Origin of the sequence: Aminobacterium sp. EBM-42 (genome assembly GCF_001896635.1) — a bacterium.
Classification (GTDB): Bacteria; Synergistota; Synergistia; order Synergistales; family Aminobacteriaceae; genus Aminobacterium; species Aminobacterium colombiense.
Genome location: NZ_MPPC01000011.1, coordinates 57,672 through 115,342 on the forward strand (window position 1 = coordinate 57,672; position 57,671 = coordinate 115,342).

General features: G+C 46.2%; 53 protein-coding genes (2 of these 53 cut by a window edge). 25 read left to right on the forward strand and 28 right to left on the reverse strand.

Annotated features, from left to right (window positions below; translation table 11 throughout):
• The 7 genes from BUC50_RS03685 to BUC50_RS03715 all read right to left on the reverse strand — a co-directional run.
• A protein-coding gene (locus BUC50_RS03685; protein WP_013049212.1) for a pyridoxal-phosphate-dependent aminotransferase family protein crosses the window boundary here: on the reverse strand, positions 1–613 show its 5' portion. 545 nt of this gene lie to the left of the window's left edge; 613 of the gene's 1,158 nt are visible here — the first part of the coding sequence; the start codon lies at positions 611–613; its stop codon lies beyond the left edge, outside the window.
• A gap of 28 nt (positions 614–641) precedes the next feature.
• Entirely contained in the window at positions 642–1,394 is a 753-nt protein-coding gene (locus BUC50_RS03690) for an IclR family transcriptional regulator (protein ID WP_013049213.1), read from the reverse strand.
• Positions 1,395–1,532: 138 nt separating this feature from the next.
• Entirely contained in the window at positions 1,533–2,603 is a 1,071-nt protein-coding gene (gene buk, locus BUC50_RS03695; protein WP_013049214.1) for a butyrate kinase, read from the reverse strand.
• Positions 2,604–2,670: 67 nt separating this feature from the next.
• The gene (locus BUC50_RS03700; RefSeq protein ID WP_273015755.1) at positions 2,671–3,606 is read right to left on the reverse strand and encodes a bifunctional enoyl-CoA hydratase/phosphate acetyltransferase; all 936 of its coding nucleotides are present in this window, start codon (positions 3,604–3,606) and stop codon (positions 2,671–2,673) included.
• A 41-nt stretch (positions 3,607–3,647) separates the two neighbouring features.
• Positions 3,648–4,556, reverse strand: a complete 909-nt coding sequence (locus BUC50_RS03705; protein ID WP_273015754.1) for a bifunctional enoyl-CoA hydratase/phosphate acetyltransferase — start codon at positions 4,554–4,556, stop codon at positions 3,648–3,650.
• The gene (buk, locus tag BUC50_RS03710; protein WP_013049217.1) at positions 4,553–5,647 is read right to left on the reverse strand and encodes a butyrate kinase; all 1,095 of its coding nucleotides are present in this window, start codon (positions 5,645–5,647) and stop codon (positions 4,553–4,555) included. The genes BUC50_RS03705 and buk (BUC50_RS03710) overlap by 4 nt, the downstream gene beginning before the upstream one ends.
• A gap of 53 nt (positions 5,648–5,700) precedes the next feature.
• Positions 5,701–8,310 (reverse strand): ABC transporter substrate binding protein, encoded by a 2,610-nt coding sequence (locus BUC50_RS03715; RefSeq protein WP_169302823.1) that lies wholly within the window; start codon positions 8,308–8,310, stop codon positions 5,701–5,703.
• Positions 8,311–8,542: 232 nt separating this feature from the next.
• Here BUC50_RS03715 and BUC50_RS03720 point away from each other — a divergent pair, with 232 nt between their 5' ends.
• Complete coding sequence (locus BUC50_RS03720; protein ID WP_013049219.1) at positions 8,543–9,370, forward strand: aminotransferase class IV; 828 nt, start codon at positions 8,543–8,545, stop codon at positions 9,368–9,370.
• A 60-nt stretch (positions 9,371–9,430) separates the two neighbouring features.
• Here BUC50_RS03720 and BUC50_RS03725 read toward each other — a convergent pair whose 3' ends face one another.
• The gene (locus tag BUC50_RS03725; protein ID WP_013049220.1) at positions 9,431–10,291 is read right to left on the reverse strand and encodes a DMT family transporter; all 861 of its coding nucleotides are present in this window, start codon (positions 10,289–10,291) and stop codon (positions 9,431–9,433) included.
• A 71-nt stretch (positions 10,292–10,362) separates the two neighbouring features.
• Here BUC50_RS03725 and BUC50_RS03730 point away from each other — a divergent pair, with 71 nt between their 5' ends.
• The gene (locus BUC50_RS03730) at positions 10,363–11,763 is read left to right on the forward strand and encodes a deoxyribodipyrimidine photo-lyase (protein ID WP_148211365.1); all 1,401 of its coding nucleotides are present in this window, start codon (positions 10,363–10,365) and stop codon (positions 11,761–11,763) included.
• On the opposite strand, the gene BUC50_RS03735 is transcribed toward BUC50_RS03730, so the two are convergent.
• The 6 genes from BUC50_RS03735 to rsmG form a co-directional block, all read right to left on the reverse strand.
• The gene (locus tag BUC50_RS03735; RefSeq protein ID WP_013049222.1) at positions 11,764–12,363 is read right to left on the reverse strand and encodes a biotin transporter BioY; all 600 of its coding nucleotides are present in this window, start codon (positions 12,361–12,363) and stop codon (positions 11,764–11,766) included.
• A 117-nt stretch (positions 12,364–12,480) separates the two neighbouring features.
• A complete protein-coding gene (locus tag BUC50_RS03740) occupies positions 12,481–13,101 on the reverse strand; it encodes an IMPACT family protein (protein ID WP_286677153.1) in 621 nt (206 codons plus the stop codon).
• On the reverse strand, positions 13,091–13,582 hold the full coding sequence (locus BUC50_RS03745) for an HIT family protein (protein WP_273015188.1): 492 nt from the start codon (positions 13,580–13,582) through the stop codon (positions 13,091–13,093). Before BUC50_RS03745 ends, BUC50_RS03740 begins: the two co-directional genes overlap by 11 nt.
• A gap of 325 nt (positions 13,583–13,907) precedes the next feature.
• Positions 13,908–14,822 (reverse strand): ParB/RepB/Spo0J family partition protein, encoded by a 915-nt coding sequence (locus BUC50_RS03750; RefSeq protein WP_286677154.1) that lies wholly within the window; start codon positions 14,820–14,822, stop codon positions 13,908–13,910.
• The gene (locus BUC50_RS03755) at positions 14,795–15,571 is read right to left on the reverse strand and encodes a ParA family protein (RefSeq protein WP_013049227.1); all 777 of its coding nucleotides are present in this window, start codon (positions 15,569–15,571) and stop codon (positions 14,795–14,797) included. The genes BUC50_RS03750 and BUC50_RS03755 overlap by 28 nt, the downstream gene beginning before the upstream one ends.
• A gap of 4 nt (positions 15,572–15,575) precedes the next feature.
• Entirely contained in the window at positions 15,576–16,265 is a 690-nt protein-coding gene (gene rsmG, locus BUC50_RS03760; RefSeq protein ID WP_013049228.1) for a 16S rRNA (guanine(527)-N(7))-methyltransferase RsmG, read from the reverse strand.
• Between the two features lie 119 nt (positions 16,266–16,384).
• Between rsmG and BUC50_RS03765 the strand changes: the two genes are divergently transcribed.
• From BUC50_RS03765 to BUC50_RS03795, 7 genes are all read left to right on the forward strand, one after another.
• Entirely contained in the window at positions 16,385–17,179 is a 795-nt protein-coding gene (locus BUC50_RS03765; RefSeq protein ID WP_286677155.1) for a thermonuclease family protein, read from the forward strand.
• Positions 17,180–17,471: 292 nt separating this feature from the next.
• Positions 17,472–21,119 (forward strand): hypothetical protein, encoded by a 3,648-nt coding sequence (locus BUC50_RS03770; protein ID WP_286677156.1) that lies wholly within the window; start codon positions 17,472–17,474, stop codon positions 21,117–21,119.
• Positions 21,120–21,144: 25 nt separating this feature from the next.
• Positions 21,145–22,758: a PucR family transcriptional regulator gene (locus BUC50_RS03775; RefSeq protein WP_286677157.1), complete on the forward strand. Its 1,614-nt coding sequence runs from the start codon at positions 21,145–21,147 to the stop codon at positions 22,756–22,758.
• 300 nt (positions 22,759–23,058) lie between these two features.
• A complete protein-coding gene (locus tag BUC50_RS03780; protein WP_013049232.1) occupies positions 23,059–23,790 on the forward strand; it encodes a DUF5058 family protein in 732 nt (243 codons plus the stop codon).
• Between the two features lie 21 nt (positions 23,791–23,811).
• Positions 23,812–24,501 carry a hypothetical protein gene (locus BUC50_RS03785; protein WP_013049233.1) on the forward strand — a complete coding sequence of 230 codons (690 nt, stop codon included), beginning with the start codon at positions 23,812–23,814 and terminating at the stop codon, positions 24,499–24,501.
• Positions 24,502–24,575: 74 nt separating this feature from the next.
• Positions 24,576–25,784: a M20 metallopeptidase family protein gene (locus BUC50_RS03790; RefSeq protein ID WP_013049234.1), complete on the forward strand. Its 1,209-nt coding sequence runs from the start codon at positions 24,576–24,578 to the stop codon at positions 25,782–25,784.
• Between the two features lie 92 nt (positions 25,785–25,876).
• Complete coding sequence (locus tag BUC50_RS03795; RefSeq protein WP_013049235.1) at positions 25,877–27,064, forward strand: M20 metallopeptidase family protein; 1,188 nt, start codon at positions 25,877–25,879, stop codon at positions 27,062–27,064.
• 68 nt (positions 27,065–27,132) lie between these two features.
• Here BUC50_RS03795 and BUC50_RS03800 read toward each other — a convergent pair whose 3' ends face one another.
• The 12 genes from BUC50_RS03800 to BUC50_RS03855 all read right to left on the reverse strand — a co-directional run bounded on the left by BUC50_RS03800 (position 27,133) and on the right by BUC50_RS03855 (position 38,084).
• Entirely contained in the window at positions 27,133–27,975 is an 843-nt protein-coding gene (locus BUC50_RS03800; RefSeq protein ID WP_286677179.1) for a metal ABC transporter permease, read from the reverse strand.
• Complete coding sequence (locus tag BUC50_RS03805; protein ID WP_286677158.1) at positions 27,917–28,705, reverse strand: metal ABC transporter ATP-binding protein; 789 nt, start codon at positions 28,703–28,705, stop codon at positions 27,917–27,919. Before BUC50_RS03805 ends, BUC50_RS03800 begins: the two co-directional genes overlap by 59 nt.
• A complete protein-coding gene (locus BUC50_RS03810; protein WP_013049238.1) occupies positions 28,702–29,541 on the reverse strand; it encodes a metal ABC transporter solute-binding protein, Zn/Mn family in 840 nt (279 codons plus the stop codon). Before BUC50_RS03810 ends, BUC50_RS03805 begins: the two co-directional genes overlap by 4 nt.
• A 115-nt stretch (positions 29,542–29,656) precedes the next feature.
• Positions 29,657–29,854 carry a hypothetical protein gene (locus tag BUC50_RS03815; RefSeq protein ID WP_013049239.1) on the reverse strand — a complete coding sequence of 66 codons (198 nt, stop codon included), beginning with the start codon at positions 29,852–29,854 and terminating at the stop codon, positions 29,657–29,659.
• A 15-nt stretch (positions 29,855–29,869) separates the two neighbouring features.
• Positions 29,870–30,343, reverse strand: a complete 474-nt coding sequence (locus BUC50_RS03820) for a hypothetical protein (protein WP_013049240.1) — start codon at positions 30,341–30,343, stop codon at positions 29,870–29,872.
• 11 nt (positions 30,344–30,354) lie between these two features.
• Positions 30,355–33,204 (reverse strand): hypothetical protein, encoded by a 2,850-nt coding sequence (locus BUC50_RS03825; RefSeq protein ID WP_213700126.1) that lies wholly within the window; start codon positions 33,202–33,204, stop codon positions 30,355–30,357.
• Positions 33,205–33,218: 14 nt separating this feature from the next.
• Complete coding sequence (locus BUC50_RS03830) at positions 33,219–34,058, reverse strand: hypothetical protein (RefSeq protein WP_213700127.1); 840 nt, start codon at positions 34,056–34,058, stop codon at positions 33,219–33,221.
• On the reverse strand, positions 34,055–34,540 hold the full coding sequence (locus BUC50_RS03835; RefSeq protein ID WP_013049243.1) for a hypothetical protein: 486 nt from the start codon (positions 34,538–34,540) through the stop codon (positions 34,055–34,057). Before BUC50_RS03835 ends, BUC50_RS03830 begins: the two co-directional genes overlap by 4 nt.
• A 67-nt stretch (positions 34,541–34,607) precedes the next feature.
• Positions 34,608–35,159, reverse strand: coding sequence for a hypothetical protein (locus BUC50_RS03840; RefSeq protein WP_286677159.1), 552 nt, complete (start codon positions 35,157–35,159; stop codon positions 34,608–34,610).
• 305 nt (positions 35,160–35,464) lie between these two features.
• Entirely contained in the window at positions 35,465–36,127 is a 663-nt protein-coding gene (locus BUC50_RS03845) for a response regulator (protein ID WP_273312533.1), read from the reverse strand.
• Entirely contained in the window at positions 36,099–37,838 is a 1,740-nt protein-coding gene (locus tag BUC50_RS03850) for a PAS domain-containing sensor histidine kinase (protein ID WP_286677160.1), read from the reverse strand. The genes BUC50_RS03845 and BUC50_RS03850 overlap by 29 nt, the downstream gene beginning before the upstream one ends.
• A 27-nt stretch (positions 37,839–37,865) precedes the next feature.
• Positions 37,866–38,084, reverse strand: a complete 219-nt coding sequence (locus tag BUC50_RS03855; RefSeq protein ID WP_286677161.1) for a hypothetical protein — start codon at positions 38,082–38,084, stop codon at positions 37,866–37,868.
• Positions 38,085–38,427: 343 nt separating this feature from the next.
• On the opposite strand from BUC50_RS03855, the gene BUC50_RS03860 reads away from it, so the two are divergent.
• From BUC50_RS03860 to BUC50_RS03895, 8 genes are all read left to right on the forward strand, one after another.
• The gene (locus BUC50_RS03860; RefSeq protein ID WP_273014999.1) at positions 38,428–39,270 is read left to right on the forward strand and encodes a MurR/RpiR family transcriptional regulator; all 843 of its coding nucleotides are present in this window, start codon (positions 38,428–38,430) and stop codon (positions 39,268–39,270) included.
• A 125-nt stretch (positions 39,271–39,395) separates the two neighbouring features.
• Positions 39,396–41,198, forward strand: a complete 1,803-nt coding sequence (locus tag BUC50_RS03865) for an aldehyde ferredoxin oxidoreductase family protein (RefSeq protein ID WP_286677162.1) — start codon at positions 39,396–39,398, stop codon at positions 41,196–41,198.
• A gap of 141 nt (positions 41,199–41,339) precedes the next feature.
• Positions 41,340–41,984, forward strand: coding sequence for a GntR family transcriptional regulator (locus BUC50_RS03870; RefSeq protein ID WP_273015001.1), 645 nt, complete (start codon positions 41,340–41,342; stop codon positions 41,982–41,984).
• A gap of 23 nt (positions 41,985–42,007) precedes the next feature.
• Entirely contained in the window at positions 42,008–42,691 is a 684-nt protein-coding gene (locus BUC50_RS03875) for a DUF2848 family protein (RefSeq protein ID WP_273015002.1), read from the forward strand.
• 11 nt (positions 42,692–42,702) lie between these two features.
• Complete coding sequence (locus tag BUC50_RS03880; RefSeq protein WP_286677163.1) at positions 42,703–43,506, forward strand: carbon-nitrogen family hydrolase; 804 nt, start codon at positions 42,703–42,705, stop codon at positions 43,504–43,506.
• Between the two features lie 13 nt (positions 43,507–43,519).
• Positions 43,520–44,512 (forward strand): TRAP transporter substrate-binding protein, encoded by a 993-nt coding sequence (locus BUC50_RS03885; protein WP_286677164.1) that lies wholly within the window; start codon positions 43,520–43,522, stop codon positions 44,510–44,512.
• A 57-nt stretch (positions 44,513–44,569) separates the two neighbouring features.
• Positions 44,570–45,067, forward strand: coding sequence for a TRAP transporter small permease (locus tag BUC50_RS03890; RefSeq protein WP_286677165.1), 498 nt, complete (start codon positions 44,570–44,572; stop codon positions 45,065–45,067).
• A 7-nt stretch (positions 45,068–45,074) separates the two neighbouring features.
• The gene (locus BUC50_RS03895; protein ID WP_286677166.1) at positions 45,075–46,346 is read left to right on the forward strand and encodes a TRAP transporter large permease; all 1,272 of its coding nucleotides are present in this window, start codon (positions 45,075–45,077) and stop codon (positions 46,344–46,346) included.
• Positions 46,347–46,482: 136 nt separating this feature from the next.
• Here the strand turns inward: BUC50_RS03895 and BUC50_RS03900 are convergent, their stop codons facing one another.
• Positions 46,483–48,393, reverse strand: a complete 1,911-nt coding sequence (locus BUC50_RS03900; RefSeq protein WP_286677167.1) for a S9 family peptidase — start codon at positions 48,391–48,393, stop codon at positions 46,483–46,485.
• 166 nt (positions 48,394–48,559) lie between these two features.
• Here BUC50_RS03900 and BUC50_RS03905 point away from each other — a divergent pair, with 166 nt between their 5' ends.
• A complete protein-coding gene (locus BUC50_RS03905; RefSeq protein ID WP_286677168.1) occupies positions 48,560–49,351 on the forward strand; it encodes an SDR family oxidoreductase in 792 nt (263 codons plus the stop codon).
• A gap of 72 nt (positions 49,352–49,423) precedes the next feature.
• Here the strand turns inward: BUC50_RS03905 and BUC50_RS03910 are convergent, their stop codons facing one another.
• Complete coding sequence (locus BUC50_RS03910; RefSeq protein WP_273313130.1) at positions 49,424–50,569, reverse strand: aldo/keto reductase; 1,146 nt, start codon at positions 50,567–50,569, stop codon at positions 49,424–49,426.
• A 131-nt stretch (positions 50,570–50,700) separates the two neighbouring features.
• Here BUC50_RS03910 and BUC50_RS03915 point away from each other — a divergent pair, with 131 nt between their 5' ends.
• From BUC50_RS03915 to BUC50_RS03945, 7 genes are all read left to right on the forward strand, one after another.
• Positions 50,701–51,450, forward strand: a complete 750-nt coding sequence (locus tag BUC50_RS03915) for an IclR family transcriptional regulator (RefSeq protein WP_286677169.1) — start codon at positions 50,701–50,703, stop codon at positions 51,448–51,450.
• 19 nt (positions 51,451–51,469) lie between these two features.
• Positions 51,470–51,598: a hypothetical protein gene (locus tag BUC50_RS03920; RefSeq protein ID WP_286677170.1), complete on the forward strand. Its 129-nt coding sequence runs from the start codon at positions 51,470–51,472 to the stop codon at positions 51,596–51,598.
• Positions 51,595–52,839 carry an imidazolonepropionase gene (gene hutI, locus BUC50_RS03925; protein WP_213700357.1) on the forward strand — a complete coding sequence of 415 codons (1,245 nt, stop codon included), beginning with the start codon at positions 51,595–51,597 and terminating at the stop codon, positions 52,837–52,839. Before BUC50_RS03920 ends, hutI begins: the two co-directional genes overlap by 4 nt.
• A 32-nt stretch (positions 52,840–52,871) precedes the next feature.
• Complete coding sequence (hutU, locus tag BUC50_RS03930; RefSeq protein ID WP_286677171.1) at positions 52,872–54,905, forward strand: urocanate hydratase; 2,034 nt, start codon at positions 52,872–52,874, stop codon at positions 54,903–54,905.
• 249 nt (positions 54,906–55,154) lie between these two features.
• Positions 55,155–56,048: a DMT family transporter gene (locus tag BUC50_RS03935; RefSeq protein WP_286677172.1), complete on the forward strand. Its 894-nt coding sequence runs from the start codon at positions 55,155–55,157 to the stop codon at positions 56,046–56,048.
• Between the two features lie 157 nt (positions 56,049–56,205).
• Positions 56,206–57,228, forward strand: coding sequence for an ABC transporter substrate-binding protein (locus BUC50_RS03940; protein ID WP_213699928.1), 1,023 nt, complete (start codon positions 56,206–56,208; stop codon positions 57,226–57,228).
• Positions 57,206–57,671 carry the beginning of an ABC transporter permease gene (locus tag BUC50_RS03945; protein WP_213699927.1) on the forward strand. It continues 1,232 nt past the right edge of the window, so the window shows 466 of its 1,698 coding nt (coding positions 1–466); it begins with the start codon at positions 57,206–57,208; the stop codon falls past the right edge of the window. The genes BUC50_RS03940 and BUC50_RS03945 overlap by 23 nt, the downstream gene beginning before the upstream one ends.

Below are 57,671 nucleotides of genomic sequence, written 5' to 3' on the forward strand. Positions count from 1 at the left end.
TTGCCCAGAGGATAGCCAGGCCGGGAGCAACTCCAAAAGCTTTCTGAGTACAGCTAAGGAGTACGTCGATCCCCATGGGGTCCATATATTCCTCGGCCCCAGCCGAAGCCGCGACACCATCTACTACATAAAGGGCTCCGTGAGCCTTTACAACCTTCCCAATGGCGTCGATAGGAGCCGCCGCCCCAGTGGACGTTTCCACGTGGGTTACAGTAACCACATCATATTTCTTCTCAGATAGTTTTTTCTCAACTTCTTCCGCGGTAACAGATGTGCCCCATTTGGCTGAGAGAACATCAACTTCAAGGCCTTTTCTCTGGCACATATCTATAAAGCGGTCGCCAAAATAACCGTTGGAGCAAATGAGAACGCTATCTCCTCGTTTGGTTATGTTGGCAATAGCCATTTCCATGGCAAGGGTTCCTGAACCGGCAACGACAAAAACCTCTCCGCTGCACTTCCAAAGCTCTTTCAGATCTGCCAGAACATCTTTATAGTCCTGAACAAAAAAAGGATCGCCAAAAGCTACTGTCTCTCGACCCATCTGGTCTTGAATCGAGCGGGTCACCGGAGTTGGTCCTGGAATCATAACGAGTTTGGGGGTTTTAATCATTTCATATTCCTCCTTCGCCGATAAGGCTCTATTTTTTAATTTTTCTTTCACGTTCATAGTGAAGTAATGCGGCGCCAATGTCCTGGGCAGTTTGATAAACCGTCTCGCCATATTTAGCGATCATTTCATAGCTGAAACGATATACGGGCGCAGAAACACTCAGTCCTCCCACAGGTCGGGAATAGCTATCTAATATAACAGCCCCCACACAACGAAGGCCTTTTTCATTTTGCTCATCATCAATAGCGAATCCTCTTTTGCGAATCTCCTCCAGTTCGTTAAATACATCGGGCGTCGCCTCATCCCCTAATATACGACTGACCTCTTGCTGGGGAAGGGCGGAAAGAAGGGCTCTCCCCGCGGAGAGATGGAGCAAAGACCCCTTGACACCCACACGGGAATGCATTCGCACCTGATACGGGCTTTCAAGTTTATCGAGGTAAAAGAACTCCCCATGTTCAAAAACGAAAAGATGAACCGTTTCTTTTGTTTCTCTGTTAAGCCTCTCAAGAAAGGGCCTTGCGATTTCAGAGAAAGCCACTTGAGAGCGATAGGCATCGGCCAAAAACAACGTGGCAGGGCCCATTTCGTATAGACCCTCCCGCTCTGTCACCATCCGTTGCGTTATAAGGCTATCAAGAATACGATATGCCGTTGCCTTGGGGAGATTTACATTTCGTGCTACATCAGTAACACCTATAGGTTCTTTATGGCGGGCCATAAAGAACAGAATGGAAAAAGCCCGATCAATAACTCGTATTTGACTCTGATTTTGTGTCATTTGTTCCACTCCATGGATTTATAATCTATTGTGCGAAACCAAAATGATGGTATCACAGTTTCATTTTTTTGTAAACAATAAAAAAGGGGCTGTTGAAAACAGCCCCTAAAAATCCATTTTGTGAGCGTTGATGAGGTCTCACCTGTACTCTCTGCCTTTTTCTTCTCCCTGAAGAACCCGGAGTGCTCCTTCGGCAAGGGCCTTCATTTCGTCTTCTCCCGGGTAGACCAGCACCGGCGCGATAAAAGAGATGCGTTGGCGTATTTTCCCGACGAGTCTATCACTATAGGCTAATCCTCCTGTCAAAACGATGGCATCCACCCGCCCCTTCAAAACAGCTGAGCAGGCCCCTATTTCTTTTGCCACCTGATAGGCAAGAGCTTCAAAAAGAAGGGCTGCTTTTTCGTCCCCTTCTTCATCGATCCTTCTTTGAACTTCCCTCAAATCATTGGTCCCGAGGTGAGCAACAAGGCCGCCGCCTCCTACGATCCGTTTTAAAAGACCGTTCAGATCATGCTCACCACTATAGGCAAGGTGCACCAGCCCGCCGGATGGAAGGGATCCAGCCCGTTCCGGTGAAAAGGGCCCTTCTCCATCAAGGGCATTGTTGACATCCACAACCCGGCCGCAATCATGAGCTCCCACTGATATGCCTCCCCCCATGTGCGCCACCACAAGGTTACAACTGCCAGGTTCTTTGCCAAGTTCCGCTACAGCCCGTCGTGCTACTGCCTTCTGGTTTAGGGCATGAAAAATCGATCTCCGCTTTATTTCAGGCAGGCCCGAAAGACGGGCTTCAGGTATCATTTCATCCACGATAACAGGGTCAACAATATAAGACCTATTACAGCTTCCCTGCTGGGCCAGCCGAAAGGCCAGGGGGGCTCCAAGATTACTGGCATGGGAACCATACCGGCATGAACGCAAGTCTTCCAACATGGGCTCACTGACAATATAGGTTCCGCTAGGTATGGGTTTTAACAGCCCCCCACGCCCTACAACAGCATCCAGGGATGTAAGGTCAGTATGGTGGGCGGCCAGTGCTTTTTTTATTTCAACAAGACGAAATTCTTCCTGGTCTGGAATGGAGGAAAATTGTTTGATAACTTCCACATCGTACCGCTGGGTATCGCTCCAAAGTTGTGATTCGTCTTCAAAAAGAGCAACTTTAGTACTCGTAGAACCAGGGTTAATCGCTAGTATTTTCATAGTTTTCCCCTTCCGTTATCAAAATATGAAAAAGGGGCCGCGCAATGCAGCCCCTTAATCACGAAAGTTATCTTTCTTCAAAAGAAGAGAGGACCACTGCTGCAGCGATGGAAAGCATTTTGGCCCTCGGCGTATCGGCTCGGCTTGTAAGAATGACAGGAGCCGCTGCCCCAAGAATGAGGCCTGCTGTTTCATTTTTAGAGAAATAAACGAGGGCCTTAACCATCATGTTTCCTGCTTCAATGTCAGGAACTAGAAGGACATCGGCGTTCCCCGCTACAGGAGAAACAATACCCTTCGTTCTGGCAGACTCTTCACTCACTGCGTTATCAAGGGCAAAGGGGCCGTCAACGATACAGTTTTTGATCTGGCCACGGCGGTTCATAACCGTAAGGGCTGCAGCTTCCAGGGTGCAGGGCATGTCTGGATTGACAACTTCCACGGCTGCAAGGACTGCGGCTTTCGGTTCCTGCACGCCAAAGGCGCGAGCAAAATTCACTGTATTCTGAAGGATATCCGCCTTGGCAGAAAGGTCAGGATACATATTAAAGGCAGCGTCAGCCACAAAAAATACTCTGTCGAATCCTTCCACAGAGTGAAAATAACAATGGGAAATAGTGTTCTTGCCTTTGCGAAGTCCTACTTCTTTATTAAGCATGCCTCGAAGAAAGTTATTGGTGTGAAGCTGCCCCTTCATATAAATATGGGCTTGGCCGGAAGATACTTTTTCGACAGAGGTCAGAGCCATTGCTGTTTCACCTCTGGGTTCATCTACTACTTCGTAATTGGAAAGGTCCACTCCTGCAGCTTTCGCCGCTTCTTCCATTTTTTCCTTACGCCCCACAAGGATAGCCTCAGCAAAACCGGCAACCCTGGCTTCCTCTATAGCAGAAAGCAAGCCTGCATCTTCAGCCATGGCTACTGATACTTTTTTGGGCCCTTTTTCTGCACCTATTTTTTTCGCATATTCAAGCAGTTGAGACAAAGAACGAATTTGTTCCATGAGAGTAAAAAACCTCCTTAATAGATTTATTTAATATTAAATCACTCTTTACTGGCAACGACTGCTCCCAGAGCGATAGAGAGCAGTTTCGTTTCCATTGAATCAAAACGACTGGTAAGAACTATGGGCTTCCGTGCGCCAAGAATGACACCTGCACCTCGACCGCCTGTCATATATAACAGTACCTTTCCTATGAGATTTCCAGATTCGATAGTAGGAACAAGCAGCATATCTGCTTTTCCTGCAACTGGAGATTCGATCCCTTTAATCTGGGCAGCTTCTTCGCTGATTGCATTGTCAAGGGCAAAAGGACCGTCGATAGTACAGCCTTTGATCTGGCCCCGGCGGTTCATAAGAGTTAAAGCTGCCGCGTCGAGAGTCGCAGGCATGTCAGGATTCACAACTTCTACCGCACCTAAGGCTGCGATAAGAGGATTATCCACCCCTATTTTATGGTAACATTCTACCGCGTTTTCGATGATGCCAACTTTTGCGTTCAGGTCCGGGTACATGTTCATACCTCCATCGGACAAGCCTATGATCCGCCGATTAAGGAGGGGAATCTCGAAAAGAAACAAATGAGATAGCAACGACCCCGTTCGAAGCCCCCATTCCTTGTTCAGGACTGCCCGAAGGAGAACTGCCGTTTTTACCAGTCCCTTCATGAGGAGATCTGCTTCTTGTGAAGAAACCATCTGAACGGCCTTCTCAGTAGCGGAATAGTCGTCTTTCTCTTCTACAAAAGTGAGGCCTTCAATATCAAAATGATGTTCCTGTGCTTTTTTCTTTATCTGCTCTGAATCCCCAATAAGAATACCGTTGACCAGCCCTCTTCTGTGAGCCTCACAAACCGCTCCAAGAACATCGTCTCCATAAGGGCAAGCCACTGCAAGGTTCATCCGCTTGCCTGCCTGACATTTTTCGAGCAGAAAGTCGAGATCATGCATCATTGTTTTCTACCTCCTGCAATACACTGTTCATAATCTTTAGGTTCCTCTTCGCCAGATAAGACACGTAGAGCGCCCTCCGCCAGGGCTTTCATCTCGTCCTCGCCGGGATATACAAGCACTGGGGCAATCCACTGGACCCTACTCTGGAGCAACGCTATGAAATCACTATCAAAAGCAACTCCGCCTGTTATAAGTATGGCATCTACATCGCCGGACATGGCAACAGCCTGGGCTGCTATTTCTTTCGCGAAATGATAGGCCATTCCTTCATAGGCAAGTCTTGCTTCCTTATCCCCTTCAGCAATTCTACTTTTTACTTCGCGAACGTCACTTGTTCCAAGATAGCCCATGAGACCCCCCTTACCCACCATCTTTCGAAGCAAATCTTTTTCGTTGTATTTTCCGCTAAAGCAAAGGCGAACCAAATCCCCTGCAGGCAAACCTCCAGCCCGTTCCGGAGAAAAGGGGCCAAAATCGTTCCCGCTATTGAGGTCGATCATCCGTCCCTGACAATGGGCACAAACAGTGGAGCCTCCGCCGATATGGGCTACTACAACATTCAGTGTTTCCCAACCTCGCCCAAGGTCTTTCGCTGCCCGGCGGACAGTGGCTTTTATGTTGAGAGCGTGCCCTAAAGAGATCTTCGGCAATTCCGGAAGGCCGGTAATACGCGCCACGTCATTCATTTCATCAACAGCAACAGGATCCACAATAAAAGCGGGAATATTACGGGGAGAAGCTATGGCATCCGCAATAATTCCACCTAGATTAGAAGCATGTTCCCAGGGTTTTCCAACGTGCAAGCGTTCCAGCAAAGCATCATTTACAATAAAGGTTCCGCCAGGTACCGGCTCAACGAGCCCACCCCTCCCTACAACGGCACTGAGACTATAGAAAGATGAACCGTGAGAGGAAGCGGCAGCCTGAATCGTAGCAAGGCGAAATTCAAATTGGTCGGCAATGGCTTCAAAACGAGCCAGTTCTTCAGGATCATGGCGAACCGTTTCTCTCCACTGTTCTTCTTCATCATAGAACCAGGCGATCTTAGTGCTTGTGGAGCCAGGATTGATGGCTAACACTTGAAATACCATGGAACGACCTCCCTCTAAAGGTGCTCTGCCCCATACTTTTTTACCAAATTACATTATACATTATGGGATGACTTTGTGATTTCTTTCCAAAACTCTCCTCCTGTTTCCTTAAAAATATGAAGACATACGTCAACAACCCTGCTATCGAACCATATTTGCCGTTTTTTCTGTATCTCTTCCAGGGCTTCCTCTATGCCGAGAGCCGGCCGATAGGGCCGAAAAGAGGACATGGCCTCCACCACATCAGAAACACAAACAATCTTTGCTTCAAGGGAGATCTCGTCACCCTTCAGGCCATGGGGATACCCTGTACCGTCAACATGCTCATGATGCTGAAGAACAATATCTGCGATAGGCCATGGGAAATTTATTGCAGATAATATTTCCGCGCCAAAACGGGCGTGGTTCTTAATAATGGCAAACTCAGCTTCGCTGAGACGTCCGGGCTTGCTAAGAATAGATGAGGGGACAGGGATTTTTCCGATATCATGCACGAGAGCCGCATAAAATACGGCTTCTACCCTGTTATGGGGAAGCTCCATCCTTTCGGCAATTGCTTTGGCGAGGTATGCTACTTTCTGCTGATGTCCCGCAGTGTAAGGATCTTTTATCTCAAGGAGACGGCTCATGAGATGAAAAGTTTCCTTGAATGTCTTTGATAACAAAAGTAAATTTTTCTCCAGGGCCAGTTCTGTTTCGTAGCGCGAGAGAGCAGAACCTAACAAAAGTGAATAGATGCCAAGAAGGCCTTCAGATATATGTTCTTCATGGTCATTTCCCTTTTCCCGCACAAAAACACAACAGACACATCCTGCCATGGCTTCATCTCGCAAAAGAGGAAGGAGAATAACTGTTTCGTCAGGTGTAGTTTCAAGTATTTGCTTCTTTTCTTCTGTGTCCCAGGTAAAGGGACTTTTCCCTTCTAAAAAAAACACGGTCTGAGACTGGATCGTTCGTCTAAGAGGTTCAGTTTCCCCAAAGGTAAGGGGAAAAACCTTCCTGCCCATTTCTTTTTCTCCTTCATAACGAATAAAAGCTGTTCCTCTTCCTTTATCTGGCCTGTCAAAGAGGAAAACGGACATATATCGAGCCCGAAAAAAAAGTCTCAGGTCATGGAGAGAAGAAAGAATCGTCTGCTCAAAATCTTTTTCTTTGACAAGAGCCGCTGAAAGGGACGAGATAATTTCTTCTGCCCTGAGATGCTGACGAATAGCTCCCTCATTGTTCTTGCGGGCGGAGATATCAGTATAAATTCCATAACTCCCTCGATACATGCCTTTCGTTACAAGAGGGTACCCAGAAATCATAACAGGAAGAAGGGAACCATCTTTACGCAGTCTTAAACTTTCCCGCCCCGAAACCACACCGCCCAGACCTGTGATTATGGTCAAATCCTGGGCGTGGCGCAGCAGGTCTCCTGCTTTTGCCAAAAGGGAATCCACATCCTTTCCCTTAACATCTTTCCGACCATATCCAAACATCCGCAGAAAAGCGCGATTGGCCCTCATTATCTCTCCTCTTGGATTAATGAGAATGGTTCCATGGGGGGAGTTTTCAAAAAGTTTCTCCAGGTGCTCTGTTTCGGACTGTAAGTTCAATACTTCCCTTTTGAGCAATTTGTCATTCCAGAGGAGAGCAATGACGAGAATGGCAAGAACGGATGTGATAGCCACGTTAATAGCGATAAGCCGTCTATGCCGGTAAAAGAAAGTTTCTGGTTCACCAAAGAGGATCATATCCCCTGGAAGGCTCTGAAGGGATTTTTTCAAATCTTTAAGCCCGGTGTAGTTGCCCATGGACACCGGCACATCCTCTCTGATTGGGATAGATGAGGGAGCCTTGCCATCCAGGATTTCAACAGCCAGTTTAGCCGCTCGTTCTCCGTGGGCTTCTCCCCTGAGAACACTCCCGGCGAGAGTTCCCCTCTCGATCATCATCTCCAATACTGAAAAAATGGGCAGGTCAGTAGCATCCTGTATTATGGCAAGGATTTCGTCAGGAGAATAATATTCTCCCTCACCGCCCTGGGCATATAACAGTAACAGAATAATAGTCTGGGGAGGGAGTTCTCGTAACGATTTCTTTAAGTCATCAGGACCTAGACCCATAAGGTTAATTTCGTTGACTTTTCCTTCATAGGACTTCATGCTTTCTCGAAGCTGGTTAATGATCCACATTCCAGTTAAAGACAAGTCACTGATGACCGCCACGTTTTCTGTGACAGGGAATAACCTTAAAGCCAGATTTATGGTTCCCTCTATGTCAAGCCGTTCTATGAGACCGGTAGTGAGGCTGTCTATTTCTTCCGTCAGGGACTCTCTGCTGTTAACTCCGCAAAATACAACAGGGACCTTGGGGAAAAGGCGCCGCCCCGCGTGGTTCATAAAGATAAAAGCATCATCATCGCCACAAAGGATAATATCTGGCGGCTTCTTTTTGTATTTTAAACGAAGGCTATTTTCCAGAAAGAGGGTGAAACGATTGGGACTGGCACGTTTAGCATCAAGATATTCCACATAAATATTGACTTCTTTGTCTCGCTGATCAAAGACCTTTGCTATTCCTCGACTTATGGCATCAGTCCATGGGTATCCGTTATGGTAGGAATGAAGAACAAGTATGGTTTCCTCTGCAAAAGCCACTTTTGAAAAACAAAAAAACATCAGCAGGACAAACAAAAAAAAACGAAATTTACCTGTCCTATCCACGAGAAAGGCTGCTATCCTACATTTTCTTTTACTTCTGGAAAAAAGAAGCAGGAGCTTTCCCCCCCTGAGGTTCTCATATACTGTGTAATCATACCACTTTCGACCCTCTTCAAGAAACTAATGCACAATAAAGAATTTCACGATATACTTGCAAACGGTGTCAGAGATTGAAAGAGGTGACATTTTTATGAATCTTTGTTATATCGATGGAAAATTTCTTCCTTTAGAGGAAGCAAAGCTCCCTGTAACAGACCTTATTATTCAACGTGGCGTCGGAGTTTTTGAAACCATAAGTACTCACTCGAGAAGACCTCTTATGTTGACTCCTCATCTGAAACGTCTTGAAGGATCAGCCACCGCTTCTTCTATTGTGATGCCTGCCACTCTTGATGAAATGGCCCGAATTATACGGGAGGGAATTAAAAAAATGGGCTGTGAGACCATGGTTCGCCCGTATATTACCGGAGGGGACTCTTTTGGAAAGGATCATCTTTTCAGTTCCTCAAGATATTTTGTGATCTTTGAAGAAATCCGAAAACCAGATCCAATACTCTATGAAAAGGGGGTCGCCTTACATCCAATTAATGCAGAGAGATATTTGCCAAGCACAAAAAGCATAAACTATATGCTTTCATTCACTGGGCAAAGAGACTCTAAAGGAGCCTACGAAATCCTCTATTGTCCTGAAGGGGAAATTGTAGAGGGATCCCATAGTACTTTTTTTCTTATAAAAAACGGACACCTCATTACAGCACCCACCAGTCGAGCCCTTTCAGGAACAACGCGGCAGATCGTTCTCGAGCTCGCCAGGCGGGGAAACATCCAGGTTGAAGAACGATGCCCTCTCTTGACAGAACTCCCAGAGGCAGAAGAAGCCTTTATTACAGGAACAGTCAAGGAACTTTTGCCAGTAGTACGAATAGGGGATCAAATTATTGGAAATGGCGTTCCTGGCAAGTTAACAAAACATTTACATCAAGTGTATCTTTCGTCCATTGTTGAGTGGCTCGAATAGAAAAATTGTAAAAAGAGGCGAAAAAGGAGAAACTTATTTCCTCTCGCCTCTTTTTTCTTATCATGCCATACAAAGCAGACTCGCCCCGATAAACATGAAGAACACTCCCTTAAGCCTGTAACGAATGTCTTCCTTCAAAATAATTGATGACAGCATGACGGTAACAACCATGCTCAACATTGAAAGGGGTTCCGCAATGCTTACTTCAATAGATTTGAAGGAGATAAGGAGGCATAAATAGGCGTAGGCGTTTATAAAGCCACTGGCGAGAGAAATCCAGGGACGATCTTTAAAGAGGACAAAAACCTCCTTTAAGTTCTTTCTTAAAAACATCAGCAGGCCTAAATAGAGAGCTACAAAAAAGTAAAGGAAAAAGGAGTAAAGGACAGGGGATGTGGAAGCGGCGCCACCCTTGTCAATAATACGGCCAATTGCAACTAAAAAAGAGGAAGCCATCATCATTTGACAAGGCTTGTCAGCGAGTAACGCCTTAAGGGATAAGTACATGTTTCTCTGCCTGTTCAGAAAGGTTGCTCCGTAAAGCAAGACCAGCAGCCCGGCTCCTTTCACAAAAGAAAAGGATTCAGAAAGGAAAAGTATGGAAAGGACAAGCAAAAACAGAATGTTAAAATTAGAAAGGGGAGCGACAAGAGAGGCCTCCCCTTCTGAAAGGGCACGAATGTATAAAAGAAAGGCTAAAGCATAGATTAGACTGCTTGCCGCAACATATTTAATAAAAGCCCAATCTATATGGCCGCCATAAACCGTATTTACGGCAAATGGCAGAAGAAATAAGGCGGCTAAGCCGACAAAAAGCATTAAAGCGGCCTTGGGATTAGCTCCTGTTCCCAATTTTTTTACTACGATCCTCTCGAAACCAAGCATAACGATTCGACCTGCAAGTGCTACATATGCAAACAAGACAAACGCCACCCTTCTATGCTGGATAATAGCATATTCAAGAAAATCGAAAACAGCAAAAAGAGAGGCCTTTGAAAAATTTTTTTGAAGAAGGTGATCTAGTGAAAGAACGTGGGCGAATACTTCAAAATGGCATACCGGGAGAGGGACCTGTTGCATACTGGATGAATCGTGACCAAAGAGTGGAAGATAACTGGGCATTACTAGAGGCGCAAAAGTATGCGCTATTAAATAAAAAACCCCTTCTAGTAGTTTTTTGTTTAACCCCTCATTTTTTATCGGCTTCATACCGAGCATATCATTTTATGCTCCATGGTTTGCACGAAGTAAGGCAAGGGCTTTTAGGTTTAAACATTCCCTTTATTCTGTTAGAACAGGAAGCGCCTCTTTCTCTTCCGAATTTAATAAAAAAAATTGATGTATCAGCCCTCTTCACTGATTTCAGCCCTCTAAGAATTAAAAAAGAGTGGGTAGAACAGATAAAAAAGGATATTGCTATCCCCTTTTATGAAATAGACGCCCATAACATTGTTCCGTGTTGGGAGGCATCGACAAAAAAAGAGTACTCCGCCCGCACTTTCAGACCGAGGATTTTAAAAAAAGTGCCAGATTTTCTTACGCCTATCCCCTCTTTGATCCGCCATCCTTATAATGAAACACTAGCTTTGAAGACTGCCGCCCCATTGGAAATGCTTACCAAATATCATTATCCCCAAAAAACGCTGCCCCTTTATGGAGGTAAAGCTGGTTACACTGCAGGGATGGAGTGCCTTCAAAAATTTATCAAAAAAAAATTGCGCGTATATAAAGAGTTGCGTAACGACCCTACTAATAATGTTCTCTCCCAACTCTCCCCCTTCTTACATTTTGGTCAAATAGCCCCTCAAAGAGTGGCCATTGTCATAAAAAAACATGGGGAGAATCACGAATCAATACGGGATTCTGTTGACAGTTTTCTAGAAGAACTGATAGTTCGACGAGAATTAGCCGATAATTTTTGCTTTTATACCCCTTCTTACGACTGTTTTGAAGGGTTCCCCCAATGGGCCCAGAAAACCCTGGATGAGCACAGATGGGACCCTCGAAAATTTACATATACCCTCGAGGAACTTGAACACGGCAAAACCCATGATCAATTATGGAACGCCTGCCAGTTAGACATTCTTTTCCACGGTAAGCTTCACAGCTGGTTGCGCATGTACTGGGCAAAAAAGATACTCGAATGGAGCAAATCTCCTGAAGAAGCCATGAAGGCAGCCATTTATCTCAACGATTGCTATGAAATAGACGGCAGAGACCCTAACGGCTATGCAGGAATCGCATGGAGCATTGGCGGCGTCCATGATCGAGCCTGGCCAGAGCGGCAAATATTTGGAAAAATCCGATATATGAATGACAGCGGCGCAAAAAGAAAGTTCCACGTGAAACAATATATAGAAAGCATTACATCAAACCCAATAGGTCAGCTTTGATCAACCTCTTGATTCTCTTTTATGGCGAATCTGAGTTGAAGATTTTTGCAAGATTCCAGATCTATTAAGAATCGGAACAATCTTCCACGAAAGCATTGACGCACCCACGCCTTTTAGAATATCCGCCGTGATGAAGGGGAAAACCCCTATTTGCAGCACTTTCAGCCAACTAATGCTCTTTCCTGCCACTACATTTAAGTTGAAATAGAGACCAACCGATCCTAAAAGGTAAATCAGGGTAATACCAAGAAAGGGCGCTACACCGTACCGGAAAAAAAGAGGCAATGTGTCGTCATGACTTATACGGCCAACAACATAGGCAGCAACAATAAAGCCCAATATAAAACCAACGGTGGGAGACACAAAAATCTGAAGACCGCAACCGCCAGCAAAAACAGGCAGCCCTAATAATCCAAGGAAAAAATATAGTACCTGAGATAAACTGCCGAGTTTCGGCCCCAAAAGCATTCCTGAAAGAAAAACAAATAACGTTTGCAATGTCATAGGGACAAAGGGAAAAGGAATACGGATATAAGCGCTCACCACCATCAACACGGCAAAAAGAGAAGCCAGAACCATTGCGCGAACTGAAAACCTCATAAAACCACCTCCTATGTCAACCCTGCTATTATATGGGTTGACATAGGAGGTGTAAAGCGTCATCTTTAGCTATTCAGGGAAATAAAGAGTGCAAAGAGGTTGACCTGTACTGACCTTCTATTCTCTGCTCCATTCTTTTATAAAGGCTCTTTTTTGACTTTCACAAAGAAATGCTTCTACTCTCCCCCATAGGGAAAGGGGAACAAAGCAACTCACTCTTACGTCCTCTTCAAATGTCACATTACAAGAGCCTTCTTCGACCCCTAACCTCTTTAACTGGTATAAGAACGCGCTATAAGAAGGGTAATCTATTTGTATATTGCAGCGGCTTCCCAGGCGCCCTCTTATTTTGCCAGCGTTTTCCAGAACGTTGGATGCAGACTCACCATAAGCTTCTATAAGCCCGCGGACTCCAAGCTTGATCCCGCCAAAATACCTTGTTACCACTAAAACCGCATTTGTTACATCAAGCCGCTGTATAGCGCCTAAAATCGGCTTCCCGGCTGTGCCATTCGGTTCTCCATCATCAGAAGAATATTCGCGTGGCGGATCGACCCCTATACGGTAGGCCCAACAATTATGGGTGGCTTGCTTATGCTTTTGTGAAATATGGGTAACAAACTGGCGGGCATCTTCTTCGGTCCGTGCGACAGAAATATGGGCTATAAAAATAGAACGTTTTATTTTTATTTCGGTACTTATATTTTCGGCTGGCTCCCAGAACTCATCAACAATCATTCAAAGGCCACTCATCCCTTAATCTCTTATATGTCTGTTGTAGACTCTCTGCTATAACACGTGTTTCAGCGAACACTGGCATAAAATTAGTATCTCCATTCCAGCGGGGGACAATATGAAGATGCAGGTGTCCATCAAAACCAGCACCGCTAACCTTGCCTAGGTTTATACCCAGGTTAAACCCTTGAGGATGCATCACTTTTTTGAGCACCTTCAAACAAACTCCGCCCAGGCGATGCATTTCTAAAAGCTCCTCATCGGATAACTCCTCGTAAACTGCTGTATGGCGATAAGGAGCAACCATAAGGTGCCCAGGATTATAGGGAAAAGCATTACAAATGATAAAACACGTTGTACCTCGGTGGAGAATAAGGTTTTTTTCATCTTCGTTTTTTTTAGGAAACTCGCAAAAAATACACGTTTTTTGTTTGTTTGCATCTGCGATATATGTCATTCTCCATGGCGCAAAAATGCTTTCCAACGTAAAAACACCCCCATAGACAAATACAAATAATGTTTCACGTGAAACATTATTTGTGAGAATCGTAAATGTAAATATTACACCTAGCTTCCTCTAGTTTTTTTATCTTTACCTTTGCTATTAGCTTTCCATAAAGGGCGCAATGTTATCCAACCCTGCCAGAGCCCAATAGCGGCCCCTATAGTTGCGCACACTACTATTACCATCGCTGGGTATCCTTTAGATGTTAACTTTTTCCCTATAATATACCCCAAGACGATATAGCCTGCTATTATGAGAGCTGTAGATATGACTTTTCCGAAGTTGATCAGATCAGAAGCTCTTTTTAGTATGGTAATTCCCCCTTTTTATTTCCCGGAAATAAAATCGAAGCTGCTGAGTCCTCCAAAAGCTTTTCCAGCCTTTCAATCTGTTCTATTGTGAGTCCGTCAATTGATAGCTTTTTCTTAACTCCATTTCCAGTCACCTTTATTTTGATTCCGTGACGTTCAGCCATGGATTGCATAAACGGCGAAGAATAAGAAACCTTTAAAGATGGTGTCTTATTTTGAATAAAATCTGTTCTTTTAATTTCTTGTATCAGTTTCTCCAGTTTTCTGACTGACATTTCTTCTCGCATTACGCGAAGTGCAAGAGCTTCCATCTGATTTTCTGTTTCAAGGGCTAAAAGGGCCCTTCCATGACCTTCTGTTATGCTTCCGTTCTCTATCATCTGATGAATCCGTTCAGGCAGCTGCAGCAATCGTAATTTGTTCGTGAGAAGGGTGCGGCTCCAGCCTATGCGCCCTGCAAGCTCTTCCTGAGTGAGCTCAAAGGTTTGAAGCAGTTCTCGAATGGCCCGTGCAACTTCCAGAGGTGAAAGATCTTCCCGTTGTATATTTTCAATGAGAGAAATTTCCTGAACATCTTTTTCTGTACCCTCGAAGAAAAAAACCGGGACTTCGTTCAATCCGGCCATTTGCGCAGCTCTCCATCGCCGTTCACCAGCAACAATCTGGTATCCATCTTTTATTTTTCGAACAACAAGCGGCTGGATAACGCCGTGGGTCTTGATAGAGTCGGCAAGGGCCTGCAATTTTTCTTCATCCCATGTTTTCCGCGGCTGGTTAATATTGGGCTGCAGAAGAGAGAGAGGAAGGCTTGTTGCATTTTGCTTCCCTTTTTCTCCAGCAAGATCGCCCGCCCCAGGAATAAGGGCCCCAAGACCCCGTCCTAATGCCTTTCCTTTTGCTGCAACCATCGCTCCGCAACCTCCATAGAAAAGTTCATGTACGCCTTGGCACCTGTACATGTTGGCTCATAATAGGCAATTGGCATTGCGTGGCTTGGCGCTTCAGATAATTTTACATTACGGGGAACAATGGTAGAAAAGACAATCTCACCAAATTGCCTGCGAACTTCCTCAACAACATCATTGGCAAGACGGGTTCGCGAATCGTACATTGTTAGAAGAACCCCATCAACAGCCAAATCAGGATTAAGACAATCTCTCACTAACCCTATAGTATGGGCAAGTTGTCCAACGCCTTCGAGGGCGTAGTACTCGCACTGAATGGGGACAACCAGCTTATGGGCCGCGACAAGAGCATTGATTGTTAACAACCCCAGGGAAGGAGGGCAATCTATAATTGCAACATCGAATTGATTAAGATTCGCCATATGCCTTCGAAGACAGGTCTCTCTGCTTATGACAGAGGCAAGCTCAACTTCCGCCCCCGCAAGATCGATTGTGGCAGGGAGAAGAGAAACACCTTGCCAAGAAGTAGCCATTAGGGCATCTTGTGCGGAAGCACCCCCCAATAGCACATCATACAAACTTACTTCAATAGCCCTCGCCTCTATGCCCAGGCCGCTCGTACAATTTCCCTGAGGATCCATGTCCACAGCAAGAACAGAGTAACCTAAACGCCCCAGTTCTGCAGAAAGATTTACGCACGTTGTTGTTTTACCAACGCCACCTTTCTGGTTCGTTACAGCTATAGAAAGCACAATGTCACCTCCACCAGAATTTCTTTTCTGCCATTCCCGTTTTCCTAGGAAATTCTTTTGGACATGGCTTCTTTTTTTGCCATGTTAAAAGAAAATGCTCCTTCCCGTTAAGGCTGTAATAGAAAATATCAGGAGCCGAAAGGCCGAGACGATACTCCTGACCAGCCAGGGGTTCTATTTCCTCTTTATATAATGGTCCCTTAAAGGCAAGGGCTTTCCCGCCCTGAGCAACAAAAGGGGAGAGATATTCAAGCAACACTCCAGCTCCCTTGACAGCTCTGGCGCCTGCCAGAGAAAATGTTTCTCTCCGGGACAGAGCGAACTCTTCAGCCCTGGAGCAGATGATGGTAACATTCTTCAAGTGGAGAAGACCCGATAGTTCTTCAAGAGCCACGCACTTTTTTTTAACGCTATCGAGAAGGGTGATATGTAAATCCGGCCGGCAAATGGCCCACACCATCCCCGGCAGCCCGCCGCCTGTCCCTACATCGATAATATCTCCCTCCTGGGGGAGGAGGGGAACTGAATAAAGACAGTCGAGAATATGTTCCGACCAAAGGGTCTCTCTATCCTGAGGCCCTGTAAGGCGGACTCTGCCAGAGAATGACACCAGTCCATCTATATATGTTTCTAGAGCTTTTCTGTTATGTTCCGCTATTTCAGCAACGATATTTTCATTTAAATGCTGGAACACTGGCTATCCTCCTAACGACAACAAACAGATATCTTTCTGATATCATAACCCTTACAAAGGAGATATCCAAATAAATAAAGATTATTTTGCCCCAATATAATCAGGCAGGTGTATTACTCGTGGCATACAAGAATTTTATAAAAGGTGTTGTTCTTTTTCTTTTTTTTGTTCTATTTAAAAGCGTTATTCTATTTGCAGATACTCCGCCCAATCTCATTCCCGTTACCGTTTTAAATGTCATTGACGGTGATACGATCACTGTCTCCCTTCCCAATGGGAAAGTAGAGCGAGTTCGATATTTGCTTATAGATACGCCGGAACTCCATCATCCTTTTCATGGAAAAGAGGAATTCAGCGAAAGGGCATGCCGCCTCAACGGCCAGCTCCTAGAGCTCGGAGATATCTTACTGGAATTCGATGTTGAAAAAAGAGACCGTTACGGCCGGCTCCTCGCCTATGTTTGGTGCCGTTCCAGCAAAGAAATGTTTCTCATTAACGAGGAGCTTGTCAGAAGAGGAGCGGCTATGCCTTTAATTATCCCTCCCAATAAAAAATATACCCATTGCATTCAAAGGGCCCTTGCCCATGCCAGAAGAGAAAAGGCCGGACTATGGGGACAAGCCTCAAACAGGCTTTTTACTTCGAAGGAAATATGGACATTCCTTCCCTTTCTGAAGGGAAATTTTATATTAGCTTCGGTTACCGTTGATTCTGTGCAATCCACACCTTCAAAAATACTCCTTAAAGACGGAGCTTTTTTTCTCGTCATTTATAAAAGCGACATATACAAATTCCGTCATCTTAACTTGGATAAAGGGGCAAATCTAACTGTTATGGGGAAAGTTGAAACTAGTTACAGTGGAAGTGAAATGATCATTAGCGACCCTTTACAAATTATTAAATTTAATTTTTAAAGGGCTTTTGTCTAGTGGCATTTAAAAAACTCTCCACAGAGAGATAAGTTATCCACATATCCCATATAATCTCATTAAACAGTTGACAAATCCACGGGTTTTCCACTATCTTATCCACTTATCCACACCATCAAAAAATTAGAAAAGACCCTATATGTAGGCAATTCTTATTTGAATTATTAAAATTATCTGCCTAGTATTCTGTCAGCACTCTTGCCGATGACAAATTACCTGGAAAAGGGTATTGTAAGATTTGAATTGCTTCTTTTTATGAGAAGATACGAGGTGTACTATGAAGAAACGACGTGTTTTTTTCCTGTCCTTAGCAGCCCTGTTTGCTATAGGCGCTGTTTCATTATACGCTCTTAGTGGAATAAACTTTGGAACTGAAACTCTTCGCTCCGTTCTTGAAAAAAGTTTTGGCCCTGAATCTCCTTGCGTTCTCTCGGTGGGAGAGATAAAAGGGAATCCCATATCTGGCTATACTATTTACAATCTCGCTCTTTCCACTCCTGTTTCACCCATTTATGAAGCAGAAATGGTGTTTGCCCGTCCGTCCCTCTCTTCTCTTATTGCAAGACGCCCGGTAATTCATAAACTCCGCATCGAGTCCTTTACTATTTTTGTTGATACCCTTTCAGGGGTGTCAATGAACACAAAAGAAGGGAATAAACTTCAAAACCTTCCATTATTGGAAGTGGAGATGGAAAAAGGACGGGTAACCGGTTCTCCCATTGGTAGTGTTTCCCTTGAAAAAGGCCGCCTTCATCTAGAAAGAAATCAATTTGAAGCCACAATCCAAAGCAAGTTAAACGATCTTCTTATTGAGATAGAAACAACCGGCAAATATGGAGAAGATGGGATATCTGTGCAAAATCTTACGGCAAAAACTGAAGATAGCCTTCTCCGCCTCTCAGGACGCCTTACACATGAAATTGGTCTTGCGGGAAAAATAGAGTCTATATATTTAGCAGACATACAGAAAGCTCTGCCATCTTCCGAAAAAGGGCAGGAGGTTTCTTTATCCGGTCAGGGTGCGTCGAGTCTGATTATACGAGGAAGGTGGCCTAATCTCGTCGCAGAAGGTGGCCTTTACGCAGAAAAGGCAAACCTTGCCGGATTTGATCTTTCTCAAACTCTATGCCGTTGGTCGTGGGATGGAAAAAACATAAGTTTTTTAGATATTAAAGGAGAAGCTTTTCAATCTCCCATTACAGGTTCTATCATTCTGGCACAAAACAATTTTGTCCATTTTGACCTTTCTGGCAAGGATGTTGTCCCTTCGAAATGGTACGGAGTATTTCCTTGGTTGAAGTTTGCCCAAGGTCCTCTGGAAACGCTCCATTTGGATCTCGCTATGCAAGGCGGCAACAAAAATGGCACTGTTACATTTTCCAGCCCGGCCACAGCCATGTCCGGCATTCCCTTAGAAAATGTTTCAGGGACAGTGGCGTTCAATCCTGACAACACGCTGACAGTCAAAACTCATGGGGAATGGCATAAAGCCCGGGTTGTGGGGGAGGGAACGGTTTCTCTCGGCAAAGATCCAATGCTTGATCTTGCTCTTTCAACATCTCGTCTCGCGCTGAAAAACATCCGTAGTACAAAAGCCCCCCTTCGCTCGTTGGCTCTAGAAGGAGATGTAGCTGGCACGATAAAATTATTGGGGCCTTCTTCTTCTTTTTTTATAACAGGCCAATTTGGCTCTGAACGGATTCGCCTCGGCGGAAATCTTTTGGAAAAACTTTCTATAGCCTTTGAACAGAAAGAAAATGTAACAACGGTATCTTCCTTTTCAGCTTTTCTTGGAAAAACCCCAATACAGGGAAAGGGGCATCTTACAAACCTGTTTTCTGAAGAAGAAACTTATGTAAACTTTGAAGGGCGAGGAGAAAAATTGCAGCCATCGTTCCTTGAACAAGTTTTCCCCGCTATAAAAACTCTCAAAATGAGAGGACCAGTTTCTCTGGAATGGAAATTAACAGGCCCGGCGCAAAATGCAGCATTAGACATAAACATTCAAGGAACCAGCAACTCCATATTTGATACTGTTCCTCTTGAACAATTCCTTTTATCCGGCCGGTATGAGAAGGGACAATTAGCGTTGACAAAAATCAATGCAAGGATAATGGACGGAATCCTTTCTTGTGCAGGAGTTTTCAACATGCAAAAGGACACGCCCTTCTTGCAGCTTGAGGGCAACGTTGAGAAAATCCATCTATCACGCCTTGCGGAAATATCCCCAAATTGGCCTTCTCTGAAGGGACAAGTATCGAGTTCTTTCTCCTTGTCAGGCCCCTTGAACTCCCCCGGGATAACAGCCACTCTGGATGGGGAAAAAATTTCCCTTATGGGACTTCTGCTTGATCGCACAACTATGGAATTTGCGGGCTCGCTCAGGGACCTTTCTATTGAAAAGGCTGAGATAGCCCTTGGAGACTCTTTATTGACAGGGTCAGGGCTCTTGTCTTTTGAAAAGGGACTGGATATCAATATTACCATTCCACCAACCCATATTCAAAAGATCATAAGCCAATGGTATCCTAACACCCCGGTGGATGGGGTTGTATCTGGCGAAATTGCCTTTTCAGGCCCCTTCTCAAATCCGGTAATGGATGTCAAGGGGACATTGCCCACGCTACGCATTGGGGGACTGGCGCTCAATGATGTCGCCCTTATGGCGAAACCTGAAAAAAATGGGGTTATTCAATTTTCTCTCGACAGTATCTATAAAAAGTTTAATCTATCCCTTACTGGAGAGGGATCTCCATCTTCAGACGGATGGCTTTTTTCCCTTTCCTCCGGCCCAGAGGGGCTGCCCCTTGAAAAATTGACAGCGAATGGAAATGGGCAGCAACATTTCTTCGGCACTCTTCAGCTGTTATGTGAAGGAAAGATTACATCGAAAGGAATTTCTGGAAAAGGGATACTTACATCCCCTAAGGTAAAATTTTACGGATTTACCCTTTCTAACCTCGATCTGCCTTTTGAAACAACTGCGGAGGGCAGGGTTGTCATTGCTGATGGGAAAGCAAAAGCCTACGACGGCAAGGGAGCCATCTCCGGATCCTTTGACCCCCATAAATTTCGTTGGGAAGGCTTTTTGAATTTTGAAAATATGGATCTTGAGAAAGCCTCTTCAGACTGGCTGCCGCCCCAGGGAAAAATTACCGGCACGGGCACTTTGAATCTCAATGTATCAGGCACCATGGGACAATTGAAACTTATTTTCGGGAATGGTTCTCTCTTTGCAAAAGAGGGGGCGGTTTCAGAGTTCCCCCTTGTTACAAAGATTAGTTCTAATGACGAAATCCGCTACCAGACTATCCTCGCAAATTTCAACCTTGATGGAAGAAGCGTCTACCTTCTCCCTGGCAGCCGTGTCGCAGCATATCCAGAGGATACTACGTATCGTTATTTCACAGCCAGCGGCGCTGTAGGTCTTGGAAACCAACCAATCAACTTAAAATGTGTAGGGGACATAAATCTCAAGGCTTTAAATGCTTTTTTAGGAGCCATTAGCGGCCTCATGAGCGTAGGAGATAATATCACTGACCCCTTGCTTCTTCAAAGGTTCTTATCTGGTTTAGTCGGAGGTTATTCCTCAATTCGGGATTTTCGGGAAGCAAGCTTTACGCTGTCCGGGACGTGGAATAACATTAAAATGTATGACTTAAAAGTATCTCAGCCGGCATACTCAACGTCCATTTCTTCACCCTCTCCCCTTGATGAAAAACGAACTGAAGATGAGGACGAGATTAAAATAAAGCTATCTTTCCCCACTGGGGAGGGAAAAGATAGCTCTCTTACCCCGGGGGAACAAGTGAAAAAACAGATTATGGAAAATCTTTTAAAACAGATTATTAAACCTGGCGAAGAAGATACAACAATAACATATCCGGAACGAGAAAATGGAACTACGTCCCCCAACGGGCAATAATAAGTAGAGGAGGAGAGTCATTCTTATGGGAATTACTGTACGTCAAATGCTGCGAATACCCGAATTGAACAGGATGAAAGTTATTGCCGGAGAAAGCGGCCTTGACACTAATTATGTAACCACTGTTACCGTTCTCGACGCCCCGGATATTCAGAGGTGGGTTCATGGGGGAGAATTTGTCATAACTTCCGGATACATTCTTAAAGACGATCCTGACTCTCTCGCACGGATAATTGAATGTCTTAGCCGCGGGGGTATGGCTGCTATCGGCATCAAATTTGAACGTTTTTTAAAGACTCTCCCGGCAAGTGCGAAGGAAACAGCTGACCGTCTTCATTTTCCTGTTATTGATATTCCCATCGACTATGCATTCAGTGATATTATCAACCCTGTCCTTTCAAGGGTTGTCAACGCCCAGGCCCATGAACTCAGTTTTTCAGAAAAAGTGAGTCAATCTTTTTTTGAACTCATTATCAATGGAGAAGAGGTTGATCCTATTCTCAACAACCTCCATAACTTTATTCACGTAGACATTGCCTTTGTGGACTCCATTTTCGGGCAAAGTTATTTCTGCGCTCAATCTGACAGCTTTATCGAGCTGATTCGGGAAACTGACCTGCCCCGGCTTATTCGAAAGGTTCCTAACCGGACTGTAGCCATTGGGGACAAAGTGTATGGGTATCTTTTCTTCGATGTAGATTCCACAAACATTCAAAAGAGCTGGGAAACCTCCCTTTACCATGCCATCTCGGCCCTTCTTATCTGTATCCAGAAAAAACTCGCAAAAAGCGAAGCTGAAAAACGATATCGAGATGAATTTGTACAAGACATACTTCTCAAAAATGTCCGTTTTGAAAAGGAGGTCTGGAACCGGGCCAAGCTCTTCAATTGGGATCTCAGAGGACCCCAGACAGTCGTTGTCATAGATATCGACAATTACAAACATCAATTTGGAATCGCACAACAAATAGACGAAGCCGTATCCAATCTTGAGGAGATAAAGAAGCGCATTTACTATATCGCTATCTCTCTGGTGAAAATGAAATTTCCCAATGTTCCCCATGCAGAGATGAGCGATTCTATAGTCTTCATCCTTCCGTCGCCGTTCAACGAATATGAGGTCTTCAAAAAAAACTTAAACGCAACCATAGCCTACATACAGCAGGAAGTTCTAAAGAAAACCCAATTCTCTGTAACAGTTGGAGTGGGAAGTGTTAAAGACAGCGTTTTCAGTTGTTATCAAAGTTACGATGAAGCTCGAAAGGCCCTTGAAATGATTCGAAGAACCTGCGGAAGGGGACACTCCATCTTCTGGAAAGACCTTGGTGTGTACAAACTTCTAGGGAATCTCTACAATACAAAAGACGCGGTTAATTTTTACTACGATTATATTGGAAAGCTCATCGACCATGATAAAAAGAAAAAAAACCAGCTCATCGAAACCCTTGAAACGATCATTCGGTGCAACTGGCAACTGAAACCAGCCGCAGAAGAACTGTCTATTCATTACAATACGCTGAAATATAGGTTTCGAAAGATCTGCGACCTTCTGGAATTTGACGTTAATGACAGCGAGCAACGCCTGAATGTTGCGCTTTCATTAAAACTATACTATATGGACAAATATTTGGACGTTTAATTGTCTATGTATTTCTATCGCTCTACATAAACACTTTTTTATGGTAACCATAAACATATTATTATCCCCTTTGATGTTCTTAAATGACGATGAAACACCCCGTTTCATAGTATAAAATCACCTCGTGAAAAAGGAAACTAAATTAAATTCCCAGAAGCTCTGCTGTTTAAATAAAATTTAGAACTTTCTATCAATAGCGGTATCGGGGTCATTATGCCGCAATGCTAATGGGGAGGCTTTTATTTCCTTTTTTCTTCATTATAAACATCTGTCGCTCATATTTTTATGGAGGTGTTATTTATGCCAGAAGCAGTACTTCAAGCAGCGAATAGCTGGGGTGTATGGTTAATAGCTATCGCAATCGTAGTTATCGTTCTCATTCAGTCTCTCCTTTATATTCGTCTTTCTTTCAAAACTGCAGACCTGATCGGATTTCCCAGAGAAAAATGTGTTCAGGGTCTCCGGGCTGGCGCCATTTCAGCCATAGGCCCTTCTATTGCTGTCTTCATCGTTATGGTAGGCATGATGTCAGTAGTAGGCGGTCCTATAACCTGGCTTCGACTTTCAATTATCGGTGCGGCACCTACAGAACTTACTGCTGCTACCGTTGGAGCCGAGGCCCTTGGTGTAAAGTTCGGCGGCGCGGATTATGACGTTATGGCCCTTGCCACCTCATGGTGGACCATGGCTATTAACGGCACAGGATGGCTTCTTGTAACGGCCCTTTTCACCCATAAGCTTGAAGACGTACGGGAAAAGATTGGCGGAGGCGACCCCAAATGGCTTGCCATCGTTTCTGGGGCAGCCATGCTTGGCTGCTTCGGATTCCTCAACTCTAACAGCATAATGGCCGGGTACAAGGGACTCAAGGCTGGTGCAGCTGGCGGCGGCGGTCCTCTTTATGCGGCTATCGGAGGGCTTTTGGGCATGGTGTTAATGCTGACCCTTGCTAAAAAACTAACGTGGCTCAGAGAGTATACCCTTGGAATAGCCATGCTTATTGGAATGGCCGTAGCCGTCATTCTCGTTTAGTTTTGAAGGAGGATTCTTCTTATGGTATCTAAAGCTGAATTTGACAATATATGGAAAAAACCAGTTATAAAAATAGGTGTTGTCACTGTTTTAATTCCTACGTTTATGTGCTTTTTACCAAACTTGTTCCTGTATATCAAATTTGGAGTTTTCCCGCCCGTTTCCGTGGCGTTGAAAGCATGGGGCATGATTGCCGCCATTTTTGGCGCCTTCTACATTGTTGAACCTATATCGTATTATCCCGTTCTCGGCTTGACTGGCACATACATCTCATTCTTGAGCGGAAACATAGGCAACCTTCGTCTGCCTTGCTCTGCTGTGGCTCAGGAAGTAGTGGGAGTAGAAGCCGGATCCTCTGAAGCAGAGATCGTTTCTACTCTTGGTGTGGCTGGTTCTGTTATTACGAATCTCTTTTTTACTACCTTAGCAGCAGTGGCAGGAGCAGCCCTTCTGGCCATCTTCCCCGAACCCATCGCTATTGCCTTTAAACAGTACACTGTAGCCGCTATTTTCGGTGCTGTCTTTGGCCAGTTTACCCTTAAGTTCCCTAAACTGGCCTTTGTCGGAATTGCTATTCCCATGCTTCTGCGCATTGTAGGTCCTGCTATTGGGATGCCTTTTTTGACACAGACATGGGTTGTCATCGTAGCCTCTGTATTTGGAACTATTCTCGTGGGGCGAATCCTCTATAAAAAGGGACTGCTTCATTAAAAATACAGCAACCCTCATAGCATCCCACTATGCAATTCTTAACATACTATCAACATTAAAGGGGGTATTCCCTTATGGAAATCATGAAAAAACAAGCACTGGCGCTGCAGGAGCAGATAGTCACATGGAGGCGGGATCTTCATCAGATACCCGAAACTGAAATGGACACAGTCCAGACTGAAGCCTACATTTGTGCACGCCTTGACGAGATGGGCATTCCCTACCGAAAGGGCGTAGCAGGACATGGAGTAGTGGCTGTATTGGAGGGGTCAAAGCCCGGCAAGGTGTTTGCCATACGGGCCGACTGTGATGGTCTGCCTATAAAAGAAGAAGCAGATCTTCCCTTTGCCTCCACTAACGGTTGCATGCATGCCTGCGGGCATGATGTTCACACCGCTATGGCCCTTGGAGCGGCTAAGATACTTGCTGACAATAAGGATAAACTCGAAGGAAGGGTTAAATTTATTTTCCAGCCCGGCGAAGAGGGATGCAAAGAAGGTTACGGCGGCGCAAAGCGCATGATCGACGACGGCGCTTTAGAAGATCCTCGCCCTGACGTGCTCATAGGGCTTCACACCGGCGCTATCTGGAAGGAGAATTTTAAGCCGGGAGACATCGGCTATCACTACAGCGGCATTATGGCCTGCATGGATCGATTTGAGATTCTGGTAAAAGGGAAGGGAAGCCACGGTGCCTATCCTCACGGCTCTATAGATCCCATCAGCATTGCCTGTCAGATAATCTCTGAACTCCAGACCATCGTGAGCCGAGAGATGAATCCAGTGGAACCAGCCGTTATATCCATTGGTGAAATCCACGCCGGTACGGCCTTCAACATTATTCCAGGAGAGTGCCGCATCAGCGGGACAGTGAGAGCCCTTTCCACTGAGACCAGAAAATTTATGGCCAGCCGGATTGAGGAAATCGCCCGAACAGTAGCCCGGGGAATGCGTGGCGACATAGAATTACGTTATGGATGGGAAGGCCCTTCCCCCGTAATGAACAACGCTGAGGTCACCGAGGAGCTTCGCAAGGTAGCTGTGGAAATTCTTGGAGAAGAACACGTAAAGGAAATCAAGAATGCCTCCATGGGCGGAGAGGATATCGCTTACTTCCTTGAGGAAATTCCAGGAACTTTCTTCTTCCACCCCAGCTGCAACGAGGAAAAGGGACAGATCTATCCCCACCATAATTCCCGTTTCGCCATAGACGAAGACGTTTTGTGGATTGGCCCGGCAGTTATGTCCACCATGGCTATTGAGTGGCTGAAAAAACATAAATAAAACTCTGGGGACAGACCTTTAAAGCCCGTCCCCTTTTTATGCGCCACACTGTATTCTACATTCAAAACTTCGGGAAAGGAGAATACTGTATCATGGCAAACATAAAAGACGAGGCTAAAAGAATTTTGCCTCAAATTGTTGAGTGGAGACGGCATATCCATGCTCATCCGGAATTAGGCCTTGAAACACCGGAAACAGAGGCTTATATTGTCAAAGCGCTTGAGGGGATGGGGTTCCCTTCTTCATCCATTAAAAAAGGCATTGGGGGACACGGAGTAGCGGCAGTTCTGCAAGGAGACATTCCTGGACAAACGTTGGCAATTCGCGCCGATCTTGATGCACTACCCATAAAGGAAGAAACAGGGCTTTCCTTTGCCGCCACCAATGGCAATATGCACGCTTGCGCCCACGATGCCCATACGGCCATGGCTTTGGGAGCTGCCAAGGTGCTCATAAACCATCGCCGCGAATTGAAGGGAAGCGTTAAGTTCATCTTTCAGCCAGCAGAAGAAACCGTTATAGGAGCCAAGGCCATGATTGATGACGGAGTGCTCGAAAATCCCAAGGTTAACGCACTCATTGCCCTTCATACAGGGCTGCTCTGGAAAGACTTTTCCGTCGGACAGATTGGATATTCCCGCGGCGGAATGATGGCTTCCGCCGACCGTTTCCTTATTACGCTAAAAGGGAAGGGGGGCCACGGAGCGACCCCCCATCTGACAGTGGATCCCATCTCCATGGCTGGTCAGCTTATCTGCCGCCTTCAGACAATTCTCAGCAGGGAGATAAATCCGGTAGACCCGGCAGTTCTCACTATTGGACGAATAGCTGGAGGATCAGCCTATAACATCATCCCTGGCGAATGTATCCTAGAGGGAACCGTTCGAGTTCTTGACGTAGCCACACGAAAGATGGTTGAAGAACGCATTCGTGAACTGACCGTATCTACGGCTGAAAGCATGGGGGGTGAGGCAATGGTGGAGTATACGCCAGGCCCGCCGCCGGTGATTAACAATGAAGCCATGACCAATAAACTCATAGCCTCTGCCGCTTTACTTCTGGGGAATGATAACGTTCGGGAAATACCAGAACCATCTATGGGGGCGGAGGACGTGGCATATTTCCTTGAGCAAGTGCCAGGGACCTTCTTCTTCCATGTTGGGAGCAACCCTGACAAAGGACAAACCTATCCTCACCATAACTCCAGGTTCGATATAGATGAAGAGACTCTTTGGATTGGATCAGCCATCTTTGCCCACTTCGCTCTGAATTGGCAATAAAACTAGCTGTTAAGGGATAAATTCTACTTCTCCGCAAGGGCAGATGGAACAGGATCTGCCCTTGCTCTCTATTTTCTTAACAATGAAAGAGCATACCCCGCCGCTGCTACGAGAATAATCATGGCTCCCGCTGTAAGGTTGAAGAAAACTGCCAGCCACAATCCTGCTACAGAAAAGATCAGACTCAGGATAAAGGCTGCGGCCATCATGGAAAAAAGAGAACGGCTCCAGCCTTCGGCAATAGAAGGGGGTATGGTAAGAAGAGCAATGACGAGAATAAGGCCTACCACCCGAATAAGAAGCACTACGGCCATAGAGATGAGAATTACTGTAACATAATGCATAAGGGCAACATTGACTCCTCTGGTCTTGGCGAAATCCGTATCATAGACAAAGGCTAAAAATTCCCGGTGATAGGGAATACCCAGCAATAAAGAGAGAAAAATCAACCCTGCCATAGAGATAAGGTCGACGCGGGACACCGAGAGGATGCTTCCAAAAAGGTAGCTCATGAGGTCTTGAGCATATCCAGGAGTCAAGTCTATAAAGATAACTCCCGCTGCCATTCCCACCGCCCAGAGAACGCCAATAATAGAGTCGGCCCGCCACGGCCTTCGCCATGTGACCCACGCGATGAGAAAAGCCATTACGAGAGAAAATCCCATCGCTCCCAGAGAGGGAGAGATCTTCAGAAAAAAGGCCAGCCCCACGCCGCCATAGGCAGCATGGGCGATCCCGCCTGCAACAATAACCTGGCGCCTCACCACTACAATGCTGCCCATCATGCCGCAGATGATGCTTGCGAAAAAAGCTGCCCAGAGAGCATTTTGCATAAACTCATACTGCAGAAGTTCAATCATGACGATGCCTGTCCAGATGGTCGTGGCGGGCCAGAACCCGGTGAGGGACACCGTGGGCAACGAGTTCTATTGGGCATGTGCCGCCATATTCCATTTTCAGCATTTCCTCCGTAATTTCTCCTGACCCATGATAATACACATCCCCGCACACGCAGGCAACAGCCGTAGCACCATTGGCAATAACGGAGAGATCGTGGCTTACTAAAATGATAGTGACGTTTCCGGCAAAGGAAGCCAAGTCCTCATATAAAACCCCTCTCGCTTCTGGATCAATGCTGGCAAGAGGTTCGTCCATCAGTAGAATTCGAGGACGGGAGGCTAATGCCCTGGCAATAAGAACCCGCTGGCGCTGTCCTTGGGAAAGATCCCCCATAGGATCATTTCTCCTTCCTGCCAGGCCCATGTGTTCAAGAACGTCCATGGCAATTTTTTTGTCTTCTTCAGTAAATATCTTCCTTCGACCAATGCCAAGACGTCCCATGAGAACAACATCGAAGACAGATACGGGGAAGATTTTGTCCCGTACTCCTTCCTGGGGAACATAACCAACAGAAGTAACAGCCCTGTCCGGCGTTGTGCCTAAAACTTCAATTTTCCCCCTAGCTGGTTTCTCGAGACCAAGGATGAGCCTCAACAACGTTGTTTTACCGCCGCCGTTAGGCCCGATAATCACAAGAAACTCTCCCTGGGGAACCTGGAAAGAAGCCTGATCCAATACCATGGTTCCATTTTCATAGCCGAAAAACACGTCTTCGAACACAACCGCGGGGGCAAGATTCATTGCAGGCTCCCTCCAATAGCCCTCGCTGTTTCTGCCATATCGTCCATCCAGTTCCAGGGGAGGGGGTCTATTGCTATGATCGTTCCATTTGTTTCCCTTGCGAGATTTTCTGCCATTTTTCTTGAATATTGAGGTGATACAAAGATACTTTTTATATTCCTTTCTTTCATCAATTGAATAAGAGCTGCCAAATCAGAAGCTTTTGGCTCTTTTCCTTCCCTTTCCATAGATATCTGATGAAGCCCGTATTCCCTGGCAAAATAACCCCATGAGGGGTGAGCGACCACAAAATCCTTTTTTCTCACCCTTTCTAAAAGCTCCCTTATCGTATGGTCAAGCTCATCCACATTCTGACAAAACTGATCATAGTTTTTTGAATATTCCTCTTTATGTCCGGGGTCAACGGCCATGAGACCATCACGAATAGCTATCCCTTGAACTTTAACAAGAGAAGGTGCTAACCAGATGTGAGGATCTCCAGGCATTCGTTCAATTCCTGCATAGGTTTCCACAATACGCAGCGAGGGATTTAAGGAAACAAGCCTTGAAAGCAAGGGCTCTTCAAAAGGAAGACCTATAGAAAAATAGACAAGGCTTTTAGAAAGGGCTGCCATTTGAGCCGGCCTTGGTTCGTAGGTATGGGGGTCATCGCCAGAACGGATCAGCACCTGGACATTGACACGGGCTCCACCGATCTGCTGCACGAAATAGGCCTGGGGAGGAATAGATACGGCCACATCCATGTATTCTGACCCATAAACAGCTCCTCTGTGGAAAAATGAGAGAGAAAGCAAACAGAATAAGAGCACTGCCTTCATTACGCCTCCATGAGACATGGTTGTCACCTCGTTATAATGATCAAGCCTTCATTCGTTATTGTATTATTCTACATAAAAACCAATAAAACAAGAGAAAAGACCTTCCCTTATATCGTGGAAGGCCTCTGCATTTTCAATCTGGATAGGGCTTGTTGTCTCGGTGGTTTCTTCTCTTTGGCGCAGGACGTCCTCGAAGTTTCTGTTCCTCTCTATATATATCTTCAAGGATCTTCAAATAACGAATCTCCCACTCACGTTTGTCCATATTCTTTCGCGTAGATTCACGAGAGAGATAATCTCGCTCCTTTCTAAGAGAATAAAGGTCTCCCATGTTTCTAACGCCTCCTTATGTTTCCTGGATCGCAAGACGAATCCTGATATGCCCTAAACTTCGCGGTGCTTCATTCGCGGCTTTAAGAAGAACCACGCCGCTTCCCCGCACACCGTATATTCCCCACACACCTGTTAACAGTTCCACTTCTTGAGAACCAAGCTCCTGAAGTCCTGTGGATATGCCTCGTATAGGAGAATCAAGCCTAACGAAGATCTGAACGCCTTCAGGCAAACTCCCTTCAAGACGGCCTGTAACGCTACGGAATGTCTGCCCAGTAGCCGTTATGGTGTATAACAACTGAGCTGTTTCTCCCCTGTCATTAATATAACTATGTAAAGAAAGGGGCTGCTGGAGGATGGAAATAGCGTTCTGTTCCACTATCTCTATCTTTATGCTCACAACGGCAACAGTCCTGTCTACCCCTTCAGACACTCCGCAGGAGAGAAGAAAGGTTGCAAGGAATATCAAAACAAGCAGCTTCCTCATAATCGTTCACCTCACTTCTCGCCACGTTTCATAACAACGCGCCCCTCTTCAATAAACCGTATGGTTCTTTTACGGGGCAACACCTTCGCCTCAAGGATCAGATTGTCTCCAGGAGCAATTTCGAGGGTCTGCTCGGGTTTTTCAAGGCGATAAGATGACGGAATATTTATATCGTAAATTTTCAAAACCCACTTTCCTGGACGCAACCCTTCAAAAAGGAACCGTCCCCAACTATCAGTAAGCCTACGATGCACTTCGTCTCCATTGGCCATTTCTACGAGAACGCTTTGCAATCCGCCAGCTTCTAATGTTCCATCCTGTTTCAATGTATCACCCACGACGTATCCTTTTTCTCCCTCTATGGACGATACCGACTCTTTTCCCGAATCCGGATCTACGAGAACCACCATGCCATTAAGGGATGCGCCGTCAGTAATGCCAATGTCCATGGAGGTTATTTCGCCGTATCCGGCAATTTCTACAGTAATAGGAACCCGCTGATCAGGAACCCGGTTCCCTACGGAAGCCCGATCAACTTCCAGCAGATATGTTCCAGGGAGCAGGGCAGGGAAAAGGAACATGCCTTTTTCATCTGTAACGGATGTCTCCCCCTCAAGCTTCAGAACCACCTGAGAAATTCCCCTTTTCTCCCCATCTACCGTTTCATAGACAAGGCCTTGCAACACTCCCACATTTTTCTTTTTCGCAAGCTTGATATCAATAGGAATGACGTAGGACACCGAGTAAGATGTTTCCATATCTCCTCTGTAATCGTTTCGCTGTATACGAAACCGAAGAATGTTCTCGTTTTTAAAGGTCTGTTCGGCGATAAATTCGTATTGTTCGCTGTTATCAGCATAGTCTCTCTCATAGGAGTATCGTGTATACCAGAAAGAGAGCTTAAGGGTGGGATTTACATCCCAGACGAGAGAAATGCCCCGGTTGTCTGAAGCCCTCATGAGATAACTAGCGGCAAGAACCTCGTTATCACCAAAACCGCCATAAATGGAAACGTAGAGATCTGGAGTCAACTGGTAACTTATGAAAACGTTATAATTCCACGCCGACCCGCTCTCTCCGCCAAAGTGATCCTCCTGGTCGGCATAACGGGCCTCGAAGGAGTAGCTATAGCGATCCATGGTTCGCCCAATTCGAAGCCACCACGAATCTTCGCAATAATCGTATTCGGCCGGCAGTAAACGATCTTCCATTGAAAAAGAGTCGTATCCTACTGTGAAATACCAGCCGTTGGCCAGCTCATAATCAAAATAAACCTGTAAAAGCTCTTCATAGGTCTGGGTGGTTCCCTCCAACCGCCTGAGATTCAGGTTATCCTTGTACTGATACCAGGAAACGTTTCCCTGCAGCCTGTCGCTGAATGGGTAACCTATGGTTGCGCTTGTATAATCGTAATCATGATAATAGCCCCAAAAGTCGGTGCCTGCACGAATTCTGGCGATAGAGTAGGGGATATTGCCATTCATACGCCCCCGTAAATAAATTCTATAGGCTTTATCGTCATCGAGGGCCTCCACCCTGTCTGTATCGCATAATCCATACTCAAGTTCAAGAAGGGTATGGGCCCAGGGCCTGTATTCGGCGCTGACAGTCCATAACGTATCTTCCATGTCGGGTTTTTTCCCATAGGCCTTCCTTTCTTTCTGAAGCATATTAAGCCGCACCTCAAGATCGCTTCTTATTTTCTGGCTGATATAGAATCCAAATTCTTTTTTATCGGGATAGCCCCAGCGGCTTTTGAGAAAGTGAGCCCCGCCGCCCCAACCTAATTCAACAGGCTTTATGGCAAATCCCAGTCCCCGTCCATAAGACCCTAATGACGTAAGGCGAGATAAGGGATATCCCTGATCGCCAAGGTACAGGTCAAAAGTTTCAGTAAAGTAATTCAGCCAATACTCGTCAATATCGCCATAGATTCCATACTCGTTGACATCAGGTCCCCTAAAAAGGAATTCTATCCATCTCGTCCGTTCTTCATCGAGATAGCCCCACCCGCTCCACTCGATGTTAGCGCCGTCTCCTTCGCTATTGCCCATGGCGCTGATCACCAGTTCGGTGGGCAGAACATGAAAAATATCAAGTTCCCCTCCGCCCCTGGGAATAACGTCAAGATCTACGATCACTGATGTGGAGATGGGACCTTCATCCCCGGTAGCCACAGCCTGAACTTCTACAAAATGATATCTGGAGGTGGTTCCCTCGAAAATACGCCCCTTCAATTTAAGATCAGCGCTCTTGCCTGGATCAAGGGTGACTTCCGTAGGGGTAATTGTTGCCGGATATCTTTCGTCTCTGTCAGGAAGGTGGAGAAAGTAGGTTCGAGTCGTGTTAGATTTATTGATAAGCTGAAGGTCAGCCTCATAGTGCTGTCCTCCTATAATGGCCACCGGTTTTTTTACCAGAACGATCTCCATTCCTTCTACAGCGAGAATTGACACTGTGAATATCTCTTCGTCATAAACACCGTAATCCCTACGGCTCTTTACGGAATACACTACTTCATAATCTTTTGCCTGAGCTGAAGGAGGAATCTGGAAAGCCACGACACGAGTGACGCTTCCCCTGGCCGGAATAGAAAAACGTCCTGGGGGCATAAGGGGCTGCCATCCTTCAGGAAGACCTATCTCTTCTATAAAAGTTTCAAGGCTTGGCTGATAGCTTGTGATAAGAACGCTTACGCTGATAATTCTTCCCGGCTGGGTGCTTGTATGGAGTGACGATCTGGCCCGAACCTCCACTCCGTATCCTTTCGCCTGAGCCCAGGCCAGGCTTGAAGACAGCCATATAAACAAAACAAAACAAAATAGAGCCTTAATAACCCCTTTCTGCCCGATTTTTGTCATAGCGTCCACCCTCTTTATTTGAGTACCAGGGCATACTGGGCACCAAAAGCTTCATCCTCTCCGCCATCCGCTATGACCAACGCCTTATACTCTCCTGCCTTTACGCCCTGAAAGGGTATTTCAAAACGGCAGGAACATTCTGGAAAAATCCACCGTTGACCTCCTTCAAAGCGTCCGGCAAGGTTTCCCTGCTCATCGTAAAGCTCCGTCCACACCAGGGGACGGATAACACGTTCTCCTGTATTCACAATGTCGAGAGCGAGTACGGATTTGCTCCCGTCACTTATAAGCTTTTTATCGGCAAATTCAATATTCCTTATGCCTGTGTTTCCAATGTCCGTAATCATTTGAACAGCATACTTAAAAATTGTCATGACATTAAAAGCCATATTGCTGTCAATGCCTTTGGGCGGTTCCAGCATGAACTGGTCAAGGGGTTCCACCATAATCATGCTCCAGTAAGTTCCACAAAGGGATGGATCCTGAGGAACCTGAATTACATAGTTAACAATTGCGGTTCCAGAAGGAGGGATAGTAAGCTGGCGAGGGGTTAAAACCATCCATAACGCATTGGACCGGCTGGTGCTCCCTGGCTGGCCATAGTCATTTCTGCCATCTGCATAGGTGAGATAGTCCGACTGATTAATAGCAACCTGAACAGGCTGTTCTTTATCGTTGTTCCTTATAACAAGCTGTCCCCGGATCTCCTGGCCAGGAGTTACCGCAAATCGATAGGTCAGATCTCCTTCTATGTCTACAGTGCTCGCCAGAACAACTCCAGTTCCCATGACAAAGAAAAAAAAGACCATCACGCTTATCGTCAAAAGTGCCCTTCTCACTGTCTGTCTCATCATAGATCCACCACCGTAAAGGCAATATGGGGAGCATAGACTCCCTTGGGTGTTTCTGACGTAATACCTGTAACTTTCAATTGAAGGCATATACGATTTCGATCCCCAACTCCGGTGAAAAGAGTCGTTCCTGCAGGTTCTACTATCTGATACGATGTTCCACCCCGTACCCAACCTGCACCCATGCCGCCGTCTGTACGGCGAATCCAGATCTGGACCCCTTCTGGCAAAAGGGTGCCTTCTACAAGTTTCGCCTCTACATTCCACTGTGCGTCCTGTCCCCTTGCATTGACTACCGCTAAAGAAATAATGGAGGGGTCGCTTTCCCTCATGCCTCGTCCCCCTGAGGCTGATGCCCCGATAACAAGAGAAGACCAGCTTCCCAGGGCAATGAGTTCCATGGCCTCTGAACGATCGCTCAAAGGAGAATAAATAACGAGAAACACAAGAAGAACAGCTCGTGAGATTGCCGTGGTTCCACTCATTTTTAATCTCCTTTCTCAAGGGATAAAAAAGGGCAGCGCCCCCCAGCGCCGCCCTAAAGTACAACCACTATGCGTCCTGAATGAGAAGGGTCAGGATACGGGTTCCCGCTGCTTTCTCTGCATCTGGGCCAGCGCAAAGCTTGAGTCCGCCCTTGCCCCAGTTTCCGCAGGCTTTGGAAAGACCTGTTACAAGGTCCACATACTCTGTGGAAAGAATTGTCCAGTGAGGTGTGCCAACAGCGCTCGTTCCATAAGGAGCGTTCAGTTTGGCCCACAGAGAGACATGATCGGGCATGTTAGCATTGATTTTGCCCACTATCTTTCTCACATCGGTTCCAGTAGCCATGACTGAGTACCAGATGCACTCCTCATCGCACCAGCCATATGTGCAGCCGATGTAGGTCTGCATGCAGATCTCTTCCTGTTTAATCTGCAGGCAGTTGATGGGAATAACTTTCCAGTTGATTTTCAAAGTGTCGAAAGGTGTGCACATAACAGGATCGCAATTGACGTTAAAGCCCGCCTCTTCCAGTGTCATGGGGGCCTCTTCGGCAAAAACCGCACTTGCCACAAAGACCACCATGGCGACTATTGCTAGCAGAAGAAATACTCTTTTCATCTTTCTTTCCCCCTTTTTTTGCAGATAGCCTTATCTCCCATATACCCTTTTACGCTGCCGGAAAGTAAGAAGTTATCAGGCAAACCCGCAGTACGCGGGCACCTTTACGACCCCCTTCCCAGCGAAAGAGCTGGAGCCGAATAGCTCTTTGTAAAGATTACTCAACTTAATTAAAATAGGATATCGGGATAAAACTGAAAGGGGATGCGTAATCCCCTTGTTGAAAAAGGCTATGTGCCTGAAAAAGGCATAAGAAGCTTTTTGGGGAAACTAAGTAATTCTCCTGGGGGGATCAGGGATATCACTTAGTCAATAGGTGTCAGTCCGCTCTTGATAGCGTACTTCGTCAGCTCGGCAACGGAATGAAGGTTGATCTTGCGCATTATATTATACTTATGGGTTTCCACTGTTTTGACGCTGATATGGAGGGTTTTGGCAATATCTCGATTTGCCTTGCCTTCCGCGATCAACTGCAAAACTTCCTTTTCTCTATGGCTTAAGGCAGACTCAGAGTCTGTATGTTCCTTTTCATCCCCTGAAAGAAACCCCACATACTCTTCGATCACGCACTTTGAAATGCTGGGACTCAAGTACATTTTCCCCTTTATAATTGAACGGATTGCCTCTGCGAGCTCCTGAAAGGCACATTCTTTCAGCAAAAAACCTGACGCTCCGGCTTTAAGCATTTCAGCGACAAAGCGGCGGTCAGCATGCATTGAAAGAGCCAGAACCTTAATTTCAGGAAGGTCTTTTTTAAGCTGGTTCGTCGCCTCTATCCCGTTCAGCTCAGGCATTACCACATCCATAACCAGAACATCAGGACAATGGCATAAGGCCAGATCGATAGCCTTTCTGCCTGTATCAGCCTCGGCTATGACCTCCATATCCTCCTGAGTATTTAAGAGCGTTCTCAGACCATCACGAAGGATCTGATGATCGTCAGCAAGCAGAATCCTGACTTTTTTCATCGATTTCACTAGACCTTTCTTCCTCTCCCTCTACAGGAACAAAAAGGGATATCTTTGTTCCTTCTCCGGGAAGAGTCTGAATCTGCATAAAACCGCCAAGATAGTTCACTCTCTCCCTGATGCTCAATAATCCAAAGTTGCTTGGGTCCCGCCCCAGTTCCCTTAACGAGGAAAGGTCGAAACCCACGCCATTATCCTTGACTTCAAGAGTTATCGTCCAAGGATCGAATCGGGATAATGTAACAACAGCTTCCGTTGTATTTGCATGTTTAATAATATTCATTACGAGTTCCCGCAGAGCCCTGAAAAGAAATATCTTTATATCCATGGGAATTTCATCTGACATTAGAAGATCCTTGAACAGGATACAAAGTCCGTGCTCTTCTTCCATTTTCTCCACCAGCCACTCAACTGCGGCATGAAAGCTTAATTCAAAAAGCATGGGAGGGCTCAGTTCGAAAATAAGGGTTCTCATCTCCTGAATTGAACGGTTGATAAGAGAAAGAACATCGTCGATAGCCCCCTGGTGATCTCTACCTTTTGTTCTCTTTTTCAGCATCTCAAGCTTAATGCGGGAAAGAGCGAGGTTTTGACCCACACTGTCATGGAGATCGGTTGAGATTCGCCGTCTCTCCCGTTCCTCTGCCACATAGAGCTCGGAAGACAAGTATTGCAGCTGGTGCTGGTTAAGACGCAACTCTTCTTGCAGTTTTTTATACGTAGTCAGATCTTTCCATGTGAGGACACAAAACCGGAGACGGGAATCTTCCTCGCGAATGGGCACCGCAGTTATTTCACCCCATATTTCTTCCCCATCTTTTCGAATAAAATGTTTCTCTTTACCTACAATCCCATCGTGCATGGCAATGCGGAGTTCGCCCATATTGATCCAGTAATCACTTCGCCACCAGGGATATGGAGCCGGCCGGCCCACAATTTCTTCAGTCTGAAAACCAAACTGTCTTACAAAGGATTCGTTCACATATTGAATGCGGGTATCCGGCCCAATTACAAACACGGCATTTGGGCTTTTGTCGAGGATGGATGAAGAAAACTTATGGTTTTCCAAAAGCACCTCTTCATTCTTTCTTCGTTCTGAATCGTCACGAGCTATTGAGAGGATATACGGCTTACCCTGAAAAGAAAAAAGGTGAGAATGAATTTCTACAGGAACAATATCACCACTACGCTTTTTCAATAAAGTTTGAAAGGTATGGTGCCCCTTCCTAAAGATATCTATGACAACAGAAGGCATTTCTTCTCTCTGTATCTGGGCATCAATGCTGATGGGGGACATAGCAAGAAGATCCTCACGCTTCACGCCGAGCATACGGCAGGCTCCTTCATTTACTTCAATGAAGGAGCCCGGGCATCCATCCTCGTCGACCTCATGAAGAAAAACGCCATCTGCCATATTATCGAAAAGCGCCGACATTGTAGCCACCCGTTCGGTTAAACTCTTTTCTCTCTCCCATCGGACCGTTATATCCACACCAAGACAGACTACCCCGGAAAGATGATTTTCCAACATGGGGGTCATGTTGCTGCACACCCATAGGATCGTATGAAACCGACTATCCTTCCCCTGAATCTTCGTTTCGACAGTTACCGAAGCTCCCTTCACCAAGGCTATCATTCGCAAAGAAGAAAGCATCCGCTGGCGATATTCGCTATCCGGATAGAGAAGTGACAGCCATTTTCTGGAGCCCAAAAGAGAATCCGAGCTGTAACCACTGATTCATTCTGCAGTGCTATTCCAAAAACGGAGACATCCATCTTCATCGATAAGCGATAAAAGAAGATCGGGATGATCGAGACTGGCATTGAACCATATGGAAAAGTCCTGAAACATACTGTCATCTTTTCGCTCCAGAAAACTTAATCCATCTTCAAAGGGAAGGGAAATCTGTCTGCAACTTCTTGCATATTCTCTTTCTTCCCATTTGTTTTCTTTCATCTTTTCCCTCTCTTCACAAAAAAACCGTTACCTGCCTCACGTCTTTCTTTAACCGTCAACGCACTCTTAATTGTATAAAAAGGGAAAATTCTGCTAATTTTAGAAGACCTCTCATTCGGTGGCTGCTTCATGGTGCAAAGAAAAGAAGAGGTAGATTATTAAACAGGGATGACTAAAAATTAAAATTTAGAAATATGTTAGAATGTTCTTATAATATATCAACCTTCATTTTTTTTCAATCTTAAGAGTCTGGGTTTATTCATTGACAAAGAATGACCTTGGTTTTTTATGCTGTTTACACAGATCTTTTTATGAAAAAACATGATTAAGGAGAGAACCCTTGATGTTAAGAGAGCGCATTACAGCAAAAATCAACGAATTATCTCCAGGACACCGAAAAGTAGCGCGCTTTATTCTTGAAAAACCGCGGGAAGCGGCATTTTTAACAGCCTCTCAACTCGGAGCCCATGTGGGAGTCAGCGAAGCCACTGTGATACGTTTCGCCTACACGCTGGGACTCTCAGGGTATCAGGAACTCCACCAATCCATAAGCCACATGCTGATAGATGACCTCTCAACCCTTGCCCGTCTAGAAAAATACCGGTCATCAGGGAAAAAGGGAATCTTTGGCACGGCTATGGATAAAGATATTAACGCCATGAAAATGGCTCAATTCCGTCTTGATGAAAAAGTGCTTCTCGATTTGGCAAAGACTTTTGTTGAAGCCCCCGCCGTCTATATTGCCGGTTATCGCAGTTCTTATACTCTTGCCTATTATCTTTCTTTCTATCTCTCATGGCTTTTGCCGGCAGTGAAGCTCATGCCCCTGGACTCTCCCTATGAATTGCTCGTAAATGCCCCTAGAGAAAGCGTAGTTGTAGGAATAAGCTTTCCAAGATACTCTACGTGGACAGTAGATGTACTCCGTCGGGCCCAAGAACATAATTTACAAACCGTTGCCATTACCGACGAACACACAAGTCCTTTGGCAAACCATGCCCTCCACATACTTGCTGTTCCTTATTCCCCCATTTCTTTTATCGATTCTTTTGCGGCCCCTATGAGTGTTTTGAACTGCATCATTCTCAGTATCTCTCAGCAGCTTGGTGACAAGGTAACTTCCCTTTTTGAGACTTTTGAGCAGTACTGGAAAGAACAAAATCTATACGAGCCGCCCATGCTCTGATTAAGGAGGGATCTTGACAAAAAAACAACAAATACGTTTTAAGGGATAGATGAAGAGGAGAAGAGAGAGAAACTTTTAAAAAGAGTAATTTTTATGTGAAGAGAAGAGAGAAGGAGGGGAACCCAATGGAAGGCCGTTTTGGCGCCATTTTGCGAGTGGACCTGTCTTCTCGTAAAATGACAAAAGAAGCTTTGGACGAAAGGCTCCTTCGTAATTATATCGGAGGCCGCGGCTATGCCTCCAAAGTCCTTTACGATGAAAATCCTCCCAACGTTGATCCACTGAGCCCTGAAAACCGCCTCATCATCGCAACCGGACCTTTAACGGGACGAGCAGCACCTGCCGCAGGCCGATATATGGTTGTTACCAAAAGCCCCCTCACCGGCTATATTGCATCAAGCAATTCCGGGGGGTTCTGGGGAGCCGAGCTCGCTAAAACCGGCTGGTTCATGCTTATTATTGAAGGAAAAGCCGATCGTCCAGTCTACATTAACATCCGTGATGATCAGGTGGAGATAAGGGATGCCAGCCACCTTTGGGGACAAAACACCCACATCGCCACCGATCAAATCCTTGAGGATATTCAAGACCCAAAGGCCAGGGTCCTCTGCATCGGCCCGGCTGGAGAGCATCTTTCCCCCATTGCGTCCATAATGAACGAAAAGAACAGAGCCGCTGGGCGAAGCGGAGTAGGCGCAGTTATGGGGTCAAAAAACCTTAAAGCCATCGCTGTACGAGGAACATCCCGACCCTATGTCGCCAACTCTGAAGAATTCTCTGCCGTGTTAAAAGAAAGAGCAGCCAAACTCAAGGCTCATCCTGTCACAAGTCAGGGATTGCCGGCCTATGGAACAGCCATATTGGTGAATATCATCAACCAGACCGGAGCCTACCCTTACCGCAACTGGCAAGGAGCCTATATGGAGGAGGCAGATAAACAATCTGGAGAAACTCTTGCAGCAAAATATCTAACAGACAATTACCACTGCTTCGGTTGTCCTATTGGCTGTGGACGTATTACAAAGGTTAACGATATAGCCGGAGAAGGGCCAGAGTACGAAAGTATCTTCGCCCTTGGCGCATGCTGCGGCATCGCGCCTATCGAACCCATAATAATGGCCAACTATACGTGCAATGAATACGGACTTGACACCATCAGCACAGGCGTCACCATAGCAGCTGCCATGGAGCTATATGAAAAAGGATACATCAAAAAGGAGGAGCTCGAGGGCGGTCCCGAACTCACCTTTGGCAATACAGAAGCCCTCGTGTATTGGACAGAGAAAATGGGAAAAGGGGAGGGGCTTGGCAAAAAACTTGCCCAGGGCTCCTGGCGTCTCTGTGATATGTACGGGCATCCCGAACTGTCCATGACAGTAAAAAAACAGGAAATGCCAGCCTATGATGCCAGAGCTATCCAGGGAATCGGGCTGACTTATGCCGTAAGCAACCGTGGAGCTTGCCACGTACGAGGGTACCTCATCTCCCCAGAAATTCTCGGATCACCCGAGAAACTAGACCCTGACGATATTTCGAAAAAACCCCTGTGGGGAAAAATCTTTCACGATCTCACCGCTGCCATCGATTCTTCGGGAATGTGTCTCTTTACATCCTTTGCTCTTGATGCCTCAGATTACGCCGCTTTTTTGAAAGCAGGGACAGGGTTTGACTATTCTGCGGACGAAATCATGACGTGCGGAGACCGAATATGGAACCTCGAACGCCTTTTCAATTTAAGAGAAGGGCTTGATCCCAAGAATGAAGACACTCTTCCGTCGCGACTTTTGAAAGAACCTATCCCCGAAGGGCCGGGAAAGGGAAAGTTAAGCAGAGTTCCGGAAATGCTTCCTGAATACTATCAGCTGCGGGGCTGGGATGAAAAGGGAGTTCCTTCCCAAGAGACCCTGGAGCGTCTTGGGCTCCAGTAACATTTAACGAAAAAGAATCTCACGCAAAAAGGCCGTTCTCGAAAAAGATCGGCCTTTTCTCTCTTTTTGTTTTGTATATTGACAAGTCGCAATTCTTAAATTACTCTTGTGGTATACCAACTCTAGGATGTGGTATACCAAATGGAGAAAAAAAATCTCGCTTCACAAGCCTATGATCGCATTAAAAAAGGGATTCTTTCTCTGGAATTCCCGCCTGGATCCTCGCTTCAGGAAAGGGCCCTTGCTGAAGAATTAGGAGTAAGCAGAACTCCTGTGCGAGAAGCCGTGCACCGCTTATCCCAGGAGGGATGGATTACTGTAAATTCCAGGAGAAATATTGAAGTTCGCTCTGTTTCTCCCGTGGAAATACGAGAGGTCTTTCAGGCCCGTTGGCTTCTAGAGCGGGATGCCCTTGATCTTATCTTTTCCGGTGATCTTTTTCGACAAACAGGACGACATATGACCAATATGCTCTCATTCATGAAAGAATCACAGAATAACTTGCACGACTTTATTCTGGCAGACCAATCCTTCCATGCCATTTTTTTTCAAATTTTAGGAAATTCCAGGCTCCAGAGGTTCTGGAACAGTGTTAGCGAGGAAATGATCTGGCTTGGCATGCTCGCCATGAACGAGAAAAGATACGAAGCTGTATTGGGAGAACATGGGCGAGTTGTAGAAGCCCTTATTGCAAGAAGAAAAAGAGACGCTAAAGATGCCCTTCAGGATCATCTTGAAATCACTGAAGACGTACTGATTAAAAAAATTGAGACCATTACTTCATGATATGGAAGGAGGAATGGAAATACATGCTGATGGATGTGTCTGTATTAAGGAAAAACGGGGTATGCGAAAGAAAGGTTCTGAAATGGGATGCCAGTGTCGCCGCCGGCTACACTGGGAGAGATCAAGCAAGTGTCCTTGCTCACGTTGAGGAACTTCGAAAGATAGGAGTGCCTGCACCTGATAAAGTTCCCTCAATGTACTGGGTGGAGCCAGAACGGGTTTCTTCGTCGAATACTCTGTGGGTGGTGGGAGATTTCACTTCCGGAGAAGTAGAAGTGTTCCTGGCGCGGACCGAAGAAGGAGAGCTCTGCGTCACAGTGGCAAGCGATCATACAGATAGGGCCCTTGAAACAGTATCGGTGGCAAAAGCCAAACAAATATGTTCGAAGATTGTGGGAGCCGCTTTCTGGCGGATGGACGAAATTCGTGGGCACTGGGACAGCATTGAACTCCGGTGCTGGGCAGACGGAAAACTTTATCAGGAAGGAACACTTGGGAAAATGCTACAGCCAGAAAAACTCTTTGAACTGGCTCAAGAGGATTCACCATGCTCTTCCTGCAGGATTGCCCTCTTTAGCGGTACCCTTCCTACCCTCGGAGAGGGGCTTATTTATGGCGAAAAATACGTTCTCTCTCTTAAAGACCCCCTTCTGAACAGGGAGATTCGTCATGAATACTCTGTCCGTATTCTGCCTGACCGCAACTAAGGAGGTATGGAATGAAGCTTAGAGTAGGAGTACTGCAGGTTGACATCGCCCTCGGCGATGAGAAGAAAAACCGTGAGAATATCGAAAGATGGATGTCCCAGGCCTACGTTCCTTCAGATGTGCCAACGGCCATCGTGGTTCCTGAACTCTGGAATACAGGGTACGCCTTGGAACGAGCCTCTGCACTGGCAGATACTGAAGGGAAAAGAACTGCTGCCTTTCTCGGCAACCTGGCCAAGAAATATGGCGTCTGGTTTGTGGGAGGGTCAGTTCTTGTTTCCACTAAAGAGGGGCATACCAATCGGGCGCAGGCTATCAACCCTCAGGGGGAACTTGTGGCCTGGTATGACAAGGTCCACCTCTTCCGACTCATGGATGAGGATAAATACCTCCTCAGTGGCAAAAAAGACTGCCTTTTCGATCTGGAGGGGATAAAGGCCGGATGCGTCATCTGCTATGACATCCGCTTTTGCGAATGGCTCCGTACCTATGCATTGAGAGGAACGGAGGTTCTTTTCGTAAGTGCGGAATGGCCGAGCTCAAGGGTAGCCCACTGGAAGACCCTTCTTCGCGCCAGAGCCATCGAGAATCAGATGTACGTGGTAGCATGCAACCGATGCGGAACTACGGGAAATACCCATTTTGCCGGAGGATCAATGGTCATCGGCCCTAAAGGAGAGATTCTCTTTGAAGGCAGTGAGGGGGAAGAGGCCGGGTTCGTCACCCTCAACCTGGAAGCGGTTTCAGAAATTCGGAAATTCATAACAGTTTTCAATGACAGGGTTCCTGAGATCTATGATACACAAACCAAATAGGAGGGGAAGGACAATGAAGAGAAGTGGAATTTTTTTGGCGCTATTCGTAATGGCGGCGATACTCTGGTCAGGTGCGGTATTTGCAAACACAGTTGAATTCAAGTTCGCTCATTCGGGAAGCCTAGAGCACCAGTATCAGATTGGCGCAGAGCACTTTAAGAAGGTAGTTGAGGAAAAATCTGGAGGAGAACTGAAGGTAAACATCTTCCCCCAGGCCCAGCTTGGCGGGGAACGGGATCTTGCTGAGGGTGTCCGTATGGGGACAATCGAAATGAGTTCGGTAGCAGCCAGCAACCTGGCAGGGTTTGTTCCGGAGCTTCAGGTTTTCGGCGTTCCCTTCCTTTTTCAGACCCGTGAGCAGGTCTACTCGGTGCTCGACGGAACTGTTGGCAAAGACCTCGCCGACATCATGCTTGCAAAGGGGTTCAAGAACCTCTCCATCTGGGAAGTGGGCTTCCGGAATATAACGAACAACGTCCGTCCGGTGAAAACACCCGAAGATATGAAGGGGCTAAAAATCCGGGTGCAGGAATCAAAGATCTGGATCGAGTTCATGAAACGCCTTGGCGCAATTGCCACACCGATTCCCTTTGGCGAACTATACACCGCATTGCAGCAAAAAGTTGTGGACGGCCAGGAGAACCCTGTAGCTACAATCTATTCCATGAAATTCTACGAAGTCCAGAAATATCTTTCTCTGACCGGCCACACCTATGAGCCGGCCATTGTGATAGCAAATCCGAAATGGTTCAATGGTCTTGACCCGAAACATCAGGCAATATTGGTGGAAGCGGCGGCCGAAGCAGCAGCCTACCAACGGGCGACCCTCGCCGAGATGGATAAGGAACGTTTCGAGATCATAAAGAAGGCCGGAGTTCAGGTGGAGGAGAATCCTGATAAGGAAGCTTTCGCAAAAGCGACAGAAGATCTTTATAAAGTTCTCGCTGATGTGGTACCCGAAGCTCTTGTTCAAAAGATCAAGGACGAAGCAGCGAAGGTAAAATAATGTCTCTCTGCTCTGGGGGATTTCTCCCCCAGAGTTTTTTCTTAGAGAAATCGAGGAGTGATCCCTTTGAGAAAAATTGAAAACATTTTTTCTGTCCTCACAGGAATTAGTCTCGCGGTGGTCTTCATTGTAACCTTTGGACAGGTAATCCAACGCTACGTCTTCCAGCTTCCCATGCCGTGGGCAACAGACGTGATTCGTATCTTCTTTGTCTATTCCATTTTCTTAGGCATGGGTGTAGGGGTTTTTAAGAAGGCCCACTTGAATATCGACGTCCTTGTACAAGTATTTCCTTCATGGGCCAAACCCTGGTTCGACCTCCTTTCAAATGTTGTGGTGATCATCTTCCTGAGTTTTGTTCTCTACTTCAGCATTCCTTTCATTAAAGCAAATGCTGACCAGGTGACTCCATATCTTCTCTTTCCCATGAGTTATATTTATATGATCATTCCTATTGCCGTTTCCTTTATGGTTCTGTTCCTCCTTTTAGATACAGCAAAACTGCTTGTTTCTCTTTTCGGAAGAGACAGATTTACTAATTCGGGGAGCAGGTGAGATAACCATGCTTTGGATAGCTGCTCTTTTCGGAATTTTTCTCTTAGGGATACCTATCTCCTTTTCCTTAGGTATAACGACCCTCATAGGACTAGCCGGAGCGGGACTTCCCATGGAGGTTCTCGTTCAGAGAATGTTCACAGGGGTAGATAACTTTGCTTTTGTTGCTATTCCTCTTTTTATCCTTGCAGGAAATCTTATGGCTGTGGGAGGAATATCGAAGCGTATCACCGACTTTTCAGAAGCACTTGTTGGGCACTGGCCAGGCGGCCTTGGAATGGTTGCCATTGTCGCATCTATGATATTCGCTGCCGTTACAGGCTCTGCCATCGCCGCCACAGCAGCCATAGGCGCTCTTTTAATCTCCGAAATGATCTCCAAGGGGTATTCTAAAGCATATGCAGCCTCACTGGTGGCAACCGCAGGATCCATTGGGCCTATCATTCCTCCCAGCATTCCCCTTGTGGTCTACGGAGTCATCGTTGGCAGCTCTATTGCGAAGCTGTTCATGGGAGGGATAATACCCGGAATCCTCATGGGGGTGTTCCTCATGATCGCAAACTGGATGATCAGTAAGCGACGTGGCTATGTTGGGCGGGAAACAAAATCAAGCTCTGCCGAACTCCGAAAAGGGCTTAAAGACGCTATTCTTGCCCTCCTCATGCCGGTTATCATCATCGGAGGAATCGTGGGAGGAATTTTCACTCCCACTGAATCGGCATCCATTGCAGTAGCATACTCCCTATTCCTCGGCACCATAGTCTACAGGGAGCTTTCATGGAAAGATATCACCAGGGCATTCATTGAAGCGGCTATTACCACCGGCATCATCCTTACGGTCCTCATGACTGCAAGCCTTTTTATTTGGTTCATGACTGTAAAAATGATTCCTCAATCCATCACCCAGAGTCTTCTTCAGGTGGTTACTTCAAAATGGGGAGCCCTTATGGTAATGAACATCATCCTTCTCATCGCTGGAACTTTTATCGACACCACGAGCGCTCTCACCATCTTTGTACCCCTCTTCCTGCCTCTGGTGAAGACCTTCGGGATAGACCTTATCCATTTTGGCGTAATGGTGGCAGTGAACCTCACAATAGGCATGTGCACCCCCCCTCTGGGCGTGTGTCTTTTCGTATCTTGCGAAATTGCCGGAACCTCCCTTCGGGAAATGTTTAAGGATCTCATTCTCATGCTCGTTCCGCTACTAATTTTGCTACTTCTTATAACCTACGTTCCGGGAGTTGTAACCTGGCTTCCAAATTTCCTCGGACTCTAGAACTAGAAAATCGCAACAGAGGGGGCTTCTCACAGCCCCCTCTGCGATATCTTGACATTTTCCATGTTGCGAACATAACATTACGCCATTTAAACGCAGTCCCAGCAAGTTTCACAAAAATTCTTCAGACCAAACGTCACTTCGTGGGTTTTCCCAAGTGCCTGCTTAAAAAAGTTTCCATAGCCCGGTAAAAATCGAAGCGGTTCTCTTCATTTGCGAAACCATGTCCCTCGTTATCTTTGATCATATATTCAACGTCTATATTGCGCTTACGCAACGCTTCCACAATCTGATCTGACTCAGCCTTTTTGACCCGCGGGTCATTTGCTCCCTGAGCAACAAAAAGAGGCGCCCGTATTTTATCCGCGTGAAACACAGGAGAAACTGAGCGAAGTAAATCCTTGTCTTTTTCAGGATCGCCAACCTGTTCATACATCATTTGCCGCCCCAGTTCCCAATAGGGAGGAAGGGTTTCAAGCAAGGTGAAAAGATTGGAAGGCCCAACAAAATCAACACCGCAAGCATAGATCTCCGGAGTAAAGGCCAGTCCAGCTAAAACAGCATAACCGCCATAGGAAGCGCCGTAAATGCCAACTCTCTCTGCGTCAGCTATACCCTCTTTTATGAGCCAACTCACCCCATCGGTAATGTCATTTTGCATGTTACGCCCCCATTGCCGAAAACCAGCAACCCAGAAACTTTTGCCATACCCAGTGGATCCTCTGAAATTCATCTCCAGAACCGCATATCCTCTGTTGGCAAGAAATTGAACTTCAGGGCTGAAGCCCCAAGCATCCCTGGCCCACGGACCTCCATGGGGATGAACAACCACTGGCAGATTTTTCGGCTCTACTCCTACAGGCAGGGTAAGATAGCCGTGAATGGTCAGCCCATCACGGGATGTGTACGTAATAAACCTCATCGGCGCCATCTCTTCTTCTTTTAACCACGGACTTAAATCCGCGAGTTTCTCGAAATCCCCCGTATTGCGGTCGTAAAAATAGTAGGAGCCCAGGGTTCGGTCGCTTCCCGCATATACAAGCATTCTATTTTCATCGCGGCTCATACTCGCTACCCCAACTTCGTATCCTGGAAGCTTTTCTTCTAGTATGGCCTGCAGCTGCCTCCGTTCCTCATCAAAAAAAGCGTAATGCCCCTTATCTGTGATAAAGCGAACTCCCGTAATAACCTGGCGTTTTTTAGATCGAAGAAGCCTGTAAACATCAACTTCGGGGTGCTCATAAACCAAATCGAGAAACGTTCCTGTTTCTGGGTCATAACGATAAATAGCGCTCTTGTCCCGATGGAGGTTAGAGGCTACATAAAGATAGCGGTTATCGAAGGTAAAGAAGAGGGGGCTCACCGAATCCTTAAAATTAGTCGTTATAACTGTGCGGAAAGGTTCATCCTCAGTTTTTCTGTATAAAAGACTTGTCTGAACGCCATCGCTTCTTACTGCCGCCCGAAGCTTCCCCTCATTGTCTGTCAGCCATCCGGCAATATCCCCAGGGTTTTCAGCAACAAGGCCCATTTCCCCTGTGGTAACATTGATTCGATACACATCGAAAAGACGAGAATCCCGCCGATTCATGGCAATGATCATTTCGTTCTCCACATCTTCCAGATCATCGACAATTGAAACCCGCACGTTAGGAAAGGGCGTGAGTTCTTTTTTATTCTTGCCGGTAATGTCAACGGAAAAGAGGTGATAATTTTCATCCCCGCCAGAGTCCTGAATATATATTATGCGATCATTTCCCTTCCAGAAGTACCCGGCTACATTTCGGGCCGTGGCTTCTGTGAGGCGCAAAGGCTCATCATGAGATCCTATTTTTTGCACATAGACATTCATGCGCCGTTGCCACGGTTGCGTATACGCTAAATATTCTCCATTGGGGGAAAGAGAAAAAGAAACCTTTTCAGGATTTCTAAAGAAATCTTCAAGAGGAATTTGGCGAGGGAGAGCCCATAGGCTTCCAGCATTCCACATCAAAATGACAACGGCAATTCCCGTCACAAGAACAGCAAGAAATATATGCTTCCACATACCAATCTCTCCTTCAAAGAATATATCTTTCATTATGTAAAAGTCAGTTTATCACGAAAGACACTTTGCCTAATCCGATAAAATGCCGAAAGTGCTTTTGACCTATTGATTCAAGACTGAATTTACAGAATACTATAATAAGGCTTAGAGAAAAGGAGGTGTGGTTATGGATCTAGGTATTAAGAACAGAGTTGCCCTCATTATGGCGTCAAGCAGCGGCCTGGGGAAGTCTATAGTTCGACGATTCCTTATGGAAGGCGCAACAGTCATGATGGCTAGCCGCAACGAAGAAATGCTTAACCGCGCAGTTCAGGAACTTACCGATGACACTAGCGTAACTCCCTATTACACAGTATGTGACATAACCAAAGGAGAGCAGATTAAAAATCTGATACGTTCGACGACAGAAAAGCTCGGTCCCATTTCTATTCTTGTAAATAACGCGGGGGGGCCTCCTGCAGGAACCTTTGACACCTTTGACGATGAAGCGTGGCAAAAAGCCTTCGAACTCAACCTTCTCAGCTACATTAGAACCACTCGGGAGGTACTTCCTTTTATGAAGGTTCAAAAGTGGGGACGGATCGTGAATTCCACGTCTTCTTCCGTTAAACAGGTAATAGAAAACCTTATTCTATCAAACACTCTGAGACTCGGTGTTATCGGCCTCACAAAAACTCTTTCACAGGAGCTTGCCCCTTATAATATTCTGATCAATGCCATTGGGCCCGGACGATTCGATACCCAGCGAATACGCCAGCTCGATCAGGCTTTAGCTGTCAAGCGAGGGGTTTCCGCAGATGAAATAAGCCGTGAAGCCATGAATCAGATACCTCTCGGCCGATATGGCCACCCCGACGAATACGCCAGGCTTGCCGTTTTCCTTTGTTCAGAGGCAAACAGTTACATCACGGGGCAAACCATACTTGCCGACGGAGGAATGGTAAAAGCAGTTCTTTAAAACCCCAAAGATAAGGCAGAGTGGCCGCTTAGCGCTTCATCCGCCTTATCTTCAAAACTATAGATGGCAACTCTATTTCTCTTCCTTATCCTTTTCAAAAAGGGACACTACCTCTTTTAACTGCTGGCGAATGGGAAGATTCTGAGGGCAAACCTCTTCGCAGGCTCCACACTCAACACATAGGCTCGCCCTTTCATAGTCTTTTACAAACACAAAATAGGTGTCTTTGGCCATCTTCTCATCATCAAACATAAAGGCCATGTTATAGCGGTTGAAGCATTCTGGAATATTCACTCCCTGAGGGCAGGGCATACAGTAACGGCAGTTCGTGCAATCCACCTTCATCCGCCTTTTATACTCTTCCTTAACCCTTGCCACAACGTCAAGATCGTGAACTGACAAGGCACCGGGGATACCCTTCGCGGCTGCCGCGATATTTTCTTTCACCTGGTTTATAGAATTCATGCCGCTCAGGACCACCGACACCTCCGGATGGTTCCAGACCCACCTCAATCCCCAGGCAGCAGGGCTCATTTCCTCCCTGGCTTCCTTCCAGATATTCTGAATGACATCCGGCACATTTACGGCCAGCTTTCCACCCCTTAAGGGCTCCATAATAACCACGCCAAGGCCACGGGACGCCGCTTCTTTTAATCCTCTGGTCCCTGCCTGATAGTTCTCATCAAGGTAATTGTACTGGATCTGGCAAAAATCCCAATGCCAGGCGTTAAGAATGTCTTCAAAAAGCTCATACTCTCCATGAAAGGAAAAACCTCCGTAGCGAATGCGCCCGTCTGCTTTCGCCCGTTCAAGAAAAGAGAAGACATCATGTTGCACCATATTGTCCCAACGCTGTCTGTTGAGGGAATGGACCAGATAAAAATCAATGGTATCTGTCCTTAAACGCCGCAACTGCTCATTTAAATAAAAATCCATGTCTTCATGTTTTTCGATGAGCCACGATGGCAGCTTTGTGGCAAGGTTAACCTTTTCTCTATAACCATTCTGCAGCGCTCTTCCCACAAAAGGTTCACTCATTTCGTTATGGTAAGACCAGGCCGTATCTACATAGTTCACACCGTTGTCAATGGCGTAACGCAAAATTTCGGTGGCTTCTGCTTCATTAATATTCCCCTCTGGCGTTACAGGAAAACGCATACATCCAAAGCCGAGAATAGAAAGTTCTTCTGTCATTCCAGGCATACGTCTATACTGCATCTCCTTTCCCCCTTTCAGTCATTTCTGTCTAGTATAGCAAAATCTTCTGCGGTTGACTTTTCATTTGCATTAGGGTAAATTTTAATAACAGATTATGGGACAATCTGTCCCAATACAAAAGGAGAGTATGAATGGCACCTTCTTCCCGTCATGATGTCATCCCTCGCATTGTTCGCATTATGGAAACTCTTAGCAGGGCCGATGACCTGCTGAGCATCAGGGATATAGAAGAACGTACTGGCATTCCACGCACCACTGTTCACCGTTTTCTTCGCTCTCTGAAACAGGAAGACTGGGTTTACCAAGATCCGATCACTGAAAATTTTCGTACAGGCATCCGTTTTTTCCTCTTGTTTGACCGAAAAGCCTTTTACCATGAACTCATTCAACGCTGCGACCCTTATATGAAAGAGCTTTCGGCAAAGACCGACAAAACCGTTCTTCTTTCTATTCTCAATGGAACGGAAGGGAGATGCATCCACTCTGTAGAACCGGCAACGGCATTAAAATTCGTTGCCCATAAGGGAATGGCTATCCCTCTTTACGCCGGAGCCACAGGGAAAATCCTCCTTGCCTTCGCCAAACCGGAAATTCAGCAAAAAATCCTTTCCCAGGAACGTGTGCCATTCACTTCGAAAACAACAATTGACCCTGAAGAGCTCAAAGATCAGATCGAAATCATCAAAAAACAAAGATATGCCTTTAGCCAGGAAGAATGGATGATCCATGCGGGAGACCTGAGTATCCCCATATTTGATCGGAACGGACAGTTTGTCTGTCAGCTGGGAATCGCTGGCCTTTCTTCCAGCTTTGACGGGCACGTGGAAGAGCTTCGTGCCCTTCTGATGGAAGGGGGAGCACAGATATCATCCCAACTCTAAGAAACGGGGGAATTTACCTATGACACAACTCATAGAATGTGCTTTAAATTTAAGCGAGGGGAGCCGCCAACGTGTAATGGATGCCATCTTACCAGAGGTCAGAAACCATGAACGTTACCCCAACATGGCAGAGGAGGAGCAAAAATGATCACTTCTCTTTTTCGAAATGCAGCTATTTATACCCCGGCATCAAGCCAAACTCCACTGTCAGGAGATAATCAGGGGAAGGTCGACTCTATCGCTCGGGGAGCCCTTTTATGCCGTAACGGCCTCATTGAAAAAATAGGGGAGGAGCATGCCGTAATAAAAGACCTCTCTCTTTACGATGTGGACATAGAGATCGATTGCGAAGGATGCTGCCTTATCCCAGGCTTTGTCGACCCTCACACCCACATCTGTTTCGCCGCCAGACGGGAAAGGGAGTTCTCTCAGCGTATTGCCGGCACTCCATACCTCGACATCCTTAGGGCTGGAGGTGGAATTCTTTCTTCTGTCAGAGCTGTCAAGGAGGCAAGTGAAGAAGAACTTTTTCAGACAACCCTTGAAAACGTACTTTCTGCCCTGTCTTTCGGCACAACCACAATAGAAATAAAAAGCGGTTATGGTCTCGACACTGAAACAGAACTGAAAATGCTTCGGGTCATTGATCGCATCAGACGGGAAACTCCCCTTGACGTGGCCATTACCTTTATGGGAGCCCATGCTGTTCCCCAGGAATACAAAGAAAACCCTGACACCTTTGTCAGCATTCTCACCGATGAAATGATCCCCGCCGTAGCAAAACAGGGATTTGCCAGGTTTTGCGATGTATTCTGCGAAGATGGTGTTTTCACCCTTCAACAGAGCCGCAAGATTCTGCAATCGGCACAAAAACACGGCCTTAAACCGCGGATTCATGCAGATGAGGTTTATGATACGGGGGGAGCGGGCTTAGCTGCCGAACTTCAAACAGTTTCTGCGGAGCACCTGCTCGCCGCTTCAGAAAGAAATCTGAAAGCCATGGCAGAAGCAAAAGTTATAGCTAACCTTCTGCCAGCCACTGCCTATAGTCTTCGCAAACCTTATGCCCCAGCCAGGAGAATGATAGAGCTTAATGTTCCTGTGGCTCTGGCTACAGACTGCAATCCCGGATCGTGCTTTACGGAATCAATGCCCTTTGTCTTCGGCCTCGCCGTTATGAATATGAATATGACAGTACAAGAGGCCCTTGTGGCATCAACAATAAATGCCGCGTGGGCCCTTGAGAGGCAACATTCCGTAGGCAGCCTTGAAGTGGGAAAACAAGCTGATTTCCTGCTTTTAGACGGAGATTCCCCGGCTATCCTTGCCTACCATGCCGGAGTATCGCCTGTTGTTTCAGTATATAAAAAAGGAGTTTTGGTCGCCTAAAAGTTTCTTTCTGCCAAGAGGAGGGATTTTATATGGAATCCACAAATAATCTGGTCGCTCAGGCCATGACAATCAAGATGGAATCTGAACTTCCAGACTACCCGAAGTTCAGGGAAGATATTCGAAGAGCCCCCGATAGGGGCTGGACCCTTACAAAAAAAGAAACAGAGCTCGCATTGAAAAATGCGCTCCGCTACATTCCAGAGGAACTCCATGAAAAAGTTGCCCCTGAATTCATGGAAGAGCTCAAGACACGGGGACGAATCTATGGATACCGTTTCAGACCGGAAGGACGCATTTACGGCAAACCAGTTGATGAATACGAGGGGAAGTGCCTTGCGGGCAAAGCCTTTCAGGTTATGATCGACAACAATCTGGATTTCGATGTTGCCCTCTATCCCTACGAACTTGTCACCTATGGTGAAACAGGACAAGTCTGCCAAAACTGGATGCAATACCGTCTCATTAAAAAATATCTTGAAGAACTCACAGAAAATCAGACCCTCGTCGTGGCATCCGGCCACCCCATGGGGCTCTTTAAATCAAAACCGGACGCGCCAAGGGTCATTCTCACAAATGGCCTTCTCGTAGGAATCTTCGATAACCAGGAAGAGTGGCACCGCCTCATGCAGCTTGGGGTCACCAACTACGGACAAATGACCGCCGGGGGATGGATGTATATTGGCCCTCAGGGCATTGTCCACGGCACCTTCAACACCATTATCAACGCCGGACGCCTCCATCTCGGCCTTGGAAACAACGATGACCTCGCGGGACATCTCTTCGTTTCTTCAGGCCTTGGAGGAATGAGCGGCGCTCAGCCCAAAGCGGTAGAAATAGCCAGAGGAGTTGGCATTGTCGCGGAAGTGGACGCCTCTCGCATCCAGACACGATACGACCAGGGCTGGGTATCGAGGATCACAGATGACGCAAAGGAAGCTTTTTCGCTGGCCAAGGAATACATGGCCAAGAAGGAAACCCTCTCTATTGCCTACCACGGAAATATCGTCGATTTGCTGGAATATGCCGTACAAAACAATATCCATATTGAACTTCTTTCAGACCAGACATCATGCCATGCCCCATATGACGGAGGCTATTGCCCCCAGGATTTGACCTTTGCCGAGAGGACTGAAATGCTTCACTCAGATTCTGTGAGATTCAAGGCCCTTGTGGATAAAAGCCTCAAAAAACATTTTCAACTGATCAAGGCCCTTGTTGACAGAGGAACGTACTTCTTCGATTACGGCAACTCTTTTATGAGGGCCGTCTTTGATGCTGGCGTAAAAGAAATATGTAAGAACGGGGAGGACACCAGAGAAGGCTTCATCTTTCCATCCTATGTGGAAGATATTATGGGCCCCTTGCTCTTCGATTACGGATACGGTCCATTTCGCTGGGTCTGCCTAAGCGGAAAGCCTGAAGATCTTTCAAAGACCGACCATGCCGCTATGGCCTGCATCGACTCCCATCGCCGTCCTCAGGATCGCGACAATTACATATGGATCCAAGACGCTGAAAAAAACAGACTCGTCGTCGGCACCCAGGCCCGAATCCTTTATCAGGACGCCGAAGGCCGGAGGAACATTGCTCTTGCCTTTAACAAAATGGTGCGGGAAGGGAAAATCGGCCCCGTCATGATCGGCCGAGACCACCACGACGTTTCAGGAACAGATTCCCCTTACAGAGAAACATCCAACATTAAAGACGGCAGTAATATCTGTGCGGATATGGCCTCTCATTGCTTCGCGGGAAACGCCGCTCGGGGGATGTCCCTTGTCGCCCTGCACAATGGCGGGGGAGTAGGCATAGGCAAAGTTATCAACAGCGGCTTTGGATTGGTTCTAGACGGCTCGGCAGAAGTTGATGACATCATTAGATCAGCCATGATGTGGGATGTTCTCGGCGGCGTCGCCCGCAGAGCCTGGAGTCGCTGCGACCACGCTATAGAAGTTGCTATGGATATAAACACAAAATACGCTGAAAACTATCATCTCACCCTTCCATTCATTCCTGACAACGCACTTATTGAGAAAACCGTGGAGGGAGCCTGGGAAAAGAGATAAAAACTATAGGGATCAACCTTTAATGGAGTGGAGCATTTCTCATGAAGAACGCTCCACTCTTTACATCTACTGATCTTTCTCTCAAATTTGATTTAAACATGCGATTGAGTGCAAAAGTAAAAGGATCTTCTTCAAAAAATGAATGGATATCCCCCTATGCTTTTCTGTCGCCATGGACTTAATCCCCAAACTTTTTATAATGGCCTAGGCATTTTTATCCTTTAATATTTATCGAGAGGGATTATGATTATGGTATTGGGAATTGCCTTTAGCATACTTACCGCGGCATGTTGGGCTACTTCTCCTCTTTTTCTTAAAAGGGGCATGAAGGAGCTCAATTTTTATGAGATCAATGCTATCCGTTCTATTGGCTTTTTGGCGGCTTCTTTTTTTATAGCTCTGGCGAGCGGTCCTTATGCACTTGCCTGGCATTCAGGATATCTCGTACTTTTTTCTGTTTTTGTCAATATCCTTATTTGCAATATCGTAGGGGACACTCTGTATTTCCTTGCTATTCGTGACCTTGGCATCAGCCGTTCTGTTGCTATTACCAGTTCTTACCCCCTTGTTGTCACGGCTTTATCTTATTTCTGGCTCAAAGAGGAGATCTCTTTCCATGTTCTTGCAGGAACCGCCCTTATCATCGCCGGCCTCATATGCATGAGGGGATCGGAGAGAGCCGCTCATACAACTTCGCGAGTTAAAAGAGGGTACCTTTCTGCCCTCATGGCAGCCCTCTGCTGGGGGCTTTCCATCCCCCTTACGAAGTGGGCCATCTCTATGCAAGGCATTGATCCTGTCACTCTAACCTTCTGGAGAGCAGCTTTTCTGGTACCTTCATCATGGCTTCTATGGCGTTTTATGTCGAGAAAAAACACTGAGCGATGGCTTTCTCTGCGACGGGCCCATCGTGGAGACTATATGAGCATACTTATGTCTGGGAGCGTTGGTCTGGCTTTAGGGGGATATGTATTTGCCCTGGCCATGAACTACGCCCCTGCATCAGTAGCGACTCCTATCACCGCTTCAAGCCCCTTCTTAACGGCTATAGGAGCTATTATTTTTATGCGAGAACATCCTCTGGCCTCCCACTGGGCGGGGATGGCCCTCATCATTAGCGGATCCATCGCAATGGGTGTTTAGACGTGAGGCTCCCCTCAAAGGGAGCCTCTTTTTGTTTCCCCCCTCTTCTCCCCATATTGTGCATTACAACATTGACTCTCATGTCACTTTTATGTATTATTGCTTTTTGGAATAAAATCTATTCCAAAACATAGAAATAGCTCAAGGAGGGTGAAAGGTGAAACGTTTTTTTACAGTTCTTTTACTTGTCTGTCTAATTGTTGCTGCAGGATCGGCAGCCTTTGCCAGTGCCAATAAACCTCTGGCCGGACAGACTATCAGCATTTTTATCGCCGCTACGGGAATTGATGAGATCATGGCAGAATTCACCAAAGACACAGGGATAAAGGTGAATTACTTGAATATGTCTTCAGGAGAAGTGCTTACAAGGCTTCGTGCCGCCAACGGGAAAATTCTGGCCGATGCCTGGTTCAGTGGGGGCGTCGATAGTTATGTAAAGGCCGCGGAAGAGGGATTTCTTGAACCTTATATATCTCCGGAGGCAGAGAAAATTCCTGCTCAATACAAAGATCCCAATGGATACTGGACTGGTCTTTCAGTGTGCGCTGTAGACTTTATCATTAACAAAGATGTGGCAAAAGAGAAAAACTTGCCTATGCCCGCAAGCTGGGCTGATCTGGGAAAACCAGAGTATAAAGGCGAGATCATTATGAGCAATCCCTCTATTTCTGGAACAAATTATTCTGTTCTCTTTCACCTCATCCAGCTTTTCGGTGAAGAAAAAGGCTGGGATCTTATAAAAAAGATTGACTCTAACATTCCCTTTTACACAAAGCGTGGAGCTGCTCCTCCCAATAAAGCTGCCCTTGGAGAAGTTGCCATTGGCATCGATCCATACGATTGCGGCGTAAAGATTATTGAACAGGGCTATCCAGTGGTCTCAGTTTTTCCAGAGGAAGGAAGTCCCGGTTTTCTCTCCCCCATTGCTATTCTGAAGGGGGCAAAAAACATGGAAGCAGCTAAAGCCTTTGTTGACTGGAGCCTTTCTAAACGAGGACAAGAAGTGCAGATGGCCAATACCGCCAAAGTGGGGACCCGGCCTGATGCCGATGCTCCCGAATATCTGAAAGGTCTTAAAGAAGCCAAGATCATTGTCGTTGACCCTGTAAAATCCGGAGAAATGAGAAAGAGCATTATTGAGAGGTGGCAGAAAGAATTTGGCAGCAAGGCAGAACAGTAAAGACAGCTTTGGTGGGGCATCGAAAGGTGCCCCCTTTTATATCTATCTCCTAATGGCAGCCAGCGTACTCATATTTATTCTCTGGCCAACAGTATGCATATTAAAGGGAAGTGTTTATTTCGATGGGGCTTTTAGCCTCGAGCATTATCGAAATCTGCTCGTCATAAACAGGACTCTCTTAAAAAACAGCCTCGTTGTGGGCTTTTGGACCACGATTCTAGCTTTGTTCATCGGGGTGTGTTGTGCCCTTTACATAACCCACACCTCATTTAAAGCCAAAAAGGCCCTCGTCATGGTGCTCCTTTTAACTATGATATCCCCTCCATTTGTTTCATCTCTGGCCTATATTATGCTTTTTGGCCGTAGGGGACTTATTACATGGAAACTATTGGGACTTCATTGGAGTCCTTATGGCCCCCACGGCATTATTATGATGGAATCCA

Coding starts and splice junctions, on each gene's coding strand:
- BUC50_RS03690 (WP_013049213.1), bottom strand. CDS start 1,394: ATGACACAAAATCAGAGTCAAATACGAGTTATTGATCGGGCTTTTTCC.
- buk (WP_013049214.1), bottom strand. CDS start 2,603: ATGAAAATACTAGCGATTAACCCTGGTTCTACGAGTACTAAAGTTGCT.
- BUC50_RS03700 (WP_273015755.1), bottom strand. CDS start 3,606: ATGGAACAAATTCGTTCTTTGTCTCAACTGCTTGAATATGCGAAAAAA.
- BUC50_RS03705 (WP_273015754.1), bottom strand. CDS start 4,556: ATGATGCATGATCTCGACTTTCTGCTCGAAAAATGTCAGGCAGGCAAG.
- buk (WP_013049217.1), bottom strand. CDS start 5,647: ATGGTATTTCAAGTGTTAGCCATCAATCCTGGCTCCACAAGCACTAAG.
- BUC50_RS03715 (WP_169302823.1), bottom strand. CDS start 8,310: ATGTTTTTTTGTTTTTCAAAAGTGGCTTTTGCAGAGGAAACCATACTT.
- BUC50_RS03720 (WP_013049219.1), top strand. CDS start 8,543: ATGAATCTTTGTTATATCGATGGAAAATTTCTTCCTTTAGAGGAAGCA.
- BUC50_RS03735 (WP_013049222.1), bottom strand. CDS start 12,363: ATGAGGTTTTCAGTTCGCGCAATGGTTCTGGCTTCTCTTTTTGCCGTG.
- BUC50_RS03740 (WP_286677153.1), bottom strand. CDS start 13,101: ATGATTGTTGATGAGTTCTGGGAGCCAGCCGAAAATATAAGTACCGAA.
- BUC50_RS03750 (WP_286677154.1), bottom strand. CDS start 14,822: ATGGTTGCAGCAAAAGGAAAGGCATTAGGACGGGGTCTTGGGGCCCTT.
- BUC50_RS03770 (WP_286677156.1), top strand. CDS start 17,472: ATGAAGAAACGACGTGTTTTTTTCCTGTCCTTAGCAGCCCTGTTTGCT.
- BUC50_RS03775 (WP_286677157.1), top strand. CDS start 21,145: ATGGGAATTACTGTACGTCAAATGCTGCGAATACCCGAATTGAACAGG.
- BUC50_RS03780 (WP_013049232.1), top strand. CDS start 23,059: ATGCCAGAAGCAGTACTTCAAGCAGCGAATAGCTGGGGTGTATGGTTA.
- BUC50_RS03785 (WP_013049233.1), top strand. CDS start 23,812: ATGGTATCTAAAGCTGAATTTGACAATATATGGAAAAAACCAGTTATA.
- BUC50_RS03790 (WP_013049234.1), top strand. CDS start 24,576: ATGGAAATCATGAAAAAACAAGCACTGGCGCTGCAGGAGCAGATAGTC.
- BUC50_RS03795 (WP_013049235.1), top strand. CDS start 25,877: ATGGCAAACATAAAAGACGAGGCTAAAAGAATTTTGCCTCAAATTGTT.
- BUC50_RS03805 (WP_286677158.1), bottom strand. CDS start 28,705: ATGAATCTTGCCCCCGCGGTTGTGTTCGAAGACGTGTTTTTCGGCTAT.
- BUC50_RS03810 (WP_013049238.1), bottom strand. CDS start 29,541: ATGTCTCATGGAGGCGTAATGAAGGCAGTGCTCTTATTCTGTTTGCTT.
- BUC50_RS03815 (WP_013049239.1), bottom strand. CDS start 29,854: ATGGGAGACCTTTATTCTCTTAGAAAGGAGCGAGATTATCTCTCTCGT.
- BUC50_RS03820 (WP_013049240.1), bottom strand. CDS start 30,343: ATGAGGAAGCTGCTTGTTTTGATATTCCTTGCAACCTTTCTTCTCTCC.
- BUC50_RS03825 (WP_213700126.1), bottom strand. CDS start 33,204: ATGACAAAAATCGGGCAGAAAGGGGTTATTAAGGCTCTATTTTGTTTT.
- BUC50_RS03830 (WP_213700127.1), bottom strand. CDS start 34,058: ATGATGAGACAGACAGTGAGAAGGGCACTTTTGACGATAAGCGTGATG.
- BUC50_RS03835 (WP_013049243.1), bottom strand. CDS start 34,540: ATGAGTGGAACCACGGCAATCTCACGAGCTGTTCTTCTTGTGTTTCTC.
- BUC50_RS03840 (WP_286677159.1), bottom strand. CDS start 35,159: ATGAAAAGAGTATTTCTTCTGCTAGCAATAGTCGCCATGGTGGTCTTT.
- BUC50_RS03845 (WP_273312533.1), bottom strand. CDS start 36,127: ATGAAAAAAGTCAGGATTCTGCTTGCTGACGATCATCAGATCCTTCGT.
- BUC50_RS03855 (WP_286677161.1), bottom strand. CDS start 38,084: ATGAAAGAAAACAAATGGGAAGAAAGAGAATATGCAAGAAGTTGCAGA.
- BUC50_RS03860 (WP_273014999.1), top strand. CDS start 38,428: ATGTTAAGAGAGCGCATTACAGCAAAAATCAACGAATTATCTCCAGGA.
- BUC50_RS03865 (WP_286677162.1), top strand. CDS start 39,396: ATGGAAGGCCGTTTTGGCGCCATTTTGCGAGTGGACCTGTCTTCTCGT.
- BUC50_RS03870 (WP_273015001.1), top strand. CDS start 41,340: ATGGAGAAAAAAAATCTCGCTTCACAAGCCTATGATCGCATTAAAAAA.
- BUC50_RS03875 (WP_273015002.1), top strand. CDS start 42,008: ATGCTGATGGATGTGTCTGTATTAAGGAAAAACGGGGTATGCGAAAGA.
- BUC50_RS03880 (WP_286677163.1), top strand. CDS start 42,703: ATGAAGCTTAGAGTAGGAGTACTGCAGGTTGACATCGCCCTCGGCGAT.
- BUC50_RS03885 (WP_286677164.1), top strand. CDS start 43,520: ATGAAGAGAAGTGGAATTTTTTTGGCGCTATTCGTAATGGCGGCGATA.
- BUC50_RS03895 (WP_286677166.1), top strand. CDS start 45,075: ATGCTTTGGATAGCTGCTCTTTTCGGAATTTTTCTCTTAGGGATACCT.
- BUC50_RS03900 (WP_286677167.1), bottom strand. CDS start 48,393: ATGTGGAAGCATATATTTCTTGCTGTTCTTGTGACGGGAATTGCCGTT.
- BUC50_RS03905 (WP_286677168.1), top strand. CDS start 48,560: ATGGATCTAGGTATTAAGAACAGAGTTGCCCTCATTATGGCGTCAAGC.
- BUC50_RS03910 (WP_273313130.1), bottom strand. CDS start 50,569: ATGCAGTATAGACGTATGCCTGGAATGACAGAAGAACTTTCTATTCTC.
- BUC50_RS03915 (WP_286677169.1), top strand. CDS start 50,701: ATGGCACCTTCTTCCCGTCATGATGTCATCCCTCGCATTGTTCGCATT.
- BUC50_RS03920 (WP_286677170.1), top strand. CDS start 51,470: ATGACACAACTCATAGAATGTGCTTTAAATTTAAGCGAGGGGAGCCGC.
- hutI (WP_213700357.1), top strand. CDS start 51,595: ATGATCACTTCTCTTTTTCGAAATGCAGCTATTTATACCCCGGCATCA.
- hutU (WP_286677171.1), top strand. CDS start 52,872: ATGGAATCCACAAATAATCTGGTCGCTCAGGCCATGACAATCAAGATG.
- BUC50_RS03935 (WP_286677172.1), top strand. CDS start 55,155: ATGGTATTGGGAATTGCCTTTAGCATACTTACCGCGGCATGTTGGGCT.